The sequence below is a fragment of the Neisseria sp. P0021.S007 genome (assembly GCF_051956855.1).
In genome coordinates this window covers 1-57,376 of the sequence record NZ_JBQCXA010000008.1, presented here as the reverse complement: position 1 = coordinate 57,376, position 57,376 = coordinate 1, and the positions used below count along the sequence as shown (strand labels likewise).

Annotated in this window: 51 protein-coding genes, 3 tRNA genes and 2 pseudogenes (1 of these 56 cut by a window edge); 23 read left to right on the top strand and 33 right to left on the bottom strand. The window is 49.0% G+C overall.

The annotated features are described in order from the left end of the window. From ACTHUR_RS09825 to ACTHUR_RS09815, 3 genes are all read left to right on the top strand, one after another. Positions 1-58, top strand: partial view of a polyamine ABC transporter substrate-binding protein gene (locus ACTHUR_RS09825; RefSeq protein WP_070646723.1) — the final stretch only. 1,082 nt of this gene lie to the left of the window's left edge; 58 of the gene's 1,140 nt are visible here — the last part of the coding sequence; the start codon falls outside the window, past its left edge; it ends in the stop codon at positions 56-58. Between the two features lie 107 nt (positions 59-165). Then, positions 166-438 (top strand): ACT domain-containing protein, encoded by a 273-nt coding sequence (locus ACTHUR_RS09820; protein WP_003680574.1) that lies wholly within the window; start codon positions 166-168, stop codon positions 436-438. A 15-nt stretch (positions 439-453) separates the two neighbouring features. Continuing rightward, positions 454-1,809, top strand: a complete 1,356-nt coding sequence (locus tag ACTHUR_RS09815; RefSeq protein ID WP_070695317.1) for a PFL family protein — start codon at positions 454-456, stop codon at positions 1,807-1,809. 99 nt (positions 1,810-1,908) lie between these two features. Here ACTHUR_RS09815 and ACTHUR_RS09810 read toward each other — a convergent pair whose 3' ends face one another. Further along, positions 1,909-2,388, bottom strand: coding sequence for a DUF4410 domain-containing protein (locus tag ACTHUR_RS09810; RefSeq protein ID WP_049343922.1), 480 nt, complete (start codon positions 2,386-2,388; stop codon positions 1,909-1,911). Between the two features lie 181 nt (positions 2,389-2,569). Next, positions 2,570-4,099, bottom strand: a complete 1,530-nt coding sequence (locus ACTHUR_RS09805; RefSeq protein WP_070607567.1) for a helicase HerA-like domain-containing protein — start codon at positions 4,097-4,099, stop codon at positions 2,570-2,572. 241 nt (positions 4,100-4,340) lie between these two features. On the opposite strand from ACTHUR_RS09805, the gene ACTHUR_RS09800 reads away from it, so the two are divergent. After that, positions 4,341-5,570 (top strand): multidrug effflux MFS transporter, encoded by a 1,230-nt coding sequence (locus tag ACTHUR_RS09800; RefSeq protein WP_070503814.1) that lies wholly within the window; start codon positions 4,341-4,343, stop codon positions 5,568-5,570. A gap of 61 nt (positions 5,571-5,631) precedes the next feature. Then, the gene (gene murI / locus ACTHUR_RS09795; protein WP_049343929.1) at positions 5,632-6,441 is read left to right on the top strand and encodes a glutamate racemase; all 810 of its coding nucleotides are present in this window, start codon (positions 5,632-5,634) and stop codon (positions 6,439-6,441) included. A 62-nt stretch (positions 6,442-6,503) separates the two neighbouring features. On the opposite strand, the gene nadC is transcribed toward murI, so the two are convergent. Then, positions 6,504-7,385: a carboxylating nicotinate-nucleotide diphosphorylase gene (nadC, locus tag ACTHUR_RS09790; protein ID WP_004520494.1), complete on the bottom strand. Its 882-nt coding sequence runs from the start codon at positions 7,383-7,385 to the stop codon at positions 6,504-6,506. Positions 7,386-7,460: 75 nt separating this feature from the next. Continuing rightward, positions 7,461-8,399, bottom strand: a complete 939-nt coding sequence (locus tag ACTHUR_RS09785; protein ID WP_049343932.1) for an NUDIX hydrolase — start codon at positions 8,397-8,399, stop codon at positions 7,461-7,463. Between the two features lie 156 nt (positions 8,400-8,555). Here ACTHUR_RS09785 and nadA point away from each other — a divergent pair, with 156 nt between their 5' ends. Together nadA and nadB are read left to right on the top strand one after the other, a co-directional pair. Next, the gene (gene nadA / locus ACTHUR_RS09780; protein ID WP_003747473.1) at positions 8,556-9,668 is read left to right on the top strand and encodes a quinolinate synthase NadA; all 1,113 of its coding nucleotides are present in this window, start codon (positions 8,556-8,558) and stop codon (positions 9,666-9,668) included. A gap of 51 nt (positions 9,669-9,719) precedes the next feature. After that, positions 9,720-11,228 (top strand): L-aspartate oxidase, encoded by a 1,509-nt coding sequence (nadB, locus tag ACTHUR_RS09775; protein WP_004520497.1) that lies wholly within the window; start codon positions 9,720-9,722, stop codon positions 11,226-11,228. Positions 11,229-11,389: 161 nt separating this feature from the next. Here the strand turns inward: nadB and pgmB are convergent, their stop codons facing one another. From pgmB to ACTHUR_RS09760, 3 genes are all read right to left on the bottom strand, one after another. Continuing rightward, complete coding sequence (gene pgmB / locus ACTHUR_RS09770; RefSeq protein ID WP_049336215.1) at positions 11,390-12,055, bottom strand: beta-phosphoglucomutase; 666 nt, start codon at positions 12,053-12,055, stop codon at positions 11,390-11,392. A gap of 12 nt (positions 12,056-12,067) precedes the next feature. Then, on the bottom strand, positions 12,068-14,326 hold the full coding sequence (locus ACTHUR_RS09765) for a glycoside hydrolase family 65 protein (protein WP_049336213.1): 2,259 nt from the start codon (positions 14,324-14,326) through the stop codon (positions 12,068-12,070). Positions 14,327-14,400: 74 nt separating this feature from the next. Beyond that, entirely contained in the window at positions 14,401-15,753 is a 1,353-nt protein-coding gene (locus ACTHUR_RS09760; RefSeq protein ID WP_440361288.1) for an SLC45 family MFS transporter, read from the bottom strand. A gap of 341 nt (positions 15,754-16,094) precedes the next feature. Here ACTHUR_RS09760 and ettA point away from each other — a divergent pair, with 341 nt between their 5' ends. Then, positions 16,095-17,771 carry an energy-dependent translational throttle protein EttA gene (gene ettA, locus ACTHUR_RS09755; RefSeq protein ID WP_003747462.1) on the top strand — a complete coding sequence of 559 codons (1,677 nt, stop codon included), beginning with the start codon at positions 16,095-16,097 and terminating at the stop codon, positions 17,769-17,771. A gap of 65 nt (positions 17,772-17,836) precedes the next feature. On the opposite strand, the gene mtrR is transcribed toward ettA, so the two are convergent. Next, positions 17,837-18,472 carry a multidrug efflux system transcriptional repressor MtrR gene (mtrR, locus tag ACTHUR_RS09750; protein ID WP_440361289.1) on the bottom strand — a complete coding sequence of 212 codons (636 nt, stop codon included), beginning with the start codon at positions 18,470-18,472 and terminating at the stop codon, positions 17,837-17,839. A 226-nt stretch (positions 18,473-18,698) separates the two neighbouring features. Between mtrR and ACTHUR_RS09745 the strand changes: the two genes are divergently transcribed. From ACTHUR_RS09745 to ACTHUR_RS09735, 3 genes are read left to right on the top strand one after another with little or no spacing between them, the layout of a single operon-like run. Further along, positions 18,699-19,967 carry an efflux RND transporter periplasmic adaptor subunit gene (locus tag ACTHUR_RS09745; protein WP_440361290.1) on the top strand — a complete coding sequence of 423 codons (1,269 nt, stop codon included), beginning with the start codon at positions 18,699-18,701 and terminating at the stop codon, positions 19,965-19,967. 11 nt (positions 19,968-19,978) lie between these two features. Continuing rightward, positions 19,979-23,191 carry an efflux RND transporter permease subunit gene (locus ACTHUR_RS09740; RefSeq protein WP_070829651.1) on the top strand — a complete coding sequence of 1,071 codons (3,213 nt, stop codon included), beginning with the start codon at positions 19,979-19,981 and terminating at the stop codon, positions 23,189-23,191. Between the two features lie 55 nt (positions 23,192-23,246). Next, positions 23,247-24,653, top strand: a complete 1,407-nt coding sequence (locus ACTHUR_RS09735; protein WP_440361291.1) for an efflux transporter outer membrane subunit — start codon at positions 23,247-23,249, stop codon at positions 24,651-24,653. Positions 24,654-24,727: 74 nt separating this feature from the next. Here the strand turns inward: ACTHUR_RS09735 and ACTHUR_RS09730 are convergent, their stop codons facing one another. Further along, the gene (locus tag ACTHUR_RS09730; protein ID WP_107849057.1) at positions 24,728-26,065 is read right to left on the bottom strand and encodes a GTPase/DUF3482 domain-containing protein; all 1,338 of its coding nucleotides are present in this window, start codon (positions 26,063-26,065) and stop codon (positions 24,728-24,730) included. Between the two features lie 573 nt (positions 26,066-26,638). After that, positions 26,639-27,100, bottom strand: coding sequence for a winged helix-turn-helix transcriptional regulator (locus ACTHUR_RS09725; RefSeq protein WP_440361293.1), 462 nt, complete (start codon positions 27,098-27,100; stop codon positions 26,639-26,641). 216 nt (positions 27,101-27,316) lie between these two features. Here ACTHUR_RS09725 and alr point away from each other — a divergent pair, with 216 nt between their 5' ends. Then, positions 27,317-28,375 (top strand): alanine racemase, encoded by a 1,059-nt coding sequence (alr, locus tag ACTHUR_RS09720; protein ID WP_049336198.1) that lies wholly within the window; start codon positions 27,317-27,319, stop codon positions 28,373-28,375. A gap of 59 nt (positions 28,376-28,434) precedes the next feature. Here alr and ACTHUR_RS09715 read toward each other — a convergent pair whose 3' ends face one another. Next, positions 28,435-29,178, bottom strand: coding sequence for a pseudouridine synthase (locus ACTHUR_RS09715; protein WP_004520512.1), 744 nt, complete (start codon positions 29,176-29,178; stop codon positions 28,435-28,437). A 330-nt stretch (positions 29,179-29,508) separates the two neighbouring features. Between ACTHUR_RS09715 and ACTHUR_RS09710 the strand changes: the two genes are divergently transcribed. After that, positions 29,509-31,590, top strand: a complete 2,082-nt coding sequence (locus tag ACTHUR_RS09710; protein WP_049336196.1) for a carbon starvation CstA family protein — start codon at positions 29,509-29,511, stop codon at positions 31,588-31,590. Beyond that, positions 31,580-31,774, top strand: a complete 195-nt coding sequence (locus ACTHUR_RS09705) for a YbdD/YjiX family protein (protein ID WP_003747442.1) — start codon at positions 31,580-31,582, stop codon at positions 31,772-31,774. Before ACTHUR_RS09710 ends, ACTHUR_RS09705 begins: the two co-directional genes overlap by 11 nt. A gap of 117 nt (positions 31,775-31,891) precedes the next feature. On the opposite strand, the gene ACTHUR_RS09700 is transcribed toward ACTHUR_RS09705, so the two are convergent. The 5 genes from ACTHUR_RS09700 to ppsA form a co-directional block, all read right to left on the bottom strand. Then, positions 31,892-32,182 (bottom strand): chaperone modulator CbpM, encoded by a 291-nt coding sequence (locus ACTHUR_RS09700; RefSeq protein ID WP_049336193.1) that lies wholly within the window; start codon positions 32,180-32,182, stop codon positions 31,892-31,894. Positions 32,183-32,197: 15 nt separating this feature from the next. Then, positions 32,198-33,157: a DnaJ C-terminal domain-containing protein gene (locus ACTHUR_RS09695; protein WP_440361292.1), complete on the bottom strand. Its 960-nt coding sequence runs from the start codon at positions 33,155-33,157 to the stop codon at positions 32,198-32,200. Positions 33,158-33,362: 205 nt separating this feature from the next. Beyond that, a complete protein-coding gene (locus ACTHUR_RS09690; protein WP_049336190.1) occupies positions 33,363-33,845 on the bottom strand; it encodes a hypothetical protein in 483 nt (160 codons plus the stop codon). Positions 33,846-34,015: 170 nt separating this feature from the next. Continuing rightward, positions 34,016-34,720, bottom strand: a complete 705-nt coding sequence (locus tag ACTHUR_RS09685) for a peptidoglycan DD-metalloendopeptidase family protein (protein ID WP_049332073.1) — start codon at positions 34,718-34,720, stop codon at positions 34,016-34,018. A 270-nt stretch (positions 34,721-34,990) separates the two neighbouring features. Further along, a complete protein-coding gene (gene ppsA / locus ACTHUR_RS09680) occupies positions 34,991-37,375 on the bottom strand; it encodes a phosphoenolpyruvate synthase (RefSeq protein ID WP_004520518.1) in 2,385 nt (794 codons plus the stop codon). Between the two features lie 412 nt (positions 37,376-37,787). Here ppsA and ppsR point away from each other — a divergent pair, with 412 nt between their 5' ends. Continuing rightward, positions 37,788-38,609 (top strand): posphoenolpyruvate synthetase regulatory kinase/phosphorylase PpsR, encoded by an 822-nt coding sequence (gene ppsR / locus ACTHUR_RS09675; RefSeq protein WP_004520520.1) that lies wholly within the window; start codon positions 37,788-37,790, stop codon positions 38,607-38,609. Between the two features lie 55 nt (positions 38,610-38,664). Here the strand turns inward: ppsR and dcd are convergent, their stop codons facing one another. The 4 genes from dcd to ACTHUR_RS09655 all read right to left on the bottom strand — a co-directional run bounded on the left by dcd (position 38,665) and on the right by ACTHUR_RS09655 (position 41,572). Next, entirely contained in the window at positions 38,665-39,231 is a 567-nt protein-coding gene (gene dcd / locus ACTHUR_RS09670) for a dCTP deaminase (RefSeq protein ID WP_003680541.1), read from the bottom strand. A gap of 126 nt (positions 39,232-39,357) precedes the next feature. Further along, positions 39,358-39,789, bottom strand: a complete 432-nt coding sequence (locus tag ACTHUR_RS09665) for a hypothetical protein (RefSeq protein ID WP_004521094.1) — start codon at positions 39,787-39,789, stop codon at positions 39,358-39,360. A gap of 22 nt (positions 39,790-39,811) precedes the next feature. Beyond that, the gene (locus tag ACTHUR_RS09660; RefSeq protein WP_039862574.1) at positions 39,812-40,594 is read right to left on the bottom strand and encodes an ADP-ribosylglycohydrolase family protein; all 783 of its coding nucleotides are present in this window, start codon (positions 40,592-40,594) and stop codon (positions 39,812-39,814) included. A 78-nt stretch (positions 40,595-40,672) separates the two neighbouring features. After that, the gene (locus tag ACTHUR_RS09655) at positions 40,673-41,572 is read right to left on the bottom strand and encodes a recombination-associated protein RdgC (RefSeq protein ID WP_004521096.1); all 900 of its coding nucleotides are present in this window, start codon (positions 41,570-41,572) and stop codon (positions 40,673-40,675) included. Positions 41,573-41,705: 133 nt separating this feature from the next. On the opposite strand from ACTHUR_RS09655, the gene ACTHUR_RS09650 reads away from it, so the two are divergent. Together ACTHUR_RS09650 and serS are read left to right on the top strand one after the other, a co-directional pair. Beyond that, positions 41,706-41,781: transfer RNA gene (locus ACTHUR_RS09650), tRNA-Glu, on the top strand. Between the two features lie 125 nt (positions 41,782-41,906). Continuing rightward, complete coding sequence (serS, locus tag ACTHUR_RS09645) at positions 41,907-43,202, top strand: serine--tRNA ligase (protein ID WP_004521097.1); 1,296 nt, start codon at positions 41,907-41,909, stop codon at positions 43,200-43,202. Positions 43,203-43,267: 65 nt separating this feature from the next. On the opposite strand, the gene ACTHUR_RS09640 is transcribed toward serS, so the two are convergent. The 3 genes from ACTHUR_RS09640 to ACTHUR_RS09630 all read right to left on the bottom strand — a co-directional run bounded on the left by ACTHUR_RS09640 (position 43,268) and on the right by ACTHUR_RS09630 (position 44,768). After that, on the bottom strand, positions 43,268-43,507 hold the full coding sequence (locus tag ACTHUR_RS09640; RefSeq protein ID WP_004521099.1) for a putative hemolysin: 240 nt from the start codon (positions 43,505-43,507) through the stop codon (positions 43,268-43,270). A gap of 129 nt (positions 43,508-43,636) precedes the next feature. Beyond that, positions 43,637-44,440: a basic amino acid ABC transporter substrate-binding protein gene (locus tag ACTHUR_RS09635; protein ID WP_004521100.1), complete on the bottom strand. Its 804-nt coding sequence runs from the start codon at positions 44,438-44,440 to the stop codon at positions 43,637-43,639. 76 nt (positions 44,441-44,516) lie between these two features. Further along, positions 44,517-44,768, bottom strand: coding sequence for an NGO1151 family protein (locus tag ACTHUR_RS09630; RefSeq protein WP_003680526.1), 252 nt, complete (start codon positions 44,766-44,768; stop codon positions 44,517-44,519). A 162-nt stretch (positions 44,769-44,930) separates the two neighbouring features. Here ACTHUR_RS09630 and ACTHUR_RS09625 point away from each other — a divergent pair, with 162 nt between their 5' ends. The 4 genes from ACTHUR_RS09625 (at position 44,931) to ACTHUR_RS09610 (ending at position 48,023) form a co-directional block, all read left to right on the top strand. Further along, the gene (locus ACTHUR_RS09625) at positions 44,931-45,731 is read left to right on the top strand and encodes a hypothetical protein (protein ID WP_004521101.1); all 801 of its coding nucleotides are present in this window, start codon (positions 44,931-44,933) and stop codon (positions 45,729-45,731) included. 121 nt (positions 45,732-45,852) lie between these two features. Further along, a complete protein-coding gene (locus ACTHUR_RS09620; RefSeq protein WP_004521102.1) occupies positions 45,853-46,413 on the top strand; it encodes a DUF3465 domain-containing protein in 561 nt (186 codons plus the stop codon). 144 nt (positions 46,414-46,557) lie between these two features. After that, the gene (metZ, locus tag ACTHUR_RS09615) at positions 46,558-47,727 is read left to right on the top strand and encodes an O-succinylhomoserine sulfhydrylase (RefSeq protein WP_004521103.1); all 1,170 of its coding nucleotides are present in this window, start codon (positions 46,558-46,560) and stop codon (positions 47,725-47,727) included. An 89-nt stretch (positions 47,728-47,816) separates the two neighbouring features. Then, entirely contained in the window at positions 47,817-48,023 is a 207-nt protein-coding gene (locus ACTHUR_RS09610) for a DUF2788 domain-containing protein (RefSeq protein WP_004521104.1), read from the top strand. Positions 48,024-48,090: 67 nt separating this feature from the next. Here ACTHUR_RS09610 and ACTHUR_RS09605 read toward each other — a convergent pair whose 3' ends face one another. Both ACTHUR_RS09605 and ACTHUR_RS09600 read right to left on the bottom strand, forming a co-directional pair. After that, positions 48,091-48,882, bottom strand: coding sequence for a Cof-type HAD-IIB family hydrolase (locus tag ACTHUR_RS09605; protein ID WP_004521105.1), 792 nt, complete (start codon positions 48,880-48,882; stop codon positions 48,091-48,093). Between the two features lie 198 nt (positions 48,883-49,080). Continuing rightward, complete coding sequence (locus tag ACTHUR_RS09600) at positions 49,081-50,472, bottom strand: 3'-5' exonuclease family protein (RefSeq protein WP_039862575.1); 1,392 nt, start codon at positions 50,470-50,472, stop codon at positions 49,081-49,083. 115 nt (positions 50,473-50,587) lie between these two features. Here ACTHUR_RS09600 and ACTHUR_RS09595 point away from each other — a divergent pair. Further along, positions 50,588-50,664 (top strand) — tRNA-Arg (locus ACTHUR_RS09595). Positions 50,665-50,676: 12 nt separating this feature from the next. Beyond that, positions 50,677-50,751: transfer RNA gene (locus ACTHUR_RS09590), tRNA-Glu, on the top strand. Positions 50,752-50,961: 210 nt separating this feature from the next. Here ACTHUR_RS09590 and ACTHUR_RS09585 read toward each other — a convergent pair. The 8 genes and pseudogenes from ACTHUR_RS09585 to ACTHUR_RS09550 all read right to left on the bottom strand — a co-directional run bounded on the left by ACTHUR_RS09585 (position 50,962) and on the right by ACTHUR_RS09550 (position 56,871). Beyond that, the gene (locus ACTHUR_RS09585) at positions 50,962-51,117 is read right to left on the bottom strand and encodes a hypothetical protein (protein WP_004521108.1); all 156 of its coding nucleotides are present in this window, start codon (positions 51,115-51,117) and stop codon (positions 50,962-50,964) included. A gap of 449 nt (positions 51,118-51,566) precedes the next feature. Further along, positions 51,567-51,695: pseudogene (locus ACTHUR_RS09580) on the bottom strand (colicin E3/pyocin S6 family cytotoxin); the annotation flags it as partial. A 40-nt stretch (positions 51,696-51,735) separates the two neighbouring features. Next, complete coding sequence (locus tag ACTHUR_RS09575; protein WP_224783393.1) at positions 51,736-52,146, bottom strand: tetratricopeptide repeat protein; 411 nt, start codon at positions 52,144-52,146, stop codon at positions 51,736-51,738. An 18-nt stretch (positions 52,147-52,164) separates the two neighbouring features. Continuing rightward, a complete protein-coding gene (locus ACTHUR_RS09570; RefSeq protein WP_049343954.1) occupies positions 52,165-52,569 on the bottom strand; it encodes a hypothetical protein in 405 nt (134 codons plus the stop codon). A gap of 252 nt (positions 52,570-52,821) precedes the next feature. Continuing rightward, positions 52,822-53,214, bottom strand: coding sequence for a hypothetical protein (locus ACTHUR_RS09565; protein ID WP_004521002.1), 393 nt, complete (start codon positions 53,212-53,214; stop codon positions 52,822-52,824). A 198-nt stretch (positions 53,215-53,412) separates the two neighbouring features. After that, a pseudogene (locus ACTHUR_RS09560) lies at positions 53,413-54,153 on the bottom strand (RHS repeat domain-containing protein); the annotation flags it as partial. Positions 54,154-54,236: 83 nt separating this feature from the next. Then, positions 54,237-54,773, bottom strand: coding sequence for a hypothetical protein (locus tag ACTHUR_RS09555; RefSeq protein ID WP_199900979.1), 537 nt, complete (start codon positions 54,771-54,773; stop codon positions 54,237-54,239). 31 nt (positions 54,774-54,804) lie between these two features. Then, positions 54,805-56,871: an RHS repeat-associated core domain-containing protein gene (locus ACTHUR_RS09550; RefSeq protein WP_440361294.1), complete on the bottom strand. Its 2,067-nt coding sequence runs from the start codon at positions 56,869-56,871 to the stop codon at positions 54,805-54,807. Positions 56,872-57,376: the final 505 nt, after the last annotated feature.

Genomic DNA, 57,376 nt, shown 5'->3' with positions numbered 1-57,376 from the left:
AACCGATGCGAGCAAACTCAGCGTTCGCCTGTGGCAGGCTTTGAAAGCAGGGCGATAATCAAAATTGAAATTTGAATACTCAGGCCGTCTGAAACAGTTTTTCAGACGGCCTGAGTGTTATAATTGTCAACACTTTTCAAATATACTATAAGGAGAAACAGCGTTATGAACAATTCAGTCATCACCGTCATCGGTAAAGACCGTGTGGGCATTGTGTACGACGTTTCCAAAATTTTAGCGGAAAACCAAATCAATATTCTCAACATCAGCCAACAGCTGATGGATGATTTTTTTACCATGATTATTTTGGTGGACACTTCAAAATGCACCAAATCGCGTCAAGAGGTTTTGGATTTGTTTGCGGAAGAGAGCAAAAAACTCGCGCTTGATATCCGTATGCAAAACGAAGAAATTTTCCAAGCCATGCACCGTATTTAAGTCGGAGGGAGAGCCATGAGTATTCAATCCGGCGAGATTTTAGAAACCGTCAAAATGGTGGCCGACCAGAATTTTGACGTGCGCACCATTACCATCGGCATTGATTTGCACGACTGCATCAGCAGCGATATCAATGTGTTGAACCAAAACATTTACAATAAAATCACCACTGTTGGCAAAGACTTGGTGGCGACGGCAAAATATCTGTCTGCCAAATACGGCGTACCGATTGTGAATCAGCGTATTTCCGTCACACCGATTGCCCAAATCGCCGCGGCCACCCATGCCGATTCCTATGTCAGCGTGGCGCAAACTTTGGATAAGGCTGCCAAAGCGATAGGCGTGTCCTTTATCGGCGGCTTTTCCGCGTTGGTGCAAAAAGGCATGTCGCCTTCGGACGAAGTGCTGATCCGTTCCATTCCCGAAGCGATGAAGACTACTGATATCGTGTGTAGCTCCATCAATATCGGCAGCACGCGCGCCGGTATCAATATGGATGCGGTCAAGCTGGCAGGCGAGACCATCAAACGCACGGCGGAAATCACGCCCGAAGGTTTCGGCTGCGCCAAAATTGTCGTGTTCTGCAACGCAGTGGAAGACAACCCGTTTATGGCGGGCGCGTTTCATGGTTCGGGCGAAGCGGATGCCGTTATCAATGTCGGCGTATCGGGGCCGGGCGTGGTCAAAGCCGCGCTGGAAAATTCGGACGCGGTCAGCCTGACCGAAGTTGCGGAAGTTGTGAAGAAAACTGCCTTCAAAATCACCCGCGTGGGCGAACTCATCGGCCGCGAAGCCTCGAAAATACTGGGCATCCCATTTGGTATTCTTGATTTATCGTTGGCTCCAACCCCCGCTGTCGGCGACTCGGTGGCGCGCATCCTTGAAGAGATGGGCTTGAGCGTCTGTGGTACGCACGGCACGACAGCGGCTTTGGCCTTGCTGAACGATGCCGTGAAAAAAGGCGGCATGATGGCTTCCAGCGCGGTCGGCGGTTTGAGCGGCGCGTTTATCCCCGTTTCGGAAGACGAGGGCATGATTGCCGCTGCCGAAGCTGGTGTGCTGACGCTGGACAAACTCGAAGCCATGACCGCTGTCTGCTCCGTTGGTTTAGACATGATTGCTGTACCCGGCGATACGCCTGCTCATACCATTTCCGGCATCATCGCCGACGAAGCCGCCATCGGCATGATCAACAGTAAAACAACTGCCGTGCGCATTATTCCGGTAACCGGCAAAACCGTCGGCGACAGCGTCGAGTTCGGTGGCCTGTTGGGCTACGCGCCTGTGATGCCGGTTAAAGAAGGTTCGTGCGAAGTGTTTGTCAACCGAGGCGGCAGAATCCCGGCTCCGGTTCAATCAATGAAAAACTGATTGGATTGATAAATAAAAAAAGGCCGTCTGAAATTGATTTTCAGACGGCCTTTTATTTATAGCTATTTGGTAAAACGTTTTTAGAAAATAATATCTTGATTATTTCCCTTTTTTCAAAATACCGGATTCTGCAATTTTTTTGGCAATGTCTTTAGCTGATCTTTTCAGAACATCTTTGCTATTTCCTCCAAATACTCCCATTGCCAACATACCGTCAGTTTGAATATTACCGACAATTTTTCCGCTTTCTTTATCAACCAGTGTTGTAACGATTTTTGACGTTGCTTTGCCTGCGCCAAAGCCCACCCAATAACGCAGAGCACGGTTTCCTTCATTAAAGTTTTCGATATTGATATTAATATCTAAGTCATCGCCTACGGTATAACCGAGAGTGGTTAATTCATTGTTCAAGTATTGGGTAAAAAGTGCGCGTGTATCAGATGGAATATGATCTTGGGAAAGATCACGAATAGTGTAGCTATGGTAGCTTTTTTCTTTTTGTCCGAAATCAACAGTACTGGTTGTTGAACAAGCAGATAAAGCAAAGGCTAATGCCGTTAGTGTGAGTAGTTTTTTCATGGTAAAAGTTCTCTTTTTTAATTGATAAAATGCTTAAGTTTAAGCAAATCGAATTATCAATCATTTTTTCTTTTCTTTCAATTTATTATGCTTATATATTAAGGTAATTCAAAGTTTAGCTTTATATAAACAACAAAAGGCCGTCTGAAATTTCAGACGGCCTTTTATATTTGCAGGCTGATTATTTAAATATATTTTTAATAATGCCCATTACGCTGCGGGAAATGGCGTTGGTTACTTGGCGGTTGATTTGGCTGCCGATGGCGTCGGCAACGTTGTAGCCCAAACCTTGGCCGGATTTTTTGCGTCCGCCGCTCAAACCGCCGATCAGTCCGCCGAGAATGCCGGGATCGGCATTGGCAGCCTCTTTTTCTGCGGTTTTTTGCGCTTTTTCCTGCTCTTTGGCGGCATTTGTGGCTTCTTTTTCAGCGGCAGCCTGGCTGTCTGCTTCGGCCAATGCTTCAAAGGCGGAGTAGTTGTCCACCATGTCTTTGTAGGTTGGATACAAATCGTCGTTTTGGAACAGGCGGTTGCGTTCCTCTGCGGTAAGCGGGGTTAAGGAAGATTGCGGCGGCAGTATGAGGGCGCGTTCTACCGGCTCGGGCATACCTTTTTCATCAAGGAAGGAAACGAGGGCTTCGCCGACGCCGAGTTCGGCAATCGCTTCGGCAACTTTGATGTTTGGGTTGCTGCGGAAGGTTTCGGCAGCGGCTTTGACTGCTTTTTGGTCGCGCGGTGTGAAGGCACGCAGGGCGTGTTGTACGCGGTTACCCAGTTGGCCGAGAATAGTATCGGGCAAGTCGAGCGGGTTTTGGGTGACGAAATATACGCCCACGCCTTTGGAACGGATCAGGCGCACGACTTGTTCGATTTGTTCGACCAACGCATTGGCGGCATTGTCGAACATCAAATGCGCTTCGTCGAAGAACATCACAAATTTTGGTTTGTCCAAATCGCCGACTTCGGGCAGGGTTTCAAACAACTCCGCCAGCATCCACAGCAAAAACGCGCTGTACATACGCGGAGAGCACATTAGTTTTTCGGAATTAAGGATGTTGATGATGCCTTTGCCGTTGTCGGTTTGCATCCAGTCTTGCAGGTTGAGGGAAGGTTCGCCGAAGAATTTTTCTGCACCTTCGTTTTCCAAAGTCAGCAGTTGGCGTTGAATTGCGCCGATACTGGCGGCAGAAACGTTGCCGTATTGCGTGCGGTATTCCGAAGCATGGTCGGAAACGTGTTTCAACATGCTGCGCAGGTCTTTCAAGTCCAGAATGTGCCAGCCTCTGTCATCGGCAACTTTGAACACGAGGTTGAGCAGGCCTTCTTGCGTATCGTTCAGATTCATCAGGCGGGCCAAAAGCATAGGGCCCATTTCTGAAACGGTTACGCGTATGGGAATACCGGTTTCGCCGTAAACATCCCAAAAGCGCACGGGGAAATTTTGCAGCCAATGTTCGCCCAAATCAAACTCGGCGATGCGTTCGCCTACTTTGCCGCTGTTGGCACCGGCTTGCGCGATGCCTGACAAATCGCCTTTGACATCGACCAAGAATACAGGGACGCCTTCGCTGCTGAAGGCTTCCGCCATACGGCGTAGGGTAACGGTTTTACCCGTACCGGTCGCACCGGCGATCAAGCCGTGGCGGTTGGCCATTTTGCCTTGGATTTCGAGCGTTTTCCCGTCGGCACGCGCAATTTGAAATGTAGTCATGATTATTCCTTAGAATCCGTGATGTGAAACAATTTGTTGTCTTAAAAAACAAGCATTTTAACGTTTGCGGCGAGGGGATTCAACCAAGCAAAGTTTCAGACGGCCTTAAGTTTTGCAAAGGTTTTTTTGCAGTGATTGGACAAGGTTGAAATCTGCTATAATTCCATCCAATCCGCAACCGTCTGACAAGGCGGTTGTTTTCTTTGTTTTTTGAATATTTTTTACGAAAGCGAAAGTCGGAATGACTGCACAACAAGCCCCTTTGGGCGAAAAAACCATGGCCGTGCTGATGGCGATGTTGGTCGCGCTGATGCCGTTTTCTGTCGATGCCTATCTGCCTGCGATTCCCGAAATGGCAAAGTCGCTGGGTTCGGACATCCACCGTATTGAGCAAAGTCTGAGCTTTTTTATGTTTGGCGTGGCGTTTGGTCAGGTGGTCGGCGGTTCGATTTCGGATATTAAAGGCCGCAAACCTGTCGCCTTGGTGGGATTGAGCATTTATTTTGCCGCCGTTATCGGTTTGACGATGGTGAATAATGTCGAGCAGCTGTTGAACTTGCGTGCTTTGCAGGCGTTTGGCGCGGGGATGACCGTGGTGATTTCCGGTGCGATGGTGCGCGATTATTATTCCGGACGCAAAGCCGCGCAGATGTTTGCCTTAATCGGCATTATTCTGATGATTGTGCCATTGATGGCACCGATGATTGGTGCAGGCTTGCAGAATTTGGGCGGCTGGCGCATGATTTTCGGCTTTCTGGCCTGTTATTCGCTGCTGCTTTGGGGTTTGATGTGGTATTTCCTGCCTAAGCCGCACCAAAAAGGCAAAATCAGCATGGACGTGTTCGGCGTGGTGGCCGGCAGGTTTAAACGTGTTTTGAGAACGCGCGCCGCGATGGGCTATCTGTTTTTCCAAGCTTTCAGTTTTGGTTCGATGTTTGCCTTTTTGACCGAATCATCGTTCGTGTACCAACATCTGTATCATGTTTCACCAAACCAATATGCTTGGATATTTGCGCTCAATATCATTACCATGATGTCGTTTAACCGCGTTACCGCATGGCGTTTGAAAACCGGTACGCATCCGCAAAACATCCTCAAATGGGGCATTATCGTCCAATTTTCCGCCAATCTGCTGATGACGGTTTTGGTGTTGTCGCTGTCTTTGCCGCCTTTGTGGGCTTTAGTGCCATGTGTGATGTTTTCAGTCGGTACGCAAGGCTTGGTCGGTGCGAACACTCAGGCCTGCTTTATGAGCTATTTCAGTGCAGAGGGCGGCAGCGCAAATGCGGTTTTAGGCGTGTTCCAATCCCTTGTCGGCGCATCGGTCGGTATGGCAACGACTTGGCTGCATAATGGTTCCGCCTTGGTAATGGCCGGTATGATGTTAAGCTCGACCGTATGCGGTATCGTACTGTTGTGGATTTGCTCGCATCAGGCTTGGATGGAAAACGATAAAAAAGAATATGTTTAACCTTCAGGCCGTCTGAAAAACGGTTTCAGACGGCCTCGACTTTATATTGAAGAAATTAACCATGAGTACCAGCAAACAACGCCCCATCGGCGTATTCGATTCCGGTGTCGGCGGCTTGACCAACGTCCGCGCCCTGATGGAACGCCTGCCGATGGAAAACATCATCTATTTCGGCGATACCGCACGCGTTCCCTATGGCACCAAATCCCGCGCCACCATCGAAACCTTCGCCATGCAGATTGTCGATTTCCTGCTGGAAAACGATGTCAAAGCACTCGTCATCGCGTGCAACACCATCGCTGCCGTTGCCGGACAAAAAATCCGCCAAAAAGCAGGCAATATGCCCGTATTGGACGTCATTTCCGCCGGTGCGGAAGCTGCTTTGCAAACCACTAAAAACAACCGAATCGGCATTATCGCGACCAACACCACCGTCAACAGCAATGCCTACGCGCGTGCCATCCATTCAAAAAACAACGACACGCTGGTGCGCACACAAGCCGCGCCCCTGCTTGTGCCATTGGTAGAAGAAGGCTGGCTCGATCACGAAGTCACCCGCCTGACCGTGCGCGAATACTTGAAGCCGCTTTTGGCCGACGACATTGATACGCTGGTGTTGGGTTGTACCCACTTCCCACTGCTCAAACCGCTTATCGGCTGCGAAGCACAAAACGTTACCTTGGTCGACTCCGCCATCACCACCGCCGAAGCCACCGCCAAAGCCTTAGCGCAAGCAGGTTTGCTGAATACAGAAAACGACAACCCGGATTACCGCTTCTATGTCAGCGACATCCCACTGCGTTTCCGTACCATCGGCGAACGCTTCTTAGGCAGAAGTATGGAGCAGATTGAAATGGTAACGTTGGGTTGATGGGAAATATTAAAGGCCGTCTGAAATTTCAGACGGCCTTTGCTTTATAGCAAACTCGAAATTTAAGCCACGAAATCCAAACCTATATCCAACGAGCGGCTGCTGTGGGTCAGATAGCCGAGGGCGATGCCGTCCACGCCGGTTTGTGCCACGCGCTTCAGGCGGTCGAAGCCGATGCCACCCGATGCTTCGCAATAGATGGTGTGTGTGTGGACGGTTTGTGTGTGGCAGCGGTTTGCCGCTTCTTTCAAGGTTTCGTCGTCCATGTTGTCCAGCAAAATCCGTTCCGCGCCAGCCGCGATGGCTTCGTCCAGTTGTGCCAACGTGTCCACTTCGATTTCCACGCAAGTCAACGGTCCGACCGCCTGCTTCGCTTGCCGAACGGCTTGGGCGATGCTGCCGCAATAGGCGAGGTGGTTGTCTTTGATGAGTACGGCGTCGTCCAAGCCCATGCGGTGGTTTACGCCGCCGCCTGCCCTGACGGCGTATTTTTGCAGGACGCGAAGCAGTGGGATGGTTTTGCGGCTGCACACGATGTCCACATTGTAACCAGCAACTTCGGCTACTGCATGTGCGGTGGCGGTGGCGATGCCGCTCAAGTGCGTAAGATAGTTGAGCGCAGTACGTTCGACGGCGAGCAGCGCGCGGGCGTTTCCTGCGATGGTGGCAAGTGTCTGACCTACGCAAACGGCTTGCCCATCTTGGATTTCGGCTTGGAAACGGACGGACGGATCCATCGTCTGAAAGGCAAGACGCGCCAAATCCATGCCGGCGATAACGCCGTCTTTGCGGCTGACGAGGAAAAGTTTGGCGGTTTTGTCGGGAGTGATAACGGCGGCGGACGTAACATCGCCTCGCCTGCCTAAATCTTCGCTCAAGGCTTGTTCTACCATGGGGCGCAACAGGGTATCGGGTAGAGGAAGAAGATTGTTTTCAGACGACATGAAGGTTCCTTTGTTGAAAAATATTGATATTTGCCTGATGGGACAAAATTTAATTTGAGGCCGTCTGAAAATCAGTTAGTGGCTACCCAGCGGCAGTCCAATATCAGAAATCAGCTGATCGGGTAGGACGTCGTCGCGGAATCGGTAAAGCTGTGCAGGACGGCCTTTACTGCCTGATACGCCGGTATCCGACGGCTCGATGAGGTTTTGCTGCTGAATCTGGCGGCGGAAGTTTTGCTTGTGCAGCAATCTGCCGCTGATGGCTTCGACGCTGTTTTGCAGTTGCAGCAGTGTGAATTCGGGCGGCATCAGTTCAAAAATCACGGGGCGGTATTTGATTTTGGCTCGTAGGCGGGATAAGGCTGTCGCCAGTACGCGGCGGTGGTCGTGGCGCATAGGCTGCCCCGTGAGTGAGAAATTGAAGTTTTCCTGAGACTCGGCTGCTTCCGCTATCAGGCCGCTTTCGTATAGCATTTCATAGCGTTGCAAAACGTATTCTTCCGACCAATTTTCAGGTTCTACCCCCCAGCACAATTGAATGCGCTTGAGCCGCTTCTGGCGCACTTCCTCCGTATCCGCCGAGTTTGCCCAAATGCGCAGGCGGCTGACGATGGTATCGCGCAGCCCGCCGTCAGTGCGCAAATCTTCCCACGGAAAATAGCAGTAGCAGTCCTGCCATTTCGCATCCGGGTGCAGGATGCTGTCGGCTGCCTCGCGCACCAGTCCCAAATAGCTGACGTACAAGACAGGTAGGCCTTGCTCGTTTTGACGGCGCGTATCTACAAACGTATAAAGCTGTTCTACATAGCCCATAGGCTGTGATGTCTGTTTGGCAACCCACATCCTGACTCCTGCTTGCAGAGAGTGGCGAAGCGGTGCAAGCAGGCCATTGGGTAATAGCTCTCCTTTGGCAACTGTCAAAACCCTCAAGCTGCCATTTGTAATGGCAATCAGTACAGGAACAAGCTCGACGATACTTTGCGTATTGGCTGCTGTTTCAGGATAGGCATCCATGCGTGGCTTTCATTCAAGAGGAAACCTTATTGTAAACCAAAGCGGTTTTCAGACGACCTTGCTTATTATACTCAATTTGAGCATAATATAAAAATATTTCAAAATATAAACGGCAAATCTTTATGCCGTCTGAAAAACCAGCCATAAGGAAGTCTCATGCAAACCGCCGCCCGCCGCTCGTTCGATTACGATATGCCCCTCATCCAAACACCGACTTCCGCCTGCCAAATCCGTCAGGCGTGGGCAAAGGTTGCCGACACGCCCGACCGCGAAACGGCAGGTCGTCTGAAAGACGAAATCAAGGCTTTGCTGAAGGAGAAAAACGCGGTCTTGGTAGCGCATTATTATGTTGATCCGCTGATTCAGGATTTGGCTTTGGAAACGGGCGGATGCGTGGGCGATTCGTTGGAAATGGCACGCTTCGGCGCGGAACACGAAGCCGATACGCTGGTGGTGGCGGGCGTACGCTTCATGGGCGAGAGCGCAAAAATCCTCTGTCCTGAAAAAACAGTGCTGATGCCTGATTTGGAAGCAGAATGTTCTTTGGATTTGGGTTGTCCGGAAGAAGCGTTTTCAGCGTTTTGCGACCAACACCCCGACCGCACGGTCGTTGTGTACGCCAACACTTCCGCCGCCGTGAAAGCGCGTGCCGATTGGGTGGTAACGTCTTCGGTGGCGTTGGAAATCGTATCGTATCTGAAATCGCGCGGTGAGAAGCTGATTTGGGGACCCGACCGCCACCTCGGCGACTATATCCGCCGCGAAACGGGCGCGGATATGCTGTTGTGGCAGGGTTCGTGCATCGTCCACAACGAATTCAAAGGGCAGGAATTGGCAGCGTTGAAGGCGGAACACCCCGACGCGGTGGTACTGGTTCATCCCGAATCGCCGCAAAGCGTCATCGAGCTGGGCGACGTGGTCGGCTCGACCAGCAAACTACTGAAAGCCGCCGTATCGCGCCCCGAAAAAAAATTCATCGTGGCGACCGATTTGGGCATCCTGCACGAAATGCAAAAGCAGGCGCCCGACAAAGAATTTATCGCCGCACCGACGGCGGGCAACGGCGGAAGCTGCAAAAGCTGCGCGTTCTGCCCGTGGATGGCAATGAATTCGCTGGGCGGCATCAAACACGCCCTGACGAGCGGGCACAACGAAATCCTGTTGGACAGAAAGCTGGGCGAAGCCGCCAAACTGCCTTTGCAGCGTATGCTCGACTTCGCGGCAGGGCTGAAGAAAAAAGATGTGTTCAACGGCATGGGACCCGCCTGATTTGCTGTCAATATTGCCGTTTCAGACGGCCTCTCAAACAAGGACAACACCATGCAAACCGATTGCGACGTATTGATTGCCGGAAACGGGCTGGCGGCACTGACGCTCGCCCTGTCGCTGCCTGAATCGTTCCGCATCGTCATTTTGTGCAAAAACCGGCTGGACGACACCGCCAGCCGTCATGCGCAAGGCGGGATTGCGGCGGCGTGGTCGGGAGAGGACGACATCGAAAAACACGTCGCCGATACTTTGGAAGCGGGCGCAGGTTTGTGCGACGAAGCTGCCGTCCGCACCATCCTGTCGCAAGGCAAACCGGCAATCGAATGGCTGCTGGCGCAGGGCGTGGCATTCGACCAAAATAATAATGACTTGCACCTGACGCGCGAAGGCGGGCACACCTGCCGCCGAATCGCCCACGTCGCCGACTACACGGGCGAAGCAGTCATGCAGAGCCTGATTGCCCAAATACGCCGCCGCCCGAGCATCCGCGTTTGCGAGCGGCAGATGGCGTTGGACATCCAAACCGAATCGGGTGCAGCGTGCGGACTGACCGTCCTCGACCGCCGAGCGCAAGAAACCTACAGCATCCGTGCCAGCCATACCGTACTCGCAGGCGGCGGCTTGGGACAGATTTACGCCGCCACCACCACGCCGCCCGAATGCACGGGCGACGCCATCGCCATGGCGATACGCGCAGGTTGCGCAGTCGAAAACCTCGAATTTATCCAATTCCACCCTACAGGCTTGGCAAGGTCGTCTGAAAACGGCCGTACCTTCCTGATTTCCGAAGCCGTACGCGGCGAAGGCGGCATCCTGACCAACCAAGCGGGCGAACGGTTTATGCCGCATTACGACCGCCGCGCCGAACTCGCGCCGCGTGACATCGTTGCCCGCGCCATCGCCGCCGAAATCGCCAAGCAAACGCAAGACTTCGTCTCGCTCGACATCAGCCGCCAACCCGCAGCGTTCGTCCGCCAGCATTTCCCGTCCATCCATCGGCACTGCCTGTCCCAATGCGGCTTGGACATCACGCGCCAAGCCATCCCCGTCCGCCCCGTGCAACACTATACCTGCGGCGGCATCCAAACCGACCCCAGCGGCAGAACCTCCCTGCCGCAGCTCTACGCCTTAGGTGAAACAGCCTGCACCGGCTTGCACGGAGCCAACCGCCTCGCCAGCAACTCCCTACTCGAATGCGTCGTTACCGCCAGACTTGCCGCCCAAACCATCGCGGACGGACAAGCATTCCAAGCTGTACCGTCCCAAAGGTCGTCTGAAAGCCCCTCTGTTGAAGCAGGTATCTTTTCAGACGACCTCCAAAACACCTTCAGCCGTCCCGCCCTGCAAGCGTTCAACCAACGCCATCTCGGCATCCTCCGCAACGATACCGGCCTGAGCCGCGCCATCGCCCAACTGCGGCTTTGGAAGCAAAACCAAGCCGAGCCGCACACCGCGTCTGAATACGAAAACCGCAACCTACTCGAATGCAGCCTCGCTGTCGCCCAAGCCGCATACAGGCGGAGACAGAACATAGGCGCGCATTTTAATAGTGATTGTTAAGGTTGGCAGGTCATAGAAAGTCGTTCAAATAAATTTGAATAGCATGGTTGAAAAGTTGGTATTCAGTCTTTATGGTTGCGTAAGTTGGGTTATCATTCTGTTCTAAAATCAGAAAGGCCGTCTGAAATATTTTTTAGACGGCCTTTTACTTCCTTAATATTTTATCTGTCTGATTGTTCCCATACGTTTTGCAGGTAGGCGTAGGTCAGGTCGGCAGTGTCGGATACCAGCGCGATGTCGCTGCCCAAATCTTCGGCTTTGCCCACGCCGATGGGCAATGCGCCGGCGGCTTTGATGGCGGCGACGCCGGCGGCGGCGTCTTCAATGCCAATGCATTGGCGGATGTCCGCGCCTACGCCCTCGGCTGCTGCGAGGAAGATGTCGGGGGCGGGTTTGGAATGCGCGACGGCGGCAGGGTCGGCAATGGCGTCGAAGAAGTGGGTCAGCCCCATGCGTTCCAGCAGAAACGGACCGTTTTTACTGGCGGACGCGAGGGCGATTTTTTTGCCGTTTGCTCTCAATGCTTCCAGCAGCGGCAAAATGCCGGGGTATACGTCTTCGGGTTTGACTGCCTGAATCATCTCGACGTAGTTGTCGTTTTTACGGCGGGTCAGTTCGGCAAACTCGACTTCGCTGACGGTTTTGCCGCCGTGCGCGAGGATGCGTTTGAGCGAATCGTCGCGCGATACGCCTTTGAGCTGCTCGTTAAACTTGCGGTCGATGCTGATGCCCAGTTCTTCGGCAAGCTTTTTCCATGCGCGGTAGTGGTATTCGGCGGTGTCGGTAATGACGCCGTCGAGGTCAAATAGGACTGCGGTAAAAGTCATTTTGTGCCCTCCTTATTTTTCCAACGCGACAGTGTGGCTGCCGTTGAGCGTGATGTCTTTGCCGTACACCTGCAAATCTAGCGGCTCGCCTTTGAGCAGGGTGAAGACGACGTTTTCTTTGCCGACGGCGACTTTAATCAGACGGCCTCGGTAGTTGATATGGAAGGCGTAGCCTGTCCATGCGCTCGGCAGGAACGGTGCGAAGCTGAGTTTGCCGCCCCAAGTTTTCATTTGGGCGAAACCTTGGACGATGGCGAGCCACGAGCCGGTCATAGAAGTAATGTGCAGGCCGTCTTCGGTGTCGTTGTTGTAGTTGTCCAAGTCCAGGCGGGCAGTGCGCTGGTACATTTCCACGGCTTTTTCTTCTTTGCCCAGTTCGGCGGCGAGGATGGAGTGGATACATGGAGACAACGAGCTTTCATGAACGGTCATCGGTTCGTAGAAGTCGAAGTTGCGGCGTTTTTCGTCGATATTGAAACGGTCGCCGAAGAAGTAGATGCCTTGCAATACGTCCGCCTGTTTGATGAAGGGCGAACGCAGGATTTTGTCCCACGACCATTTCTGGTTGAGCGGCAAATCGTCGGGCGAAAGCGCGGACACGGGGCGGATGTCTTTGTCGAGGAAGCCGTCGTGTTGGACGAATACGCCGAGTTCTTCGTCATGCGGACGGTACATATTCGCGCTGATGTCCGCCCATTTTTCCAGCTCGGCGGCACTCACGTTCAAATCCGGACGCGGGTATTTCGCCAAGGCTTCGTGGGTGTAATCCAATACCCATGCAGCGAGGGTGTTGGTGTACCAGTTGTTGTTGATGTTGTTTTCGTATTCGTTCGGGCCGGTTACGCCGTGAATCATGTATTTGCCGTTGCGTTTGGAAAAGTGGACGCGGTCCGCCCAGAAGCGGGACACTTCGACCAAGACTTCCAAGCCTTCTTTGGCAAGATAGCTTTCGTCGCCGGTGTAGTTGGTGTAGTTGTAGATGGCGTAAGGAATCGCGCCGTTGCGGTGGATTTCCTCGAAGGTGATTTCCCATTCGTTGTGGCACTCGATGCCCGTAAACGTCACCATCGGATAGAGTGCGCCTGCCAAGCCTTGTTCGCGCGCGTTGTGTTGCGCCTGCGGCAGTTGGTTGCGGCGGTATTGCAGCAGGTTGCGGGTAACTTCGGGTTCCGCTAGTGCGAGGTAGAGCGGCACGGCGTAGGCTTCGGTGTCCCAATAGGTCGCGCCGCCGTATTTTTCGCCGGTAAAACCTTTGGGGCCGATATTCAGGCGCGCGTCTTCGCCGTAGTAGGTGGAGAACAGTTGGAACAGGTTGAAGCGGATGCCTTGTTGCGCTTCGTCGCTGCCTTCGATGACCACGTCGGCGATTTCCCAACGGTGCAGCCAGCCTGCTTTGTGTGCGTCCAGCAAGGTTTCAAATGCAACGCCTGCGATTTTTTCCGACAAGGCGCGACCTGCGGCTTTCACTGCTTCCAAGCCCTGATAATCGCGGCTGGTAGTAACAATCACGCGTTTTTCAAAGGTTTCGGGCGTGCTGCCGACTTTAGCTTCAAAAGAATTGGAGACCTGCCAGTCGGTTTGGCTGCCGCCAAGGGCTTTGAAGCTGCCGGCGAAGGTTTGCTCGGCGTTGACGATGAATTGTTCCACGCCGAAGGGATTAGCGACGGTTTGGGTGGCAATGTAGGAGAGGCCGTCTGAAACGCCTTTGTCCAATACCTGCCAGAATTTTTCTTCATAGTTGGAGTCTTCGTTTTTCACATCGGCGTCGATGATGGAATCGATGCGGACTTGGTGGGTTTTGCCGTCAACGGATACGGCTTCCCAGCGGATAACCGCCAGCTCTTTTTGCGCGACGGACAGGAATTTGCACACATCGAAACGCACGCCGAATACGGTGAACGAGCGGCGCAACACGCCGTGCTGCATATCGAGTTCGATGGAGAAGTCGGCAACGTCGTTTTTCGCCAAGTCCACTTCCTGATTGTCGACAAAGATTTTAACTTTGCTGAAATTGAGCGCATTGATGGCTTTGCCAAAATATTTAGGATAGCCGTTTTTCCACCAACCGACGCGGGTTTTGTCGGGGAACCAAACACCGGCGATGTAGGTGCCCAAGTGGCTGTCGGCGGAGTAGGTTTCTTCAAAGTTGCCGCGCATACCCATATAGCCGTTGCCCAAACTGGTCAGGCTCTCTTGCAGCCGTTTGTATTCTTTTTCCAGTTTTGCCGAACGCAATGTCCAAGGGCTGATTTCCATGATTCTTGTGTACATTTATGAAGCTCCTGTTATTAAAATCGTAAGTTCGGCAAAGGTTTCAGACGGCCTTTGCCGATGGTATGGATGGATTATTCGCCGTGGGTCTCTTTAATCAGACATACAGAGAAGGCTCCCAGCAGCAAGACTGCGCCTGCAACCAAGAACATGGTTGCCTGATGGCTGCCCAGCATAGGGAAGAGGATAAAGCTCAGCAGGGAGGCGACGATTTGAGGCATACAGATAGAGCCATTAAACAGACCCAAATAAGTACCCATGTGTTTGCCGGAGAGGGCATTGGTTACAATCGTCAAAGGATAGGTAATGATACCTGCCCACGCGATGCCGATTAAGGTATAAGACAGGATTAATGCGTATTGATTGTGGATAAAGAAAATAGAGAAGAAACCGAGCGCGCCCAGAGCCAGACAACCGAAATAACCGGCTTTATGGTATTTATTCGGTACTTTTGCCAGAATAAACGAACATATGACGGCAGCAATGGATTGCACCGCCGCCAAAACGCCGTACCAGTTGCCTGCTTCTTGGTAGCCTACGGAAGAGGCATCGGTTGTCTGCCAAACGTTTTCTGCAATCGCGCCTGCCGAGTAAGTCCACATATATTGGAAAGCGAACCAACAGAAGAATTGCACCAAAGTCACTGTCCAAAACGCTTTAGGTGCGGTTTTTAAGAGTTCGAACCAGTTGGCTTTTTCCTGATTTGCGGCTACGTCGATGCCGTGGTAGCGGGCGTAGGTTTCCGGATCATACTCTTTGACTTTGAAGATGGTGAACGCACTGGTAATAATCAGTAAGGCTGCGCCCACATAGAATGCTACGACCACGGTCTGCGGCACGACGCCTTTTTCGGCCGTGTTCGCCAAACCGATATACGCAAACACAAACGGCAGAATCGCCGCCACAACCGCGCCCGTATTCGCTAAGAAACTTTGAATCCCGTAGGCGTAGCTTTTCTGCTCCTCGTTGACCATGTCGCCGACCATCATTTTAAACGGCTGCATTGCCATATTGGAGGATACGTCCAACAGCGCAATCATCAGCGCGCCAAACGACAAAGCCGCCAAAGAAGCGTAGCCAAAACCGAAGCTGCCCGAGTTCGGCATCAGAATCATGACGATAACCGCAATCAGCGTACCGTAAAGCAGATAGGGAAGACGGCGGCCGCCCAAGCGCGGCATCCAAGTGCGGTCTGAGTAGTAGCCCACAATCGGTTGAACCAACATACCGGCCAATGGCGGCAGAATGAAAAACCAGCCCAAATTATGCGGGTCGGCGCCTAAAGTTTGAAAAATTCGGCTCATTTGTGAGCTTTGCAGGGTAAAGGCCGTCTGAACGCCGAGATAGCCGAAGCTCAGCATCCAAATCGTACTTTTTGCCAGTGACGGCAAACCTTGTTTTGTTGTTTTTTGCGTATGTTCAGACATGAGGCAAATCCTTATTTTAAAAGTATTTGTATTGGGAAATCTGAAATTGTTTTTAGCGCGGTGTTTCTTTTTCGTTATTATTTGTTTATGTACTTTCAAAGATATAGGCGCATTTTATGGAGCATGCCGGATGTTGGCAATGTTTGTTCAAAGATAAACTGGCTTAAATCAAATTTTTTACGGTTTCGTATTGAAAATTTTGGAGACTGAAGGCATTGGTTCGGCTTTGCTACATATTGTGATGCTTATTTCTATTTTCAGACGGCATTTGAACAAGCAAGTATTGGGGCAATAGGTTAAAATGGGCCGTCTGAAATTTGTTTGATGAAAACGAGAAAACTATGTCTCAACAATACGTCTATTCTATGCTGCGCGTGAGCAAGGTTGTGCCGCCGCAGAAAACCATCATTAAAGACATTTCCCTTTCCTTTTTCCCCGGCGCGAAAATCGGTTTGCTCGGTTTGAACGGTGCGGGTAAATCTACTGTACTGCGGATTATGGCAGGTGTGGATAAAGAATTCGAGGGCGAAGCCGTGCCGATGGGCGGCATTAAAATCGGCTACCTGCCGCAAGAGCCTGAGCTTGATCCTGAGAAAACCGTGCGTGAGGAAGTGGAAAGCGGTTTGGGCGAAGTGGCTGCCGCGCAGAAACGCTTGGAAGAAGTGTATGCCGAGTATGCCAATCCTGATGCAGATTTTGACGCGTTGGCGGAAGAACAAGGCCGCTTGGAAGCGATTATTGCGGCGGGTTCGTCTACCGGCGGCGGTGCAGAGCATGAATTGGAAATCGCTGCCGACGCGCTGCGCCTGCCTGATTGGGATGCCAAAATCGGCAATTTGTCCGGCGGTGAAAAACGCCGTGTGGCTTTGTGCAAACTCTTGTTGAGCAAGCCCGATATGCTTTTGCTGGATGAGCCGACCAACCACTTGGACGCAGAATCTGTCGAATGGCTGGAGCAATTCTTGGTCCGCTTCCCCGGTACAGTCGTTGCTGTAACACACGACCGCTACTTCCTCGACAACGCCGCCGAATGGATTTTGGAACTCGACCGCGGCCACGGCATTCCGTGGAAAGGCAATTACTCGTCTTGGCTGGAGCAGAAAGAAAAACGTTTGGAAAACGAGGCGAAGTCTGAAGCTGCACGCGTGAAGGCGATGAAGCAGGAATTAGAATGGGTGCGCCAAAATGCCAAAGGCCGCCAAGCCAAGTCCAAAGCGCGTTTGGCGCGTTTTGAAGAAATGAGCAACTACGAATACCAAAAACGCAATGAAACGCAGGAAATCTTCATTCCCGTTGCCGAGCGTTTGGGTAATGAAGTAATTGAATTTGTGAACGTTTCCAAATCGTTCGGCGACAAAGTGCTGATTGACGATTTGAGCTTCAAAGTGCCTGCGGGCGCGATTGTCGGCATCATCGGCCCGAACGGCGCAGGTAAATCGACGCTATTTAAAATGATTTCTGGCAAAGAGCAGCCTGATTCCGGCGAAGTGAAAATCGGGCAAACCGTGAAAATGAGCTTGATTGACCAAAGCCGCGAAGGTTTGCAAAACGATAAAACCGTGTTCGATAACATCGCCGAAGGCCGCGACATTTTACAGGTTGGTCAGTTTGAAATTCCCGCCCGCCAATATTTGGGACGCTTCAACTTCAAAGGCAGCGACCAAAGTAAAATCGCGGGTCAATTGTCTGGCGGCGAACGCGGTCGTCTGCACTTGGCAAAAACCTTGTTGAGCGGCGGTAATGTCTTACTGTTGGATGAACCGTCTAACGATCTCGACGTGGAAACCCTGCGCGCGTTGGAAGACGCATTGTTGGAATTTGCCGGTAGCGTGATGGTGATTTCGCACGACCGCTGGTTCCTCGACCGTATTGCTACACATATTTTGGCTTGTGAAGGCGACTCTAAATGGGTGTTTTTTGACGGTAACTATCAGGAATACGAAGCCGATAAGAAACGCCGTTTGGGCGAAGAGGGCGCGAAACCGAAACGTATCCGTTACAAACCGGTAACACGTTAAGCAGGTTTGAACCAAAAGGCCGTCTGAAACTTTTAATGTTTCAGACGGCCTTTTATTTTTGATGTTTATGATTGTTTTCTTAATTGCGGATGGTTTTCCAATGTATCAATGATGATTTCAATCATGCGTGGGGCAGTTTGCGCCAAATCGAAGCCTTGACCTGAAGAAAGCCAGCGCCAAATCAAGCCGTCTAATGAAGACTTGATGAAGATGACCGCCATGTCGATATCTAAATTATCCGCCAACGCTTTTTGTTGTACCACATCAGTCAGAACGGCAACGATTTTTTCACGCCATAGCGATTGGTGTTTTTTAGCGATGGCAATGACCGCCTCGTTTTGCTCGGTGTGTTCGCATTTTAAAAACAAAATGCTATGGAATTTATAGTGAAGCTCGTTGTGTTGCAGGCGCTCGAAAAAACGGGTCAGAGTCAGTCGGAAGCTTGACCAAGCCTGTTCGTTATTATTGTTCGAGTCTTCTTTTATGCAGCTTTCGATGTCGTCGCAAATCCGTTGGAACAAGGCGTCAAACAAATCTTCTTTGTTTTTGAAATGCCAATACAGCGCGCCGCGCGTTACGCCTGCGGCTTGGGCGATTTCGTTGAGCGAGGTGCGGGCAATGCCTTTCTGATAAAACGTATCCAATGCGGCAAGCATGAGATATTCTTTGGTTTTTAAGGCTTCGGTTTTGGTTCTTCTCATAGTTGTTTTGTGGGGAATGTAAATTTATGGTTCGGATTATAAAAAATTACTTCTGAACATGCAAGAATGTATGTATAATTTAATTCAATACTTGATAGTGTTTCTCAACACTATATAATCAGCCTGTTTTTCATAAAAGCAGGCAATTTCTGTTTGCGAAATATGAGATTAAAGTAAGCAATTTTTAATCAGTCAAACCCTTATTTATCATAGAGATAGGAAAATTATGGCTCTTTATGCTTCTAAAATGATGCGTGTCGCGGCAATCGCAGTAGCTACTGCGTTGGCACTTTCCGCTTGCGGCAAAGGTGATGAAAAAGCAGCCGGCCAACAGGCGCAAGGCAGTCAGCAACAGCAAAAACAACCTGCGCCTGAAGTCCGCGTGGTTACTGTACATCCGGAAACCGTTGCATTGACAACCGAGTTGCCGGGCCGTCTGGAATCATTGCGTACTGCGGAAGTTCGCGCCCAAGTCGGCGGTATTTTGCAAAAACGCCTGTTTCAAGAGGGCAGCTATGTGCAAGCCGGTCAGCCTTTATATCAAATCGACAGCTCATCTTATGAAGCAAACTTAGAAAGCGCACACGCCCAGTTGGCGAGTGCGCAAGCTACTTTGGCTAAAGCGAATGCCGACTTAGCCCGCTACAAACCGCTGGTTGCCGCCGATGCCATCAGCCAACAAGAATATGATGCGGCCGTAACCGCCAAGCGCTCAGCCGAAGCAGGCGTCAAATCCGCTCAAGCAGCCATCAAATCTGCCGGTATCAGCCTGAACCGCTCCCGCATTACTGCGCCGATTTCCGGCTTTATCGGTCAATCTAAAGTTTCTGAAGGTACGCTGTTGAATGCCGGCGATACCACTGTTTTGGCCACCATCCAACAAACCAACCCGATGTATGTCAACGTTACCCAATCTGCCAGTGAGGTTATGAAACTGCGTCAACAGGTTGCAGAAGGCAAATTGTTGGCGGCAAACGGCGCGATTGAAGTGGGCATCAAATTTGACGATGGTGCGGTTTATCCTGAAAAAGGCCGTCTGCTGTTTGCAGATCCGACTGTTAACGAAACGACCGGCCAAATTACATTGCGCGCCGCTATTCCTAATGACAAAAATATCTTGATGCCGGGCTTGTATGTGCGCGTGTTGATGGAACAAGTGGCAGTGGATAATGCATTTGTAGTGCCGCAACAAGCAGTTACCCGCGGTTCGCAAGATACGGTGATGGTGGTGAATGACAAGAGCGAAATGGAAGCGCGTGTCGTGACCATTGCCCAACAGCAAGGTAGCAATTGGGTGATTACAGACGGCCTGAAAGACGGCGACAAAGTGATTGTTGAAGGCATCAGCATTGCCGCTATGTCGGGTGCTAAACAGGTAACGCCGAAAGAATGGACGCCGCCTGCAAGTGCTGCGGCAGCAGCACCGGCAGTTTCAGATGGCCAGGCTGCATCCGAGGCCAAGCCTGAAGCTAAAGCTGCATCTGAAGCTAAATAAGGAACGCGTGAATGTCTAAGTTTTTTATTGACCGCCCCATTTTTGCATGGGTTATTGCGATTTTTATCATCGCAGCGGGTATTTTCGGCATTCAAAAACTGCCGATTTCCCAATATCCGTCCGTTGCTGCACCGACCATTACTTTGCGCGCTACTTATCCGGGCGCTTCTGCTCAGGTAATGGAAGACAGCGTACTGGCCGTTATCGAACGTAATATGTACGGTGTGGAAGGTTTGGACTATATGACGACTTCTGCCAATTCCAGCGGCAGCGGCAGCGTCAGTCTGACGTTTACACCGGAAACCAATGAAGATTTGGCGCAGGTAGACGTGCAGAACAAATTGTCGGAAGTGTTGTCCACATTGCCCTCTACCGTACAGCAATATGGTGTAACCGTATCTAAAGCGCGTTCCAACTTCTTGCAAGTGGTCATGCTTTCTTCTGAAAAGCAATCCATTGAGGAAATGAACGATTACGCCCAGCGCAATATCATTCCTGAACTGCAGCGTATCGACGGGGTAGGGCAGGTACAATTGTTTGGTGCGCAACGCGCCATGCGTATTTGGGTTGACCCGAAAAAACTGCAAAACTACAACCTGTCTTTTGCTACGGTAACCAATGCGCTTGCGACACAAAATATCCAAATTTCTGCAGGCTCTATCGGTTCTTTGCCGGCGGCTGCAGGTCAGACTATTTCAGCAACTGTGACGGCGCAAGGTCAGCTGAGCACTGCTGAAGAGTTTGGCAACATCATTTTGGTATCCAATACCGATGGTTCTAATGTCTATCTGAAAGACGTTGCCAAAGTCAGCTTGGGTATGCAGGACTATTCTACTTCCACACGTTTGAACGGCGTGAATACCACCGGTATGGCAGTGATGCTGTCCAACAGCGGTAACGCTTTGGCAACGGCGACTGCCGTGAAAGAAAAAATGGCAGTTTTGCAGAAGTATTTTCCAGACGGCATGAGCTGGAAAGTTCCTTACGATACTTCCAAATTTGTGGAAATTTCGATTGAGAAAGTGATCCATACGCTTTTGGAAGCCATCGTATTGGTATTCTTAGTGATGTATCTCTTCCTGCAAAACATCCGCTATACGCTGATTCCGACCATTGTTGTACCGATTTCCCTGTTGGGCGGTTTTGCCTTTATCTCATACATGGGTATGTCGATTAACGTATTGACCATGTTTGCGATGGTATTGGTGATCGGTATTGTGGTCGATGACGCGATTGTGGTCGTTGAAAACGTTGAGCGTATTATGGCGAGTGAAGGTCTGTCGCCTAAGGCTGCAACCAAAAAAGCGATGGGTCGGATTTCCGGCGCGGTGATTGGTATTACTGCCGTGTTGATGTCCGTATTTGTTCCGCTGGCAATGTTTAGCGGTGCAACAGGTAACATTTACAAACAGTTTGCCTTGACCATGGCGGCATCGATTGCATTCTCCGCATTCCTTGCCTTGACGCTGACTCCGGCATTATGTGCCACCATGCTCAAACCGATTCAGAAGGGTCATCACGAAGAGAAAAAAGGTTTCTTCGGTTGGTTTAACAAAAAATTCGACAGCTGGACACACGGCTACGAAGGCTGGGTTGCCAAAGTCTTGCGCAAGACTTTGCGCATGATGGTTGTCTATATTGGTTTGACTGTTGTGGGCGTATTCCTGTTTATGCGTCTGCCGACTTCCTTCTTGCCGACTGAAGACCAAGGTAACTTGATGTTGAGCGTACAGCTGCCTGCCGGCGCGACCAAAGAGCGTACCGATGCAACTTTGGCTCAAATCACTCAGCTGGCAAAATCTATACCTGAGATCGAGAACATTATTACCGTTTCCGGCTTTAGTTTTAGCGGTTCCGGCCAAAACATGGCTTTGGGCTTTGTCATTCTGAAAGACTGGAGCGAACGTACTGCTCCGGGCAGCGATGCGACTTCTATTTCCGGTAAGTTGACCGGTATGATGATGACTACGCTGAAAGACGGTTTCGGTTTGGCGATTGTGCCTCCTGCCATTATGGAATTGGGTACAGGCTCCGGCTTGACGATTTACCTGCAAGACCGTAACAACAGCGGCCATGCTGCATTGTTGGCCAAGCGCAATGAGTTGATTGACAAAATGCGTAAAAGCGGTTTGTTTAACCCAAGTACCGTTCGTGCGAGCGGTTTGGAAGATGCGCCGCAGTTGAAAATCGACATCAACCGTGCCGCAGCAGCCGCACAAGGTATTTCGTTCTCTGATATCCGTACTGCCTTGGCTTCTTCTTTGGGTTCGTCTTATGTCAACGACTTCCCGAATCAAGGCCGTCTGCAACGCGTAATGGTACAAGCTGATGCGAGTGCCCGTATGCAGCCTGCCGATATTCTGAACCTGACTGTGCCGAACAAATCCGGTGTTGCCGTACCGCTTTCTACCATTGCTACTGTTTCTTGGGAAAATGGTATGGAACAAAGCGTCCGCTTCAATGGCTATCCCGCTATGGAGATCTCCGGCTCGCCTATCAGCGGCGTATCTTCCGGCCAAGCAATGGCTGCGGTACAGCAAATGGTTGATGAAATGGGCGGCGGTTACAGTCTGGAGTGGGGCGGTCAGTCTCGTGAAGAGGCCAAAGGCGGCTCGCAAACTGTCGTGTTGTACGCATTGGCCGCTGCCGCTGTATTCTTGGTATTGGCTGCTTTGTACGAAAGCTGGTCTATCCCGTTGGCGGTTATCCTTGTGATTCCGTTGGGCTTGATTGGCGCGGCATTGGGCGTGACCGGTCGTAACATGTTTGAAGCACTGCTGGGCAGTATTCCGGCATACGCCAACGATATCTACTTCCAAGTCGGTTTCGTTACGGTGATGGGTTTGAGTGCGAAAAACGCGATTTTGATTATCGAGTTTGCCAAAGACCTGCAAGCGCAAGGCAAGAGCGCGCTTGAAGCTGCGCTTGCCGCCGCACACTTGCGTTTCCGTCCGATTATCATGACCTCGTTCGCCTTCATCTTGGGCGTGGTACCGCTTTATGTTGCCAGCGGTGCCAGCTCCGCCAGCCAACGTGCGATTGGTACGACCGTGGTCTGGGGTATGTTGATCGGTACGATTCTGTCTGTGTTCCTTGTGCCTTTGTTCTATGTGGTTGTGCGCAAATTCTTTAAAGAAACCGCACACGAGCATGAGATGGCCGCCAAACACGCCGCTGAAGCCGGCATGATTGAAGACGGTAAACACGATTCAGACAAGCACTAAAGCAAAGGCCGTCTGAAAATTTTCAGACGGCCTCAAAATGCTAAAGGATTCTAAAATGAAGAAGATTACATTCAAACCTGTACTGACCGCCGTTGCCGCAGCTGTGGCTTTGTCGGCCTGTACCATGATGCCGAAATATGAGCAGCCTCAAGTTGCCGTTGCCGATACGTTTAAATACGACACTGTTGACGACGGTATCCGCGCCGCTGAATTGGGTTGGCAAGACTACTTTGCCGATCCGCGCCTGCACCGCTTGATCGACATCGCATTGGAACGCAATACCGATTTGCGTACAGCCGCGCTGAATGCGGAAATCTACCGCAAGCAATACATGATTGCGCGTAATAATTTGTTGCCAACCGTCAATGCCAGCGGTACAGGTTCGCGTCAAGGCAGTTTGAGTGGCGGCAGCGTTAGCAGCCAATACAGCGTGGGTTTGGGCGCAGCCTCTTATGAGCTTGACCTCTTCGGCCGTGTCCGCAGCACCAGCGAAGCCGCGTTGCAAGGTTATTTTAATGTGGCCGCAAACCGCGATGCCGCCCATCTGACCCTGATTTCTACCGTTGCCAAAGCCTACTTTAACGAACGCTACGCGGAAGAAACCATGGCATTGGCACAACGCGTATTACAAACCCGTGAAGCGACTTACAAGCTCTCGCAATTACGCCATAAGGCCGGCGTGATTTCCGCCGTTGATTTGCACCAACAGGAAGCGCTGATTGAATCGGCCAAAGCCGATTATGCATCCGCGGTGAAAAACCGCGAGCAAGCGCGCAATTCCTTGGCCATGCTGATTAATCAACCTCTGCCCGAAGATTTGCCTGCCGGCCTGTCTTTGAGCAAACAGTTCAAAATCACCAAACTGCCTGCCGGTTTGAGTTCGGACGTGTTGCTCAACCGCCCGGATATCCGCGCGGCCGAATACTCGCTCAAACAAGCCAATGCCAATATCGGCGCGGCACGTGCGGCCTTCTTCCCGCGCATCAGCCTGACCGGTTCTGTCGGTACAGCTTCCGGCGAGTTGAGTGGCCTGTTTAAGAGCGGCACGGGTGTTTGGGCGTTTGCACCGTCCATCACGCTGCCTATCTTTGACTGGGGTACCAACAAAGCCAATCTTGACGTAGCCAAACTGCGCCAACAGGCACAAATCGTTGCTTATGAAGCCGCTGTTCAATCCGCATTTAAAGACGTTTCCAATGCTTTGGTTGCGCGCGAACAGCTGGATAAAAGCTATGAAGCGTTGAGTAAACAAAGCCGTGCCTACAACGACAGCCTGCGCCTTATCAGCCTGCGCTACAAACATGGCGTATCCAGCGCATTGGATTTACTGGATGCCGAGCGCAGCAGTTATAGCGCGGATACTGCTCTTTTAGCCAATCAGCTGACCCGTCTGGAAAACCTTGCCGACTTGTATAAAGCACTTGGCGGCGGTTTGAAACGAGAAACCAAAGCTGCTGAATAAGTATTTTCCTTCTAAAATCAAAAGGCCGTCTGAAACATTTAGGTTTCAGACGGCCTTTTTGTTATGCGGCAATTCTAAGCTTTTAATTTTTCGCTTAAAGTGGCTGCATAGGCTGCGCGTTCGTTACGGCTGGCTTCGGGCTGGTGTGTGTTGAGCGAAGACCATTTGCGGTTGCTACGCGCTTTGTTGAGTTCGCTTGGCAATTTGGCCGCATTCCATGGCGCTTTGCGTTCTTTTAGCTCGATATGCGACTGAGCCGCATGGCCGCGCGTTTGCAAGACGTGCAACAAATCCAGTGCGCGTGCGGCGAGCAGGGTAAGGGTTTCCGGATCGGTATGCAGGGTTTGCCTGCCGTTGATTTTGTCGGTGATGTCTTGGGCATTGGGCAAAATGCCGCCCAACAGGCCGCCGATGGCCGTACCCAAACCAAGTGAGCCGCCAAGCGTGGCAATATCCAAGCCTAAGCCGATGAGTGCACCTGCGGTTGCGCCGGTACCGGTACGGATGCCGTAATGTTTGAGCAATTCGCTGTCAAACGGATCTTGTTTGAAGGCTTTGGGCATCCATGTGCTGTCGCTGCCGACTTCGTCGTGATAGAAGCGGTAAAGTGTGAACAGGCGTTGTTGCATTTGCCGCTCAAGTTGGCGGATTTCCGATTGCATGACTTCCAAAGTCGGGGCAGGGTCGTCGTTTTCGGCAATTTCTTGGGTAAATGCGGCGGCATCCAGCAGAAAATCGGCAATTTCACGGCGCGCTTCCGTATCCAGCAGTTGCCACTCGCGACGGCGCATATTGATGAGGCGGTCGAGGATGTCGCGCTTGGGTAACATGGTGGCAAGGTTGTCCCACAATCGGATTTCGCCTTCAAAGTCGAAGGCAACGGTATCGAAACCGGCGTAAACATGCAGGTTTCTGCGGGCGAGCATATTGGTCCAAGCGGTCAGGTCTTGATTTTGGGTGAAGTTGAACACGGGCATGATGGGCTTGGCGCACCAAGACAAAATAGTCAGCTCGTCTTTGTATTTGTCGAGGACGGGTTCCCGCGCATCGATGACGTACATGGCCATATCGCTTTGCATGACTTGGCGCAGAACTTTGGCCTCTTGGTTAAACTCGTGATGCGATTCATGGCTGTTGAGGAATTGCTGGATGCGCTCAATGCCGTCATCGCGTGCGGATGTATGGGTTTCCAGCCAGTCCAACACGCCGCCGGCATCTTCAAGGCCGGGTGTGTCGTAGAGATAAACCAGGCTGTCGTCGCCGTCGTTGATAAGGGCTTCTTCGACATGGCGCGTGGTGGAGGGCGCGTTTTTCACTTCGCCGAAGGTGCTGTCGCGCAAAAGCGTACGTAAGAGCGAGGTTTTGCCTGTGTTAGTATGGCCGACGACGGCAAGGGAAAGTGGGGTGGTCATGGTTGTGGGTTGGGTTGATATGGACTATGAATGTGTGAGTATGGAGCCGTTTATCTTTAGTGGCAATATATGTTTCAGACGGCCCTAAATTCTTTTTATATATGGGCGAAAATAGCAAGAAAAAGAGGGGAATAGTGGATTTGTTGTTTTTTAGCAAAATACTTGAAAATAGATGGGAAAACAGTTGACAGGAGGGTAGAAGGCTAGGATAATTCGCGCCGTTGAGTTGCTTGATGCAGCTTGATTTTTCTCCTCTATTTCTCCTTTGTAGACTTGGCGCATATCAAAACGGTATGCGCATTTTTTTATCTACATTGAAACATGATTACATTTAAGATCTGTTAATTGAATAATTAAGAAACTTTACAAGAAAAATACTTGCGCGGTTGAATATCTTGTTGCATAATTCGTTTCGTTAGCTGGTTCGAGTAGTCAGTTAATAGTTTCTCCTCTATTTCTCCTTTGTAGACTTGGCACACATTCTGTCGGATGTGTGCATTTTTTTTGCCTATTTAAAATAAAGGCCGTCTGAATGTTGTAATCTTTCAGACGGCCTTTGTTTGTTGAATAGAATTAGATGTCTAATACTACTTCTTCTTTGACTTCTTCCATGACAACATAGCTGCGGCTTTCGGAAGCAGCCGGCAGTTGCAGCAGGATATTGCCGAGCATATCGCGATAGGCGGACATATTGGGCAGGCGGACTTTGATAAGGTAGTCGTATTCGCCGGATACTAAGTGGCATTCCAGAATTTGCGGAATCTTCAGCACTTCGCGTTTGAAGTCTTCAAAAATATTGCCGGATTTGGAACGCAGTCTCAGCTCGACAAAGACCAAGAGGCTTTGGCCTAAAGCATGAGGATTCAGATGGGCGTGATAGCCGGTAATGAGGTTGTCGCGTTCCAAGCGGCGGACGCGTTCGGTTACTGGCGTAGTGGAGAGGCCGACTTTTTCAGCCAATTCAGTCATGGGGATACGTGCATTTTGTTGTAGGAGCTTGAGGATTTTTAAGTCGGTTTTGTCGAGTTCTTTCATGGCCTTGATGTCTGTCGTTTTCATTTGGATTGAATCATAACCTTAAAACAGGCTGAGAAGAAGCATAAATGCCTAAAGGTGCGCATGAGTTCTAAAATATGAATAGATTATTCTTGTGTATTTCATGGAATCCTGTGTAGTTTTTGACCTATAATATTTACTTCAAAGTAATAGGGCAGGCCGTCTGAAACGGAATGCCGATAAGAGGAATACATTATGCGTCCGCTCAATGCGCAAATCCGTTTGGATAATTTACGTCAAAATTATCGTTTTCTCAAAGAGTTGCATGGCAATAAATTGTTGGCCGTGATTAAGGCCGATGCTTACGGGCATGGTGCGGTCAGATGTGCACACGCGTTGGCGGATATTGCCGACGGCTTTGCGGTGGCAACGGTAGATGAAGGCGTGGAATTGCGTCAAAACGGCATTAAAAATCCGATTGTTTTGTTGGAAGGCGTGTTTGAGGCTGCGGAATATGCGGATGTTGACCGTTATGATTTGTGGCCGGCAATCGGTAGCCAATGGCAGTTGGAGGCGTTTGTGCATCATGAGTGGCAACGTCCGACGACCGTATGGCTGAAAATGGACTCGGGTATGCACCGTGCCGGTTTCTTTCCGCATAACTATGCCGCCGCCTATACTGCATTGAAACAATCCGAATCGGTTGAAAACATTGTGAAATTCAGCCATTTTGCCTGCGCGGACGAACCGGAAAACGGCATGACCGAAATGCAGCTTGAAGCGTTTGATTTGGCGTGTGAGGGTTTGGAAGGCGAAGAGAGCTTGGCGAATTCCGCCGCGATTTTGAACGTGCCTGAAGCGCGGCGCGATTGGGGACGTGCCGGTCTGGCCTTGTATGGTATTTCGCCTTTCGGCGGCGTGGATGAGCGTTTGAAACCTGTTATGCGCCTGACTTCCCGTGTTTTCGGCGAGCGCGTGTTGCAACCGCATTCTCCGATTGGCTACGGCGCAACGTTCTACACCAGCAAATCTATCCGTGTCGGTTTGATTGCCTGCGGCTATGCCGACGGTTATCCGCGTCGCGCTTCCACTAATTCCCCTGTGGCAGTGGATGGCAAACGCAGCCGTATTATCGGCAGGGTATCTATGGATATGATTACGGTTGAGCTGGAAGCATCGAAAGAGGGCTTGGGCGCGGAAGTCGAGCTTTGGGGCGATGTGATTAATATCAATGAAGTTTCCGAAGTTGCCGGTATGATTCCGTACGAAATTCTCTGCAATATCAAACGTGCGAAGTTTACTTATATCGAGTAAGCAGTAAAAGATGAGGCCGTCTGAAATGTGTTTTCAGACGGCCTTTTTATTAGCTGCAATTAAAACGATTCGTCAGCGCGTAGATAACGCCATTTGCCCGGCGGCAGTCTGCCGAGTTTGACTTTACCCATGCGGATGCGTTTCAAACCGACGACACGCAGGCCGACCAGTTCGCACATGCGGCGGATTTGGCGTTTTTTGCCTTGTCGCAAAATAAAGCGCAACTGGTCTTCGTTTTGCCATTCGACTTTGGCGGGGCGCAATTTTTCTCCGTCCAAACTCAAGCCGTGGTTGAGTAGGGCGAGGCCTTTATCGTCCAGTTTGCCACGGACGCGGACAAGGTATTCTTTTTCGCTGCTGCTGTTTTCACCAATCAGTTGTTTGGCAATGCGGCCGTCCTGAGTGAGTACTAACAATCCGACGGAGTCGATATCTAAGCGGCCGGCAGGGGCTAAGCCGAATTTGTGTTTTTCGCTGAAAGGGATACGGCTGTCATCGCCTTCCCAATGGTTTTCGGCGGTAATGAGTTCTGCGGCGGATTTATAGCCTTTTTCTGCCTGCGCGCTGACGTAGCCGACGGGTTTATTCAGAAGGATGGTTACGCGCGCTGCTTGTTTTTCATGGGCTTGTTTGTTGAGGTCGATGCGGTCGCGCTCGGTGACTTTTTGACCGAGTACGGCGGTTTGACCGTTGACTTTGACCCAGCCTTGCTCGATGTAACTGTCTGCCTCGCGGCGCGAGCATAAGCCCAATTGCGCCATGCGTTTGGAGAGGCGCATGGTTTCGGAATCGTTGTTTTGCATGGTATGGCAATATAGAGAAATGGGAATGTCGGATTATAGCATTGACTGTTTGTCAGGCCGTCTGAAAACTGAATTTTTGGGTTTTCAGACGGCCTTTCGTTTGTTATATGTTAAGGAATATTTAGTTTTGAAGTAAAAAATGAAGGGTATATTGTCTGTTTGTGTTAACCTTACGGACGAACTAATCATTTTGTTTTCAGTCGAATTTGGGTTGAAATGACATTTCACTCATGAAATCATGAAGACTATAATGACTGGTCTTTCTGAAGCGCATTAAGGCAGTTTGTCGCTAAAGCAAGCCTTGGTGCATCACGTTTTAAGGATAAATCAATGAAATCGCTCAAATCATTTTTGATCTGGGGCATTGTGGTTTTGGTAGGCTTGGCCTCCTTTACTACTTTAGCTCTCAGCCGTGGCGAGCAAGTCAGTGCGATTTGGATGGTTACGGCCGCCATTTCGGTATACTGCATTGCCTACCGTTTCTACAGTCTTTACATTGCCAACCGTGTGATGCAGCTTGATCCTAACCGTCTGACTCCGGCAGAACGCCACAATGACGGCTTGGACTATGTTCCCACACATAAAGGCGTACTGTTCGGCCACCACTTTGCCGCTATTGCCGGCGCAGGCCCTCTGGTTGGTCCTGTATTGGCAGCGCAAATGGGTTATCTGCCCGGTACTTTGTGGATTATCTTCGGCGTGGTATTTGCCGGTGCCGTACAGGATATGATGGTACTATTTGTTTCTATGCGCCGTGACGGTAAGTCTTTGGGCGATATCGTGAAACAAGAACTCGGTACCGTTCCCGGCGTGATTGCATCCATTGGTATTTTGATGATTATGGTCATCATTATGGCGGTGTTGGCGCTGATTGTTGTGAAAGCATTGGTTCACAGCCCTTGGGGTACGTTCACCATCGCAGCGACTATGCCGATTGCTCTGTTTATGGGTATTTACACCCGTTATATCCGTCCGGGCAAAATCGGCGAGATTTCCATCGTCGGCTTTATTTTGCTGATGTTGGCCGTGATTTACGGTGAAGATGTTGCCCACAGCTCCTTCGGTCACTGGTTCGACCTTGACGGCATTCAGCTGACTTGGGCGATTATGATTTACGGTTTCGTGGCTTCCGTATTGCCGGTTTGGCTCTTGCTGACTCCGCGCGACTATCTGTCTACCTTCCTGAAAATCGGTACGATTGCAGCTTTGGCTTTGGGTATCGTTATTGTTAACCCGACTCTGCAAATGCCTGCAGTTACCCACTTTATCGATGGTTCAGGCCCGGTATTCTCTGGTGCATTGTTCCCATTCTTGTTCATTACCATTGCTTGTGGTGCAGTTTCAGGCTTCCATGCGCTGATTTCTTCAGGTACCACTCCAAAAATGGTGGAAAACGAAACCCACGTCCGCATGATCGGTTACGGCGGCATGATTATGGAAAGCTTTGTGGCTATTATGGCGCTGGCTGCCGCCGCTTCGCTTGAGCCAGGCGTGTACTTTGCGATGAACAGCCCGGCCGCGCTGATTGGTACAGATGCCAACACAGCTGCCGAAGTCATCACCACTAAACTGAATTTCTCTGTTGATGCCGCAACCCTGTTGCACACTGCTAAAGAAGTGGGCGAAAACACCATTCTATCCCGCGCAGGCGGTGCACCAACCCTCGCAGTCGGTATGGCACACATCATGAGCCGTCTGATTCCGGGCGAAGCCATGATGGCGTTCTGGTATCACTTTGCCTTGCTGTTTGAAGCCTTGTTCATCCTGACCGCAGTTGACGCCGGTACACGCGTTGCCCGTTTCATGATTCAAGACTTGGGCAGTATCTTCTACAAACCATTCGGTAACACCGACTCAATCCCTGCCAACTTGGTTGCCACATTCTTTGCTGTGGCATTGTGGGGTTACTTCCTCTATACCGGCGTAACCGACCCTCTGGGCGGTATTAACTCGCTCTGGCCGTTGTTTGGTATCGCCAACCAAATGCTTGCAGGCGTAGCGTTGATTATGTGTACCGTCGTATTGGTGAAAATGAAACGCGACCGCTATGTTTGGGTAACTTTGGTTCCTGCTGTCGGCGTATTGTTCGTAACCTGCTATGCCGGTTTGCAAAAACTGTTCCACAGCGACCCGCGCGTCAGCTTCTTGGCTCACGCAGGCAAATACCGCGATGCCTTGGCTTCAGGCGAAGTCCTCGCTCCTGCTAAAGACATTGGCGAAATGTCACAAATCATCTTCAACGACCAAATCAATGCCGGTTTGACCGCTTTGTTCTTGGCAGTTGTCGTGATTGTCGCCGTGTACGGTTTCCGTACTGCCATGAAAGCCCGCAAAGTCGGTTGGCCAACTGCTAAAGAAATTCCAGCAGTGTACCGCGACGGTAAACAGCCGGAGACTCAAAGTGAAGCATAAGCTCGCATCTTGGTGGAAAACCATCAAGTTGACAGCGAACTTGATGGCCGGTGTCCCAGATTATGAAAACTACGTTGCCCGCCAGCGCAAACATAATCCCAACGCGCCGGTCATGACCGAGCTGCAATTCCAAGACTACTGCCGCAAACGCCGTTGCGGCGGCAACGGCGGACGCTGTTGTTAATGAAGGCATAAAAAGGCCGTCTGAAAATATTTTCAGACGGCCTTTCATTATGGAATATCAATAAAAATCAAAAACTTTGTCTTGTCATCAATATTTAATCGAACAACTTGCCAATATTTACTCTTCTTCGAGCAGGACCAGCGGACGCTGTATTTTTCTGAGTTCTTCCACCTCGTCCAACAGCCGCATAATCAGCCCCAATGCAGGAATGCCGGCCTCAAAATCACGGCTTAAGCGTTGTGCGCGACGGATGCGGGCAAGATGAAAACCACTGAAGGTGCTTTTTTCGGGCACTCCATCTATGCTGATGATGTCTTCTGCTATAAGTTCCAACAGCCAATCACGACGGCAGCGGCTGGCGGCAACGATTTCTTCAAAAGTAAGGGTAACATCGGAGGACTGAATCATAATTTATCCTTTCTCTTATGCTTGTTTCGCGGCAAAGTGTTTGGCCAATTTTTCCCATGCGGCACGGTCGGCTTCGCTCTCTACTGGCGGAACATTAATGCGGATATTGAGATAAAGGTCTCCGGCTTCTTTTGCAGGAATACCTTTGCCTTTGAGGCGGATGCTTTTACCGCTTTGGCTGTTGGCAGGCAGATTGACCTGCAAGCGGCCTGAAGCGGTAGGGACGATGATTTTGCCGCCCAATACGGCTTCCCAAGGTTTGACATCTATTGTTTGATATACGTCTTTCCTGTTTTTGACGTATAAATCAGGTTGGTCGTGGAACTTGATTTTTAAGTACAAGTCACCGTTTTCTCCACCGTTATATCCCGGCAAACCTTGACCGGCCAAACGGATTTGTTGGCCTTCTGCAATGCCTTTGGGGATTTTGACGTTGAGGGTTTTATTTTGATAAACCGCACGTCCGTATTCGTCTAGAGTCGGCACATTCAAAGTCATGCTACGTTCTGCGCCAACATACGCTGCGTAAATATCAATACTCAATTCAGCATGTTGATCCTCGCCTTTTATTGGGCCGCGGGGTTGCTCGGAACGAGTGTGGGATTGGCGGAATGATGAAAACAGATCTTCAAAATTGAAGTCTCCCGCTCCGAACGGTTCGCCTTCATGACGTTCATAGTGGAAGCCGCCACCGTTAAATCCATTGCCAAACGGATTGCCGCCTTGACCGAACGGATTGCCTCCGGCGCTGCGTCCGTAAGGATTAGCCAACATTTCATCGTATTCGGCCCGCTTTTCTTTATCGGAAAGCGTTTCGTAGGCACGGTTGATTTCTACCGTACGTTCGGCTGCGTCAGGTTCTTTGCTGACATCGGGGTGGTATTTGCGCACCAGTTTTCGGTAGGCTTTTTTGATTTCGGCCTCATCCGCATCTTTGGCAACGCCTAGTATTTCATAATAGTTTTTTTCTGCCATGTTATTCCTTTGACTGCTAATATACAAAATTCTTATAGTTTTAATAATTGAGGGTAGATATTCTAAAATCAAGGGCATTGGAAATAAAATTCTCTATTTCTGACAATGATTAATGGGTAATTTATTTCTTTGTTTTTAGAGAAATAGAAAATATAAAGGCCGTCTGAAATACGGTTTTTCAGACGGCCTTTATCAAATTGGGGTTTTATTTGTCTTGAGCATTTTTTTGTTCGCGAACCACCCATTGGGCAATATCTGAACCCAATACTTTAGAAGTGCGGTTCAAGACGGCGCAAGAGCTTTTATAAGCGCCAAACATGCCACCGGAAGAGTTGCGGGTAAAGGTTTTTTTATTAACTTGTTTGCCGTCAACATACAAAGTGGCTGAAACCGCCATCCCTTTGGCGTGACCGATAAAGGCATTGCCTGCACTCATGGCGGAAGTGATAGCGATATCTGCGTATGTGCCTTGTTTTTTACCGTCACGGACAACTGTTACATCGCTTTTGGCTGCAGTTTCTTGCAAAGATTTGGACATGATGCTGCCCACTTCTAAACACTCAGAAACAATACGGGTATCGATTTCTTCTTTATCGCGGTAAGGAATGCTTTCATCAATATGGACATCTGCGCTGGCAAATGCAGATGCAAACAAGAATGCGGTTGCAAGGATACTGCTAGGAGACATAGTAGGGTACCTGAAATGGAATGTTAAAAAGAGTTGTTATTGTATAACGGTATTTACACTCAATCAACATAAGTTAAATAGGAAAAGATTTTGTTGAAATAGCTGTTATAGCAAGATAATCAAAAGGCCGTCTGAAATACTGCTATTCAGACGGCCTTTTGATTGGGGCATTAATTTGTTCTAGTCAAATAAGGCAGGGGATCGACTGCTTTGCCGTTTAGACGAACTTCAAAATGAAGCTTGACGCTGTCTGTATCGCTGCTGCCCATGGTCGCGATAACTTGACCTGCTTGGACTTTTTGATCTTTTTGTACCAAAAGCGTGTCGTTGTGGGCATAGGCGGTAATGGTGTAGTCGTTGTGGCTGATTAAAATCAGCTTGCCGTAGCCGCGTACTTCTTCGCCAACGTAGATGACGGTACCGGCTGCGGCAGAACGGATTTGTTGGCCTTGCGTGCCTGCAATATCTATGCCTTTGCTGCTTGTGCCGTTGTAGCGTTGGATAATGGAGGATGAGGCGTTATCGGTCGGCCATTGCAAGCTTAACCGGTTGATTGGGGTAACGGCGGTTGCTTGGCGTTGCTGCGTAGCAGTATTGCGGGAGGCAACATGACGGCGGACTCGCAATACTTGACCGACTTCGATTTGTGAGGCGTTGGGAAGGTTATTCCATGCAACCAGTGTATTGACGTTTTGTCCGTAGCGTTTGGCAATTTGGGTCAGGGTATCGCCGGGGCGGACTTTGTAGTAGCCGTCAGGTACAGCTCGGTTGGAAGAGGTATTGTTGCCGGCGCAGGCTGCTAAGACGGCAATGGTGCTGATGAGGGCCAGACGTTTTAAGGCCGTCTGAAAGGTGGAAATAAAATTTGTATTCATGGGTTGTTTCAAAATGTATCGTTATGTTGTGTATGATAGATAGGAAGAGTGGAAAAAGGTTCACTCAAAAGGCATGGGATAAACTGCATAAAGGCAGCATATTAACATTGAAAATTTGTGGATATGGCGGTATATTTTTTTATCATTTTGATGATAAAGGATTTTTTTGATAAGGTAAAAGAAAGTGAAAGTTTTTTCAGACGGTATTGAATAAGGCAATAAAAATCCCCTGCCGAGATAGACGGACAGGGGATTTTTGTCTCATCGAACTTATTTGTTCAATTCGTTAGCCAGATACAGCCAAGTTTCAATCACGGTATCAGGGTTGAGCGATACGCTCTCGATACCTTCTTGAACCAGCCATTTGGCAAAGTCCGGATGGTCTGACGGGCCTTGACCGCAAATACCGACGTATTTGTTTTGTTTGCGGCAGGCAGAGATTGCCAAGTGCAACATCACTTTAACGGCAGGGTTGCGCTCGTCGAAGGAATCAGATACCAAACCGCTGTCACGGTCGAGGCCGAGGGTCAGCTGGGTCATGTCGTTAGAGCCGATGGAGAAACCGTCGAAGTATTGCAGGAATTGTTCTGCCAATACAGCGTTGCTTGGCAACTCGCACATCATGATCAGGCGCAGGCCGTTTTTGCCGCGTTCCAAACCGTTTTCTTTCAGGGCTTTGACAACAGCTTCGGCTTCACCCAAAGTGCGGACGAATGGAATCATGATTTCGACGTTGGTCAAACCCATTTCGTCACGGACGCGTTTCAAGGCTTTGCACTCGAGTGCGAAGCAGTCTTTGAAGCTGTCAGCAACATAACGCGCTGCACCACGGAAGCCCAACATTGGGTTTTCTTCGTGCGGTTCGTAGATGCTGCCACCTACCAAGTTAGCGTACTCGTTGGATTTGAAGTCAGACATACGGACGATGGTTTTGCGTGGATAAACCGAAGCAGCCAAAGTTGCCACACCTTCTGCGATTTTATCGACATAGAAGTCGACAGGAGAAGCGTAGCCAGCGATGCGGCGGGTAATTTCCGCTTTCAATTCGTCGTCTTGTTTGTCAAATTCCAACAAGGCTTTAGGATGGATACCGATTTGACGGTTGATGATGAATTCCATACGTGCCAAGCCGATGCCTTCGCTAGGCAGGTTGGCGAAGCTGAATGCCAATTCAGGGTTACCAACGTTCATCATCACTTTGACAGGGGCTTTAGGCATGTTGTCCAAAGCAACATCGGTAACTTGTACGTCCAGCAGGCCGGAGTAGATGAAGCCGGTATCGCCTTCGGCACAAGATACGGTAACTTCTTGGCCGTCTGAAAGCAGGTCGGTAGCATCGCCACAACCTACAACAGCCGGAATACCCAATTCACGCGCGATAATCGCTGCGTGGCAGGTACGGCCACCACGGTTGGTAACAATGGCAGAAGCACGTTTCATTACCGGTTCCCAATCCGGGTCGGTCATGTCGGTAACGAGTACGTCGCCTGCTTCAACGGAATCCATCTCTGAAGCATCTTTCACCAAGCGAACTTTACCTTGGCCAACTTTTTGACCGATAGCTCGGCCTTCGCACAAGACAACTTTTTCGCCGTTGATAGAGAAGCGGCGCAGGTTGCGGCTGCCGTCTTCTTGAGATTTTACAGTTTCAGGGCGTGCTTGCAGGATGTAGAGTTTGCCATCCAAACCATCGCGCCCCCATTCGATGTCCATTGGGCGGCCGTAGTGTTTTTCGATGGTCAGCGCGTAATGAGCCAACTCGGTTACTTCGGCGTCGGTAATGGAGAAGCGTTGACGGTCTTCTGCAGGTACATCAACGTTGGTTACAGATTTACCGGCTTCGGCTTTGTCGGTAAAAATCATTTTGATTTGTTTCGAACCCATGGTTTTGCGCAGGATAGCCGGTTTGCCTGCTTTCAAAGTAGGTTTGAATACATAGAATTCGTCAGGGTTTACCGCGCCTTGTACGACGTTTTCGCCCAGGCCGTAAGAAGAGGTAACGAAAACGACTTGGTCGTAACCGGATTCGGTATCGATGGTGAACATCACACCGGAGGCACCGCTGTCAGAGCGCACCATGCGTTGTACGCCGGCAGAAAGGGCAACGATGTCGTGTTCGAAGCCTTTGTGGACACGGTAAGAAATGGCACGGTCGTTGTACAGGGAAGCGAATACATGGTGCATCGCTTCTTTAACGTTATCCAAACCATTAATATTCAGGAAGGTTTCTTGTTGGCCGGCGAAAGAAGCGTCCGGCAAGTCTTCTGCTGTTGCAGAAGAACGTACGGCAACGGAGATGTCCGCACCGCCGGCATCGGCAACCATTTTGTTCCAAGCTGTTTCGATTTCAGCATCCAGTTGCTCAGGGAACGGGGTATCCAAAATCCATTGACGGATTTCTTTACCCACGCGTGCCAATTCAGCAACGTCTTCAACATCCAGTTGTTTCAGGGCTTCGGAAATACGCTCGCTCAGACCATTGTGAGCCAGGAAAGCACGATAAGCTTCGGCTGTGGTTGCAAAACCGCCGGGAACGCGCACGCCTTTTTCAGTCAGTTGGCTGATCATTTCGCCCAAAGAGGCATTTTTACCGCCCACTCGCTCAACGTCAGTCATACGCAGGTTTTCAAACCAAATAACGTAGTTTTCGGCCATTTGTGTGTCCAATCCAAAAAATGTTAAAAAAGAAACAAATCCGCCTGCTTATTGTAGCCATTCGTTTGATGGCTGTCATGTGTTTTATCTTTTTAAAAATCACAAATTCGTCTGTGATATTGTGCTTTTCAGGCGTGTAGCCTTCTGAAATGTGAATATCAGATTCATGTTTTTACGTGTTATCTTCTTGTTAAATATGGAAAACAAAATAAGTTAATAAATTTGATAAACAAGATTTATTTTGCAATTTTAGAATAAAATTCTACAAAATAGCAAAAAATAAAATTTTGTGCCAATTTAAAAATTGTTCAAATTTGTTGTAATCCTGTGTAATCTATCGGGAATCGCTTTATTGCAAAGGCTGTAACTGCTATGATTGCCGTCTGAAACGTTACCCTCAAGAGGATTCATTATGACTGATCCACGCCAAGTCTTCTATATTTCCGACCGAACCGGTCTGACCGCTGAAAATATCGGTGAAGCCTTGCTGAACCAATTTGGCAATGTTGAGTTCAAACGCCATACCTATCCGTTTATTGATACGCCTGAAAAAGCGCGTGCTGTTGTAGACAAAGTCAACCAGTCAGCTGAAAAATTCGGCGTGCGCCCGATTGCTTTTGTCAGTGTGGTCAATGACGAAATCCGTGAAATCATCAAGAAAGCTAATGCGTTCCATATTAATTTCTTTGAAACCTTTCTCGGTCTTTTGGAAAAGGAACTCAATACGGAGGCGGTTGCCGCCCAGCAGGGGCACCACAGTATCGGCAATACCCAACGCTATGATGCGCGTATGGAGGCGGTCAATTTTTCACTGAATCATGATGACGGCGTCAGCGATAAAAACCTGCAGGAAGCGGATGTGATTTTGATGGGCGTGTCCCGTTCGGGCAAAACGCCGACCTGTCTCTATCTGGCCCTGCAATACGGTATCCGCGCCGCAAACTATCCATTGATTCCCGATGATTTGGAATCGACCGATTTGCCGCGTATGGTCAAACCTTATAAAGACAAGCTGTTCGGCTTGACCATTCAGCCTGAACGCTTGCAGGCAATCCGTCAGGAACGCCGTCCTAATTCGACCTATGCCAAAATCGATACTTGCCGCAGCGAGATTGCTGATGCGCAAAATATGTTCAAACGCCACGGTGTACCGTTTACCAATACAACCGATAAATCAGTGGAAGAACTTGCCGTTCATATCTTGCAGGCTTGCAAGTTGAAACGCCGTTTCTAAATGAAATGATAAAAGGCCGTCTGAAATTTCAGACGGCCTTTTTTTATTTTGTGTATTAAGTCTTAGGCAGGGTAACACCGGTTTGTCCCATGTATTTGCCGTTGCGGTCTTTGTATGAAGTTTCGCAGACTTCATCGCTTTCAAAGAACAAGACTTGAGCCACGCCTTCGCCGGCATAGATTTTGGCAGGCAGGGGGGTGGTGTTGGAAAACTCAAGCGTAACGTAGCCTTCCCACTCTGGCTCGAACGGGGTAACGTTGACGATAATGCCGCAGCGAGCATAGGTGGATTTGCCCAAGCAGACGGTTAGGACGTTGCGCGGGATGCGGAAATATTCGACTGTGCGCGCCAAAGCAAAGGAGTTGGGCGGAATGATGCAGCAGTCGTCTTCGACTGTAACGAAGTTTTTCGGGTCGAAGTTTTTCGGGTCGACGATGGTGCTGTTGATATTGGTGAAGATTTTAAATTCATTAGCACAACGGATGTCGTAGCCGTAGCTGGATGTGCCGTAGGAAATGATGCGTTGGCCGTTGGCCTCTTTGATTTGGTTGGGCTCGAACGGCTCAATCATGCCGTGTTCTTCGGCCATGCGGCGTATCCATTTGTCGGATTTAATGCTCATGGTGGTTGTCCTGGGGTAAGGGTTGTTTGGAAATTCTTTAAAATCAACACAACAGCCTTATAGGCAGGCTTGTTCATTGATGTTTCAGACGGCCTAGAAGATGGATAAGGCCGTCTGAAAGGCTGTTTATTTGGTTTTGGAAGCAGATTTCTTAGGCAGTTTGACTTCTTTAATCATACCGTCTTCGCATTTCATGATGAAGACTGGTGTGCCGTTTTGGGAGGCGGTAAAGTTTCCGTGCGCCCTGCCTTTTTTGAACACGCCCTCCAGCGTCATATTGCGTAATTTGGCGCTGTTGGAGGAGAAAGGTTCGATAAAGGTTTCGCTGTTGCTGGAAACGGTATATACGCCTTTGCCGTCAAATTTGCCGTTTTTAAAGGCTCCGACATAGCTGCGGCCGTCTTGGCATTTCCATGTGCCTTTGCCGGATGGTTTGCCGTCTTTGCCGACATCGCCATCGTAAACGCAACCTTTTTCCTGATAAGGATTGATGGTTTCGGCAATGGCAGGCGAACCCAGCATGAAGGCGATAGGGAGTAGGGCGAGGTATTTCATCATTCATTCCTTTTTGCAGGCAGTTTCAGACGGCCTGATATTGGGATTCAAAAGTCAGCAGGGTTTCAGCAATACGGCGTGGCAATATGGCTAAAGCGTGTTCGCGCATGGATGCAGGGATACCATGGTAGGCTTCGGCAATACTGCCGGTAATGGCTGCTAAAGTATCGCTGTCTCCGCCCAGGGAAACTGCCAGTCGGATGGCGTGTTCAAAATCATCGCTTTCAAGAAAGGCGGTAACTGCTTGAGGTACGGTTTCTTGACAGCTTTCGTTGAAATGATAATGCGGCCGGATTTGGTCGCAACTTTGGCTCAAGTTATAGCCGAATTGTCGTGTAATGTCTTCTTTGATTTGCGCTTTGCCGATGCCGGTACGCGCCCAAAAGATGGCGGCGGCTACAGCTTGTGCACCTTTAATGCCTTCCGGATGGTTGTGCGTTACGGCGGCGGATTGTTCGGCAAAATGCAGGGTTTCTTCCAATGTGGCAAATGCCCAGCCAACGGCAGAAACACGCATGGCCGAGCCGTTGCCCCAGCTATTATAAGGTTCTGGATCTTTCCATTCTATCCATTGTGAAAAGCGGCCGCCATATGCGCCTTTAGGGTAGGGATATGCCCTACACCAGCCTTGTAAAATAGAGGCTAAATGATCGTTGCAGCCTTGTAAAACCCAATCGGCGATGGCAACAGTACAAATCGTGTCATCAGTAAAGTCGCTGTCGGGGCTGAAAATGTCAAAATCGATGTGACGGTAGTTGTCAAACTCAAATCTTGATCCGGCAATATCGCCAATGACTGCGCCCAACATCATGACATCCTTTCTGATACTTCTATTTATATTTCAGACGGCCTTTGATATTTCCCAATCAAAAGGCCGTCTGAAAAATTATTCTTGCCAGCCGCCCAAATAAGAAACCAGTTCTTCCAACATGGTGCTGATGGCTTCGGTCATCAGGATTTGCGAGGCAAAGGCGAGGCTGGCGGCATCGTCGCCGTTGCTTTCCGCTTCTTCTTGCAAAACGTCCAGATACTGGATGCGTTTGAGTGTAAAGTCTTGGGTAAGGATGAATGCGATTTGTTCTCGCCATACCAAGCCCAGCTGGGTAACAGTTTTGCCGTTTTTGACGTGTTGTACCACTTCATCGGCGGTCAGGTCTTGTTTGGAAACTTTGACGACCGGGACAACATCGCCTACGCCTTTGAGTTCGCAATCGCTGTCCAATTCAAAACCGCCTTCGCAATGGCCTTGCAGCAGCCAGCTGGTCATCAGGGAGGAGGGCGATTGTTTGGTGTTGGGCAGGGCTGCTTCAAGGCCGCCCAAGGCTTCGCGCAGTTTGGTCAGGATATTTTCCGCTTTGGCAGATGCGGCATTGTTGACCAAAAGATACCCGTGGCGCGTGTCGAAAATCACCTGTGTGCGGCTGCTGCGCGTAAAGGCACGGGGCAGCAGGTCGTCAGTAATCTGTTCTTTCAGTTCTTGTTTTTCCTTGCGGCCGACATTGCGCGCTTCGTTGTTTTGGATTTCCAAAACCTTTTCATCCAAAATATCACGGATGACGCCGGCAGGCAGGACTTTTTCTTCTTTTTTCAGGGCCACACGCCAAGTGTAATCGGCAGGGAAAACCAGCTCGGGCGAAAAGGAAACCGGCGTGGCAAAGCCTTCGCTAAACCAGTCCAAACCCTGACAATGGGCAAATTCGGATTGCGCCAATTTGTCGGCAAGGACTTCCAATTCGGGCAATTTGTCTTTGTTGAGCGGATAAAAACTGATTTGCTTAAACCACATGGCGAGTTTTCCTTTTTATTAAAACCGGCATTATACAGGGAAAATAACATACGGAAATCGGCAGCACCTTTAAAAATGCAGTAAAGGCGTTGACAGAAGAAAAGGCTTTCTGTATAGTTCGCGCTTCGGTTACGCGCCCATCGTCTAGAGGCCTAGGACACTGCCCTTTCACGGCGGCAACCGGGGTTCGAATCCCCGTGGGCGTGCCAAAATTCTTAAAAAACGCTCCTGCTTTTTTCAGGGGCGTTTTTTGTTTTCAGACGGCCTGTCGCTGTGAAAATATCTTTAAATTGGTTTACAATAATGCCATTCTGAATCTTAACGAGAGAAAACAATGTTAGACATCCAATTGCTCCGCAGCAATACCGCCGCAGTTGCAGAACGTTTGGCCGCACGCGGTTACGAGTTTGATACCGCGCGTTTCAACGCTTTGGAAGAGCAACGTAAAGCCGTTCAAGTGAAAACAGAAGAGTTGCAGGCTTCACGAAACAGTATTTCCAAACAAATCGGTGCGTTGAAAGGTCAAGGCAAACACGAAGAGGCTCAAGCTGCGATGGATCAGGTTACCCAAATCAAGGCGGATTTGGAGCAGGCTGCCGCTGATTTGGATGCCGTTCAGAAAGAATTGGATGCTTGGCTGCTGAGCATTCCGAACCTGCCGCACGAAAGTGTGCCTGTCGGTAAAGACGAAACTGAAAACGTTGAAGTCCGCAAAGTGGGCACGCCGCGCGAATTTGATTTTGAAATCAAAGACCATGTTGATTTGGGCGAGCCTTTGGGCTTGGATTTTGAAGGCGGTGCGAAACTGTCCGGCGCGCGCTTTACCGTCATGAAAGGTCAAATCGCCCGTCTGCATCGCGCTTTGGCTCAGTTCATGCTGGATACGCACACGCTGAAACACGGCTATACCGAACATTACACGCCTTACATTGTGGATGACCTGACCCTGCAAGGTACGGGTCAACTGCCTAAATTTGCAGAAGATTTGTTCCACGTTACCCGCGGCGGTGATGAGAGTAAGAAAACGCAATATCTGATTCCGACTGCTGAAGTAACGCTGACCAATACTGTTGCCGACAGCATCGTGGCCGGCAGTGATTTTCCGTTGAAATTAACTGCGCATTCCCCATGTTTCCGCTCCGAAGCGGGCGCATACGGTAAAGACGTGCGCGGCTTGATTCGCCAACACCAATTCGACAAAGTGGAAATGGTGCAAATCGTTCATCCGGAAAAATCATACGAAGCGCTGGAAGAAATGGTCGGCCACGCTGAAAATATTTTGAAAGCGTTGGAACTGCCATACCGCGTGATCACTTTGTGTACCGGCGACATGGGTTTCGGCGCAACTAAAACCTACGACTTGGAAGTTTGGGTTCCTGCGCAAAACACTTACCGCGAAATTTCCAGCTGTTCCAACTGCGAAGATTTCCAAGCTCGCCGCATGAAAGCGCGTTTCAAAGATGAAAACGGTAAAAACCGTTTGGTGCATACTTTGAACGGCTCAGGCTTGGCAGTCGGCCGTACTTTGGTGGCGGTATTGGAAAACCATCAAAATGCCGATGGCAGCATTAATGTTCCTGCTGCGTTGCAACCGTATATGGGCGGCGTGACCAAATTGGAAGTAAAATAATCGTTGTTTAAATAAAAAGGCCGTCTGAAACTTGGGTTCAGACGGCCTTTTCTATGATTGAGCAATTATTTGTTGTGTTGACGGAAATATTCCCATTCTTCGACAACGGTACCGTTAGGTAAGTGGCACACGCCGTATTCACCACCGTCTTTATCTTTTTTGATTTCGGATTTGCCACCTTGTTTGACGCAGAATTCAGAAGCAGGATTGGCCACGCCGACCTTAGGAGATTCTTGTTTTTCAGAAGCGGAGCAGGCGGCCAAAGCAGTGGCGGCAGCGAGGCTGAGGATAAGGGGTTTGATCATGACGTATCTTTCATTTGAAGGATAAAAACAAGTGGATTATAGGGGACGCTTGCGTTTAATTGAGTTAAACAGATTAAAGGCCGTCTGAAAAGTTTTCAGACGGCCTTTAGTTTAAGAAGTCATACCGGATTATTTGGCTGCTTCGGTTTTTTCGCCTTCTTTAGCAAAGTATTTGGCGTAAATTTTGTCGTATTCGCCGCTTTCGCGTACTTTTTTCAGCGCATCGTTCAACATTTTGATGGTTGCTTCGTCGCCTTTGCGTGCAGCGATACCGTAGTTTTCGATGGTGAAGTCAGGCAGGGAGATGAAATCCAAGCCTTTGGTCGGGTTGTTTTTCACATAGTTGGCAATGACTGCGCTGTCGCTGACTACGGAATCCAAACCGCCGTTTTCCAATTCTTTGATAATCAGGGGAACGCTTTCAAAGCGGGCGATTTTCGGATTGTCGTTGCCCAAGAGTTTGGAAACGGAGAAGTCGCCGGTGTAGCCGGTTACCACGCCGACTTTGGCCATGTTTTTCAGGTCTTCGGAAGAAGATACTTTTTTGCCTTTCGGAACGAGGACGACTTGGGTAATTTCAAAGTATGGGTCGCTGAAGAGCATGCTTTGTTTGCGGTCGTCAGTGATGGTTACGCCGGACATAACGATGTCCACGTCGCCGTTGTTCAGCGAAGGGAAGAGGCTTTCCCATGGCTGGTGTTTGAATTCGACTTTGAAGTTGCCGGCTTTGGCCATGGCATTCATCAAGTCAACGTCAAAACCTTCCACTTTGCCGGCAGAATCCAAAGATTCAAATGGGGCAAACTCGGCGTTAGAGCCGACACGGTACACTTTATCGGCAGGAGCAGAGGCATTGTTGCTTTGACCGCCGCAGGCAGTCAGGGCAAGGGCGGAACAAGCGAGGGCAGTGGCCAGCCATTTTTTCATGTTCATGATATGTGCTTTCTTAATAAAATGTTAACGGATAAAATCTTAGTTTAGCATAATTTTGTGAACAAACTAGCCGAAATCAGTGGTCTTTTTCTCGGAAAAATGCGTAGGTTACGTCATGGAAAAGGTCGGTGTGCGGGCTGTCTTCATAGCTCAATTCCGCCAACGCGTCTTCAAAGGCAAGCTGGATGGATTCTACGGCATCGTTGGCCATGTCAGAGGGCAGGGAGCGGATAAGGCCTTTGAGGGCGGTGGCGAGGACGTGGTTTTGCATACGCAAAGCGTCGTTGGCCTCTTCCAGATATTCGAGGCGTTGTTCGATGCTGCTCATGATGTATCCTTGAGTATTAAATAAAATAGTGATTATATAGCGAATTAATATTAAAATGTGACGCTTGCGCCGGCTTGCCGGATATGTCCAACCATCGGCCGTATTTCAAGTGATTTTAGGTTTGAATGCGGCTCACAATAAAAATGAAAAAACGAGATTATTATGGAAAACAACCGTCTTGACCCCACAGCCCTCGAGGAAGAAGATCTGAATTGGGAAAAACGCTTGGAAAGATTGCGTCAGGCACGACAATTCAATACTGCGCCGACTCATGCGCCATTGGTCAAAAAATCGGACGACGCTGTCGATGTTGCGCCCAAAACCGCGTCTAAAAAAGAATATAAATTAGATGCGGACAATCGTGAAAAAGTATTGGAAGAATATTTGTACCGCTGGCAGTTGGAACACAATACTGCCCTTGCAGACGATGGCGAAGCAGTGGAAACCGATGCGATGGTGGTTTTGCAGGACAACTGGTTGAGCGCGCAATCGGCATTGCAGGCCGCGGCTTCAGAGCGTCATATTGAATCCACCCGCACTGTCAGACTGAATCCGAAATCAGGTGCCGTAGATTTTGATGCGCCTGAAGTGGAAGAAACTGAAAAACCGGAAAATGATGATGCGCAAGCGGCTGAAGAGGCGGTTTCAGACGGCCTTGAAAAAGAACCGGCCATCAATGTCCATATCAATGTATTGAACCCGCAGGCGATTGGCCGTCGGGAAGTATTCTGTGTTTCTGAAAAGGATTTGACCGAGCGTCTGATTAAGCGTTTGCGTCCCCATGTGGCCGATGCGGTCAACGGCATGATTCGGATTGCCGTGCAAAAACAAATGGCCTTGTTCACTTACCAGTTGCAGCAAATGCTGAACGAGCAGGCGCCTGGCTTGGTGGAGGATGTATTGGAACACAACGTCAAACGTATTTTGGACGATATGAAGACTGAAATGAAATACCGCCGTTGAGTATCCTGGCCGTCTGAAAAGTTTCAGACGGCCTTTGGCGTAAAATTCCCTTAAAATTTTACGAAACGTGTATAATAGCGGCTCACGTTTTCGTGATAAATATCCTTTCTAAATAGTTGATATGCCCGATGCAGAATCGGGCATTTTTTTTGAGATTGTTATGAATAAAAATAAAATCATTGTATTGCTGATTGCTTTGGTTGCCGTATTTGCCTATAACAAAATGCAAAACAATCAGCCGGTACAATCGCAGAATCAGCAGAAAATAGAAGCTGTTCAAAAACAAAATAATGTGGGTAAAAAGAATGCCGATGCGGCTCAGCAGCAAATCGGTTCGGGCAAAGAATCAGCCGAAGCGGTTTTGAAACAGGCGTTTGAAAACGAGCAAAGCGATATTCAGGTTGAGGGCGAGGGCACGGTATGGAAAACCCTGCCGGATGACAACAAAGGCACGCGCCACCAACGCTTTATCTTGAAGCTCTCCAGCGGTCAGACGCTTTTGGTGGCACACAATATCGACCTTGCCGATAAGATTAAGGGTTTGAAAAAAGGCGATAAAGTAGCGTTTTACGGCGAATACGAATGGTCGGAGCAGGGCGGCGTTATCCATTGGACGCACCATGACCCGTCAGCCCGGCATACTGACGGCTGGTTGAAACACGACGGCCGCCTTTATCAGTAAAAACGGTTTTCCTGTTTTTTCAGACGGTCCGAAACACGGCCTTCGGCTTGAAAGATAGTAGAAATCGGCGCAAAATGTTAACAAGTTAAACAGACGGAAAAATATTGTTCCGTCCATTGGAATACACAGTAGATTGGAAAATAAATGAACAAAAAACTTCATCCGCAAACGCTGGCCATCCGGGGCGGCAAAGAGCAAACCGAATATCGCGAACACAATCAGGCGCTGTTTTTGACCAGCAGCTTCATGTGGGAAAGCGCGCAACATGCGGCAGATTTGTTTTCCAAAAAAATTAAAGGCTTTACCTATACCCGTACAGCCAATCCGACTACTGCCGCTTTTGAAAAACGCATTGCTGCATTGGAAGGCGCAGAGCGCGCGGTAGCCACTTCGACCGGTATGTCCGCGATTCAGGCAGCGTTTTTTACCTTCTTGCAAGCCGGTGATCATGTTATTTCCAGCCGCAGCCTGTTTGGTACAACTGTCGGTTTCATCAATAACATCGTTACCAAGTTCGGCATCGAAGTCAGCCATGTATCGCCGGTTGATGTGGATGAATGGAAAGCTGCCATCAAGCCCAATACCAAACTGTTTTTCTTGGAAACGCCGTCCAACCCTTTGGGCGAAGTTGCCGATTTGGAAGCTTTAGCTGAACTGGCACACCGCATCGGCGCGCTTTTGGTGGTGGACAACAGTCTCTTGTCGCCAGCCGGTTCGCAACCTTTGAAACACGGTGCGGATATTTCCGTGTCTTCCGCAACCAAAGCCATTGATGGCCACGGCCGCGTGATGGGTGGCGTGTTGGCCGGTTCGGATGAATTGATGACGCAAGTAGCCATGTATTGCAACTCTTGCGGTTTGGCGATGTCTCCGTTTAACGCATGGCAGCTGTTGAGCGGCGTGGAAACCTTGTCGCTGCGTATGGAAAAACAATACGACAATGCGCTGAAAATTGCACAATGGTTGAAAGAGCAGCTGCAAGTCCAAGCTGTGTACTACACCGGTTTGCCCGACCATCCGCAAGCCGAACTGATCCGCAAACAGCAAAATGGCGGCGGTATTGTGGTAGGTTTTGAAGTCGCAGACCAAGAAACGGCATGGAAAATCGTGGACGGCGTAGAGCTCTTTTCCCGTACTGCCAACCTCGGCGATGTGCGCTCGACCATCACCCATCCGTGGACAACCACGCACGGCCGGATGCAGCCTGAAGAAAAACTCGCCGCGAATATCCGCCCGGGCTTGATCCGCCTCTCTGTCGGTTTGGAACACATCGACGATTTGATTGATGATTTGCAACAAGCATTGAACAAATAATCTAAAAACAAATTTCAGACGGCCTTAAATTTTAATAGGCCGTCTGAAAGCAATTAAACACACATCTTAAGAATAAAAGGAAAAAAATAATGTCTGAAGCAGAATTCGCCTCATGGGCAATGAAAATCCTACTGAGTGGCCTGATTATCTTTTTGGGCTTTATCGTTTGGAACTTGGGTAAAGAATCCAAAGCCGGCAAATTCGGCATTGCCATGCTCTTCTTGGTTTTGGGCTTGGGTGTGTTTGGGTTCGTATTTAAAGAATTGCTGATTAGCTTTTTGGTATTGCCGAAGTAGGCAGGAAGTTTATTGATAGAACAAGGCCGTCTGAAAAAATGTTCAGACGGCCTTTTGATTTGATGTTTTAAATTACGCCCAATTCTTGCAAGCCGCGCAAGACGCCGTCTTCATCAACACTTGGGCAGACGAATTGTGCGGCAGATTTGGCAGCGTCTTCGCCATTGCCCATGGCAACACCAAAGCCGACGGTTGACAGCATTTCCAAGTCGTTGAAGCTGTCGCCGAATGCCATCACTTTGTTCATATCAATCCCCAGTTTTTCCACTGCGTGGGCGATGCCCCGTGCTTTTGAACCTTCTTTGCGCAGCAGGTCCACAGCATATTCATGCCAGCGGACGGATTTGAAGCCGTGTTGCTGGGTTAGCGGTTGCAGGATTTTTTCTTCTTCCTTATCCACAAAGACCAACATTTGATAAACAGGTTGTTTGCGGAAATATTCTTTGTCAGTCAGGAAGTTGGGCAGGATATGCGATAAGCCTTCGACAACGCGTGGCGAATGGGAGGAAACGGCAATTTCTTGGTTGTTGACAAAGGCGTAGTCTATTTTGTGTTGTTCAAGCAGGTTGATGGCGGTTTCGATGTCGGCAATGTCCAAGGGGTAGCTTTGCAGAGGTTCGCCGCGAAAGGAAATATATTGGCCGTTGATGGTAACGAGCATGTCGATACCGCATTCTTGAATCAAGGCTTTGACTTTGGCGGGAATGGCGGCTTTCGGACGGCCGGTGGCAATGGCAGTTAAAATGCCTTTGGCTTTCAATGCGCGCATGGCTTGGGCAACCGAAGGACGCAGGGTATCCGTGTATTTGCGGTAGAGGGTGTCGTCGATGTCAAAGAAGATGATTTCAGGATTGTTCATGGTTTACTCATCGGGCTGGGTATACACAGCTTTCATTGAAAATTGTGTGAACAGCTTGTGTATAAATTGGTTTAGTATTTGATTGCTATTATAAAAATAAGTTCTGATTAAAATTTAGGCAGAGTTTTATTTTGAGAATAAAGCGGAAAGTTATTCACAATAGGCCGTCTGAAAATTTGGTTTTCAGACGGCCTTGTTTTAAGCAATCAAACGGATATTTTCTTTGTCTTGTCTGAATTTGTTTTTAATCACGAGAGGCAGGCTGCTGTCGAAATACCAGCTTCCATCAGGCAATGCCAACGCGCCGCCGGCGCAGAGCAGGGTAATGCTGTTTCCGGTCAGGGGGTCGGTTTCGGTAATTTCAATTTCGTGCGCTTTGCCCCAATCAGTTACGGGGAGTAGGGCAGCAAGCTCGGTAATGCGTTGGTTTTGATGTTTGATGCCGTTTGGCTGGCGGCAGTTGCCATTGCATTTTCCGACAGCCTCAACAGGGCAGGGTTCGCCCTTTGCGTAGCCGGTCGGCAAAATATTGAGCGAATCTGGGCAGAGTCTGTGTTCTTGCGACCATTGCGTCAAAGCGCGTTTGGCTGCTTTTTTGTGGGCAAACAAACCGTAAGGACGCCAGTTTCTGGTGCCGCTGTTTAACAAGACAATGCGTGCTTGAAGGCCGCCGTGTTCGTCAGCGATAAAGCGGACGGTAGAAAACGATGTGGACTTTTCAGACGGCATCAGTTGGTATTCCTGCATAGTCTGGGCTTTGAGCCATAATGTATGGAGCTGCCCGACTGCCGGAATAAAACGGATGGAGGCTGCGGCTTTGATGTGCGGCGGCAGTTTTTTGCTGTGCAGCAGGGTAGCGGTTTCACTGTATGTGCGTTCATGTGCTTCAATGGCTTGGGCTTTGCCGAAATAGTCAAACCAAACCAATACGCCGTAACTGTCGGGCAGGGCATAGAGCTGTTGGGCAAGCGAATCAGGCAGCCAAGTGGGCAACATTTTCGGATTCATCAATACACGGACGTGTTCGTCCCATTGTTGATGATTTTTTTCTGTCAGACTTAATTCGAGATAATCACACAATGCGGCCACATCGGTCATGGCGCGGTGGCGGTTGGTCGTCTGAATGCCGGTGCGTTCGATAATGCTGTCGAGGCTGTGTTTGTAAAACTCAGGATACAGGCGGCGCGACAGTTGAACCGTACAGAGCGAGGGAGCGGCAAAGTCAGTATGGATACGGGCAAACTCGTGGCGCAGGAAGGTGTAGTCAAAGCGGCTGTTGTGGGCAACAACCACTGCACCTTGCAGCAGCGGCAACAAATCGCCTGCAATATCGGCAAAGACAGGCGCGTTTTTTACCGTTTCATCATGAATTCCGGTCAGCCTGGCAACAAATTCGGGAATGCTGCGGCAAGGATTGACCAATTGCTCGTAATGTGAGGCGCGTCCTTGCTCAAAGCGAACAAGGGCGACTTCCGTTATCCTGTCTTGATAGAAATTTCCACCGGTCGTCTCCAAATCCACCACGACCACAGGCCGTCCCAAACGGGAAAATGCTTCGGATAAGAGCGGCCAGCGTGCGAAATCTGACATTTTATTCTCTGTAAATTCAATAGCAAATGCGCATTTTACACGCTGTCTGCAAGTTTTCCAAATAAAACGCTTGACAATAAATAGCCCTCTCTTTATAATTCGAATCTTTCTTGATGCACCCGTAGCTCAGTTGGATAGAGTATCTGGCTACGAACCAGAGGGTCGGGCGTTCGAATCGCTCCGGGTGCGCCACAGAAAATCTCCGCGCCCATCGTCTAGCGGTTAGGACATCGCCCTTTCACGGCGGTAACCGGGGTTCGATTCCCCGTGGGCGTGCCAGTTACTTTAAAATAAGCCATCACTAAAGAATAGTGATGGCTTATTTTTTTACATTTATTTTTACATTTATAAGTTTATAGTTATTTAATTTTTTAAATAGCTTTCTTAGTTGTTCAGACGTCCTTTGCCTATCCTTCTACCCAAAGCATCGTAGGTGTAGGCCCAAGTCTCTTTTGTGCCGTCTTTTTTGAAGATTCCGGCTTTGACCAGTTAGTCATGCAGATCGCAGAAGTAGTTCTGTACTTCGCCGTCGGCCAGTTCACGGTGGATCAGGTTGCCGAAGTGGTCGTAGTAATAGTTGCTGCCGTTGTATTCTTTAAGGGGGTTGTCCGGTATATGAGGGACGATTTGTTGAATTAGGTTCAATTTTTTGGGGAAAGATAGATTGACCCATTAGGGCTTGCCTCTATTCCAGTACTATCTTCTCTTTCTGGTTTTCAGGTGCCGAAAGAGTCAAGCTACTGGTGTAAATTCACGATTAGACAACTGCAGAAGAAAGCAGCCAACAGACACACTACCTCCTCTGTAATCAAATTGGTATCCCAAGAGGGATGACCGACTGTGAAGATAACCTCTGGTTTGGGAATTATTACGACTGGGGCAAACTAAAAAGAGAAATGGATATATCTGGAACTGCTCGCTAACCATTTCGATTATGCATTACAACTTTTTCAGGTATTATGAGCTATGGCATTAAGGTTGTCTTAAAACATTCCTTCCAGACAAACTTAATGCTCTGTTAAGATATTATCTTCACATTATTGGGTAAATAATATCTTCTTAACAGGGCAAAAAATAGTCATAATTTTTTGTGTCTAATTTCTTAAATAAGTAAGATTAATTTTTGAAACTTTATTTGATATCAAATATTCTCCATGGAATGAGTCCTGTTCGATAATGTGCCCCTTAGGAAGTTTCCAACATTTTCTTAATCCTCCTCCAGAAGTTTTAGGTTTGTAACGATAGTCCGCTAAATCTTATTAATTAATTGATATTTATCAATATTTTTAATTCGTCTGGTAGTTTGGCACCATTTATATATGCCTTTTTAGCCCAAAATATGGCTTTTTCTTTATTGCCTTGTGTGAAAAATAAATCGGCTAAATTGGATTGGGCAATTGGATGTCCATTTTTTGCCGCTATCTCTAGCCATTTAAATTCCAAATCTTGATCTAAAGATACAAACATATGGTATTGATATAATTTGAATGCTGAGTTTTTATCTCCATTAGTGGCGTTCTTTTCGAGAATTTGAATTTCTTCATCTGGAATCCAATAAGTACTACCTGTTGATATGAAGTCAGTCATTTTCTCATTTCTTTCCGGATGTTGTTTACATGATATTAAAGGGGTTAATAACAAAAATAAAATTAAGAAATTTTTCAGTATTTCCATAGTTAGCATGTTCCTTACTTATTTTTTACTTTGAGGAGTAAAGCTTCTCATGGTGCCTGGTTTGCTTGTATCTTGCGAGCGATCAGCCTTCATTCCCATCGGTGTTAATTCCCCGTTACTTGAAAACCAAAGATATTCATTTGGTGCTTTAACTGTAGTATTTAATTCATTAGCAAGTTGTTGTCCAAGAGGGTTTGCTCCTTTTCCTGTATTACAGGATAAAATCTCAACCGTCATACCTGATTTATAGTTAGGATTTTTTTTAATTCTCGCTGCTAATTTTTTAGCATCTAATCTTTCACCTGTAGCTCCATCTACCATCAATGAAGGATTACCATGCCCTCCTACTTGGAAAGTATTCGGTTTATTGGCAACTTTATGAGCGTAAGAGTGTATGTCTTCATTACTTAGGAATAAATTCATATCAACTCCAGCTAAACCTAACCAATCGACCCATACTTGGGTATTAGGTGCAAATTGATAAAGATTATCCCCCCATCAACCCTATCGGATAGCGACGACGCCATCGCTTAATTAAAAATCCTGCCTTAAGATCGGCAGGATTTGAAAATAGCTTTCACATTATGAAATAAAACAGCACTTCATTTTTCTCAAAAAATCGTCTTATTTATCTCGGCACGCTTCAGTTTACAGCATATTCTTGAGATATATTTGTTAATATAAAGTTAAATTCTTTTCTGTGCTTTTATATATATCTGTATAGAAATAAATTCTATTACCTTTTATCTCTTTCAGATAAACCAAGTCTTCGATACCCCCAATATACTCAATTGATAAATCATCTAAATTTAATGTTGCAAGCCTAAATCCAACAACGCAAAATCGTCTAATGAAAACTGGAATATATATTTTTCTATTGAAATACAACAAAGGCCCTCCAAACCCCTGTTCTTTAATAATAACTTGACCGTTAATGGATAGACTCCCAACTAAGGGAGAACCTTGATTTACTTCCATCAAATCAAGGTAGCTGACTTCCCATTTGTCAAACAAAAATTTTTCTTGAAAGTCTAAAGGAGTTTCATTCAAAATTTTTAACTTAGGCATTTCTAACACTTTCCCTTTCTTTTAATTTTTTATGAATTTGTTAGTTCCTATACGTAGCCCCCAAAAATCTCCACGACTTGAATTAAGATGCAAATCTCCAAATCTCTGTACAGGTATGTTAAATGGTGCCTTAACAGTAAATCCTTTAAACAAAAATCCATCAGAAGTTGTAATTTTAAGTTTCTCAAAAATACTTGCTAAACCTAAAACATCAATCCAAGCACTAGAATTTGGTGCAAACCAATAAAAATTATCCCCGCCCCACAACCTAATCGGGTCCTGATTGATAAATCGACCCGCATCAGGCTCATAGTACCTGAAGAAGTTGTAATGCAGCCCTGTCTCACGGTCAGCGTACTGGTTTTGCAATCGGAAGGGTTGGTATGCGTTATACGTTACCTTGGTTTCCTCTTTCAGACGGCCCCAACCGGTGTAGTTGCCAAACCAAACCAGGTTGCCGTCTTTATCGGTCATCTCTCTCGGGATGCCGATTTGGTCGCAGTGAAAGTAGTGGATTTCCTGTTTGCTTTCGCCGTCTTCGTTGGTCCAGTTGCGTACCTGTGCCAAAGGTTCATAGCTGTCGGGATCGGTGTAGATATAGGTATACCTGCCGTCCGGGTGGATTTCTTGCAAGAGGTGGCTGCCGTCCCAAACGAATCCGGTTTCCTCTTTCAGGCCGTCTGAAACTTCTTCGTTTTTCAGACGGCCTTTGCCTATCCTTCTGCCCAAGGCGTCGTAGGTGTAGGCCCAAGTCTCTTTCGTGCCGTCTTTTTTGAAGATTTCCGCTTTAACCAGTTGGTCGTGCAGATCGTAGAAATAGTTCTGCACTTCGCCGTCCGGCAGTTTGCGGTGGATCAGGTTGCCGGTATAGTCGTAGCCGTAGCAAAGGCTGACGACGGTGACTGTTTCTCCATTGGTTAGGCCGTCTGAAAGAATTTCAGACGGCCTTTTAAATTGTAAGAACAAAACCCGCGTGCATGCCTTTGGGCACACATACTACGTGCGGGCTACGGCTTGCTATTTTATCTAGGGTAGCTCAAAAATTTTATGAAATCATTTATTTCATCTTCATTAAAGCCATTTTCAAGATATTCTTTCTCATAAAAAATAAAATCTAATAAATATTTTCTTGAATAATCATCTAAATTATTTTTAATTTTCTCAACTTGCATAAAAAATTTATTGGGTTCTATTAATTTTGTTATTAGTACATTTAACTCAAAATCACAATTTTTGCTTAAAATATTTAGATTTTGAAAAATCAAATCAGCAATTTCCTGTTTTTGTAGGTCATTAAAGTTGAGTATAGATATTGCTCTCAGAAAATCAGAGATGCTTTGAACTACTATAAATTTATTATTAGATAATATATATTTAATAAATTTAAATTCATTCTCAGTAATTTCTATTTTATTTGGGAATATTTCTGATAATAAATACAATGCTCTACGTATATTTTTAGATGGTAGCGAATCTAGTAGTATAATTATTTGACTGAAATCTTCTTGTTCTAAAGAAGCTTCAATCATATTTTGTATATAAAAATCACTATTGCGCATAATTATCATGCTCCTATATCAATATTAAACTTCACATTGCTCCTACAAAACTTCCTCCTGCCACAAAAGCACCACATACTCCCGCCGTTGAATATATACAAACACTAACTAGCACAACAGTTCCAACAAGGGCGATTGCTGTTAAAGCATCATTATTAGTAGATGTTTTGTCTTCAGTGGAGCAATTAGTGCATTTTGTTACGGGAGAAGAAGGAGGTGGTGGTTTGTCGCAATCATTATCCACCCACTCTTTTTCGGCTTTAGCTAGTTTACTATACGCAGCATTCAGTAGCTTTACATGACCTCGGACAGTATCTCTAAGAGCTTCCCCTGGACCAATTCGCCACGGTAAATTATTTGGATTACTCTCAAGTGCGGGAATACGTTTTACGTATATTTCGTATTTAAGATTTTCTATTCTAGCTGCAATTGATGCACATTTCTGAGCATTATATAAACCAAAAATATCAACCCATCCCTGCACGTTCGGCGCAAATTGATAAAAATTGTTTCCACCCCACAGTCTAATCGGGTCTTGGTTGATAAACCGACCCACATCAGGCTCGTAATACCTAAAGAAATTGTAATGCAACCCCGTCTCACGGTCGGCATACTGGTTTTGCAGGCGGAAGGGTTGGTAAGCGCTATCCGTTACCTTGGTTTCCTCTTTCAGACGACCCCAGCCGGTATAGTTGCCAAACCAAACCAGGTTGCCTTCGTCATCGGTCATTTCACGCGGGATGCCGATTTGGTCGCAGTGGAAGTAGTGGATTTGTTGGTGGCTTTCGCCGTCTTCGGTTGTCCAATTGCGGACCTGTGCCAGCGGTTCGTAGGAATCCGGGTCGGTGTAGAGATAGGTATACCTGCCGTCCGGGTGGACTTCCTGCAGCAAATGGCTGCCGTCCCAAACGAAACGGGTTTGGTTTTCGAGGTCGTCTGAAACTTCTTCGTTTTTCAGACGACCTTTGCCTATCCTTCTGCCCAAGGCGTCGTAGGTGTACGACCAAGTCTCTTTGCTGCCGTCTTTTTTGAAGATTTCCGCCTTAACCAGTTGGTCGTGCAGGTCGTAGAAATAGTTCTGCACTTCGCCGTCGGCCAGTTCGCGGTGGATGAGGTTGCCGAGGTCGTCGTAGTAATAGGTCGTGCCGTTGTAGGTTTTCAGGCGGTTGTCGGTGATGACGGAACGGTCGTCTGAAAGCGGCGCGGTCGTTTTGCCCTCTCCCCGACCCTCTCCCACGGGAGAGGGGGCAGGGTATGGTTTGACCTTTTCCGTCGGGATGTCGAGGATATTGTGCGCGGGGTCGAAGGCGAACAGTTCGTTACCGGCTTGGGTAATCCTACCCAGTTTGTCGTACTCGAAATGCGTCGTGCCCGTCCGCTGGTCGGTGCTGTGGGTCAGGTTGCCGGTGCGGTCGTAGCCGTAGCCACGTTTGACGGCATAAGCCGATGTTACTTTGGTTTTGCCTTTGCCGCTTTCCATCAAATCATTGAGGGTGGCGATTTGTTTTTTCAGACGACCTAGGGGATCGAGTTCGTAACGGCTGGCGAGTTTACCCTGTGTACGGAAGATTTCGCGGTGCAGCTTATCGCGTTCGATGTCGGTGATGACTTCGTCGTCGAGGCTGATTTGGTGCAGGTGGCCGCTGCCGTAATACAGGTAGTTGATCTGTCTGCCGTCGGGCAGGACGGTGGCGGTACGGTTGCCGTTGAAGTCGTAGTGGTAGCGGATGCTTTCGGTAACGGGCAGGTACAGCATGTCGTACTGCGCATCGCGCCAGTCGGTTTCGGGCAAACCGTTTCGGGCGTTCTCTTCCTTAGTCGGTACTTTCCATTGGTGCTGGCCGATGATTTGGCCGTTGCCGTTGTAGTCGAAGCAGGTAATGCTGTGGCTGTTGGCGGCACGGACGAGGTTGCCGTCCAAGTCGTATTGGTAAGCGGTTTCCTGAACCTTGTCATTGTTGCGGGCGAGGGTATGGATTAAGCGTCCCAATATATCGCGTTTGAACTCGGTAGTCCGCAGCGGGGTTTGGCTGTCGAGGCCGTCTGAAAGCGGGGCGGCATCTTTTTTGGGGACGGGTTGTCCGCCCAGCTGCGCCATCAGTTTGGCGGCGAGGGTAGCGTCGTCGCCGAATTCGCGCTGTTCAATCAGTTCGTTGCCGGCATTGTAGCGGTAGCCGGTGAGCTTATGGTCGAAACCGCTTTCAGCAATCAGTCGGTCGAGGATGTCGTAGGCAAAGCGGTAGCGCGCACCGTTTTCATTGGTGAGGCCGACTAGGCGGCGGGCTTGGTCGTAATGATAGCCGAAGGTATGGCCCAAGGCATTGGTGCGTTGGGTCGGCAGACCGTCCTGGCCGTATTCGTAGGAGGTGGTGTGGCCTTCGGCATCGGTATGGGTGGTCAGACGACCTGCGGCATCGTAGCCGAAGGTCTCTTTGCTGCCGTCGGGATAGAGGGCGAGGGTGAGGTTTTGATCGGTGTCGTAGTGGTATTCGGTGTGCTGTTCCAGCGCATCGGTAATACGCGCCAACTGTCCTTCGGGGGTGTAGGCCAGTTTGGTTTCGTAACCCGAGCAGTCGGTAATCCGGTCGGGCTGATGGTTTTCG

Coding starts and splice junctions, on each gene's coding strand:
- ACTHUR_RS09820 (WP_003680574.1), top strand. CDS start 166: ATGAACAATTCAGTCATCACCGTCATCGGTAAAGACCGTGTGGGCATT.
- ACTHUR_RS09815 (WP_070695317.1), top strand. CDS start 454: ATGAGTATTCAATCCGGCGAGATTTTAGAAACCGTCAAAATGGTGGCC.
- ACTHUR_RS09810 (WP_049343922.1), bottom strand. CDS start 2,388: ATGAAAAAACTACTCACACTAACGGCATTAGCCTTTGCTTTATCTGCT.
- ACTHUR_RS09805 (WP_070607567.1), bottom strand. CDS start 4,099: ATGACTACATTTCAAATTGCGCGTGCCGACGGGAAAACGCTCGAAATC.
- ACTHUR_RS09800 (WP_070503814.1), top strand. CDS start 4,341: ATGACTGCACAACAAGCCCCTTTGGGCGAAAAAACCATGGCCGTGCTG.
- murI (WP_049343929.1), top strand. CDS start 5,632: ATGAGTACCAGCAAACAACGCCCCATCGGCGTATTCGATTCCGGTGTC.
- nadC (WP_004520494.1), bottom strand. CDS start 7,385: ATGTCGTCTGAAAACAATCTTCTTCCTCTACCCGATACCCTGTTGCGC.
- ACTHUR_RS09785 (WP_049343932.1), bottom strand. CDS start 8,399: ATGGATGCCTATCCTGAAACAGCAGCCAATACGCAAAGTATCGTCGAG.
- nadA (WP_003747473.1), top strand. CDS start 8,556: ATGCAAACCGCCGCCCGCCGCTCGTTCGATTACGATATGCCCCTCATC.
- nadB (WP_004520497.1), top strand. CDS start 9,720: ATGCAAACCGATTGCGACGTATTGATTGCCGGAAACGGGCTGGCGGCA.
- pgmB (WP_049336215.1), bottom strand. CDS start 12,055: ATGACTTTTACCGCAGTCCTATTTGACCTCGACGGCGTCATTACCGAC.
- ACTHUR_RS09765 (WP_049336213.1), bottom strand. CDS start 14,326: ATGTACACAAGAATCATGGAAATCAGCCCTTGGACATTGCGTTCGGCA.
- ACTHUR_RS09760 (WP_440361288.1), bottom strand. CDS start 15,753: ATGTCTGAACATACGCAAAAAACAACAAAACAAGGTTTGCCGTCACTG.
- ettA (WP_003747462.1), top strand. CDS start 16,095: ATGTCTCAACAATACGTCTATTCTATGCTGCGCGTGAGCAAGGTTGTG.
- mtrR (WP_440361289.1), bottom strand. CDS start 18,472: ATGAGAAGAACCAAAACCGAAGCCTTAAAAACCAAAGAATATCTCATG.
- ACTHUR_RS09745 (WP_440361290.1), top strand. CDS start 18,699: ATGGCTCTTTATGCTTCTAAAATGATGCGTGTCGCGGCAATCGCAGTA.
- ACTHUR_RS09740 (WP_070829651.1), top strand. CDS start 19,979: ATGTCTAAGTTTTTTATTGACCGCCCCATTTTTGCATGGGTTATTGCG.
- ACTHUR_RS09735 (WP_440361291.1), top strand. CDS start 23,247: ATGAAGAAGATTACATTCAAACCTGTACTGACCGCCGTTGCCGCAGCT.
- ACTHUR_RS09730 (WP_107849057.1), bottom strand. CDS start 26,065: ATGACCACCCCACTTTCCCTTGCCGTCGTCGGCCATACTAACACAGGC.
- ACTHUR_RS09725 (WP_440361293.1), bottom strand. CDS start 27,100: ATGAAAGAACTCGACAAAACCGACTTAAAAATCCTCAAGCTCCTACAA.
- alr (WP_049336198.1), top strand. CDS start 27,317: ATGCGTCCGCTCAATGCGCAAATCCGTTTGGATAATTTACGTCAAAAT.
- ACTHUR_RS09715 (WP_004520512.1), bottom strand. CDS start 29,178: ATGCAAAACAACGATTCCGAAACCATGCGCCTCTCCAAACGCATGGCG.
- ACTHUR_RS09710 (WP_049336196.1), top strand. CDS start 29,509: ATGAAATCGCTCAAATCATTTTTGATCTGGGGCATTGTGGTTTTGGTA.
- ACTHUR_RS09700 (WP_049336193.1), bottom strand. CDS start 32,182: ATGATTCAGTCCTCCGATGTTACCCTTACTTTTGAAGAAATCGTTGCC.
- ACTHUR_RS09695 (WP_440361292.1), bottom strand. CDS start 33,157: ATGGCAGAAAAAAACTATTATGAAATACTAGGCGTTGCCAAAGATGCG.
- ACTHUR_RS09690 (WP_049336190.1), bottom strand. CDS start 33,845: ATGTCTCCTAGCAGTATCCTTGCAACCGCATTCTTGTTTGCATCTGCA.
- ACTHUR_RS09685 (WP_049332073.1), bottom strand. CDS start 34,720: ATGAATACAAATTTTATTTCCACCTTTCAGACGGCCTTAAAACGTCTG.
- ppsA (WP_004520518.1), bottom strand. CDS start 37,375: ATGGCCGAAAACTACGTTATTTGGTTTGAAAACCTGCGTATGACTGAC.
- ppsR (WP_004520520.1), top strand. CDS start 37,788: ATGACTGATCCACGCCAAGTCTTCTATATTTCCGACCGAACCGGTCTG.
- dcd (WP_003680541.1), bottom strand. CDS start 39,231: ATGAGCATTAAATCCGACAAATGGATACGCCGCATGGCCGAAGAACAC.
- ACTHUR_RS09665 (WP_004521094.1), bottom strand. CDS start 39,789: ATGATGAAATACCTCGCCCTACTCCCTATCGCCTTCATGCTGGGTTCG.
- ACTHUR_RS09660 (WP_039862574.1), bottom strand. CDS start 40,594: ATGTTGGGCGCAGTCATTGGCGATATTGCCGGATCAAGATTTGAGTTT.
- ACTHUR_RS09655 (WP_004521096.1), bottom strand. CDS start 41,572: ATGTGGTTTAAGCAAATCAGTTTTTATCCGCTCAACAAAGACAAATTG.
- serS (WP_004521097.1), top strand. CDS start 41,907: ATGTTAGACATCCAATTGCTCCGCAGCAATACCGCCGCAGTTGCAGAA.
- ACTHUR_RS09640 (WP_004521099.1), bottom strand. CDS start 43,507: ATGATCAAACCCCTTATCCTCAGCCTCGCTGCCGCCACTGCTTTGGCC.
- ACTHUR_RS09635 (WP_004521100.1), bottom strand. CDS start 44,440: ATGAACATGAAAAAATGGCTGGCCACTGCCCTCGCTTGTTCCGCCCTT.
- ACTHUR_RS09630 (WP_003680526.1), bottom strand. CDS start 44,768: ATGAGCAGCATCGAACAACGCCTCGAATATCTGGAAGAGGCCAACGAC.
- ACTHUR_RS09625 (WP_004521101.1), top strand. CDS start 44,931: ATGGAAAACAACCGTCTTGACCCCACAGCCCTCGAGGAAGAAGATCTG.
- ACTHUR_RS09620 (WP_004521102.1), top strand. CDS start 45,853: ATGCCCGATGCAGAATCGGGCATTTTTTTTGAGATTGTTATGAATAAA.
- metZ (WP_004521103.1), top strand. CDS start 46,558: ATGAACAAAAAACTTCATCCGCAAACGCTGGCCATCCGGGGCGGCAAA.
- ACTHUR_RS09610 (WP_004521104.1), top strand. CDS start 47,817: ATGTCTGAAGCAGAATTCGCCTCATGGGCAATGAAAATCCTACTGAGT.
- ACTHUR_RS09605 (WP_004521105.1), bottom strand. CDS start 48,882: ATGAACAATCCTGAAATCATCTTCTTTGACATCGACGACACCCTCTAC.
- ACTHUR_RS09600 (WP_039862575.1), bottom strand. CDS start 50,472: ATGTCAGATTTCGCACGCTGGCCGCTCTTATCCGAAGCATTTTCCCGT.
- ACTHUR_RS09575 (WP_224783393.1), bottom strand. CDS start 52,146: ATGGAAATACTGAAAAATTTCTTAATTTTATTTTTGTTATTAACCCCT.
- ACTHUR_RS09570 (WP_049343954.1), bottom strand. CDS start 52,569: ATGAATTTATTCCTAAGTAATGAAGACATACACTCTTACGCTCATAAA.
- ACTHUR_RS09565 (WP_004521002.1), bottom strand. CDS start 53,214: ATGCCTAAGTTAAAAATTTTGAATGAAACTCCTTTAGACTTTCAAGAA.
- ACTHUR_RS09555 (WP_199900979.1), bottom strand. CDS start 54,773: ATGCGCAATAGTGATTTTTATATACAAAATATGATTGAAGCTTCTTTA.
- ACTHUR_RS09550 (WP_440361294.1), bottom strand. CDS start 56,871: ATGGCGCAGCTGGGCGGACAACCCGTCCCCAAAAAAGATGCCGCCCCG.